Genomic DNA, 52061 nt, shown 5'->3' on the forward strand with positions numbered 1-52061 from the left:
GAACGCTTAGTCATTCAAGAATCCCACCCGTACACCGCAAGGTGGAAGGCTTGCGGCTTTAGCCGTGGGAGTCTCAATATTGGAACTTTCAATTTTTTGCCTCAAAAAGTTGTGGTAGTGTGAAGGGAATCGAGAGGAGGCACACAAGATATGTTTCCATTTCGCGTCATCAATCAGGAAACCACGGAAGACTTACTGGATATGGCCAGCGTGATCAAAGTGGTCGAGCAAGCCTACCAGATGAAGTCGGCGCAGCAAGCGACGCTGTTTCCGATGATCTTTCACGAATTTGAACCGGGGAAAGCAGACATGGACATCAAATCCGGTCATTTGCCCCAGGCGGATGCGTTTGGACTGAAGCTCGTCTCCTGATTTGGGGACAACGATCAGAAAGGCTTGCCGCAACTGGTCGGGACTGTGATGGTGCTGGACAGCCGCACAGGCGTCCCGCAGGGGATTTTGAGCGGCGAACACATCACCTGCATGCGGACAGGCGCGGCAGGGGGGATCGGAGCGAAGTATTTGGCCCGCCCGGAATCGGAGCATTTGCTGATGATCGGGACGGGGCACCAGGCGCCTTTTCAGATCATGGCAACATTGATGGCGATGCCAAACATCAAGCGCGTCTCCATCAGCAACCCGCGTTCCCATGCAAAAGCAGAGAAGTTCGCAGCAGAGATCAAAGACAAGCTGCTCGCCAAGTTCGTCTCGAAGTACAAGGGCGACGAATACGAGCGGTACGCACAAATATGCTGGCAGTGCACGCGTTGAAAAACCGGGACAAGATCATGGAGCGCAACCTGAAAATCGTGCGGGACAACCTGCAAATTCTCGACGACTGGGTGGCGAGCGAGCCGCTCATCTCCTACGTCAAGCCGCAGGCAGGCACGACTGCGATGCTGAAATACGAGCTGGATATGCCATCGGAAACGTTTTGCATCGACTTGTTCAAATCGACGGGAGCCTTTTTGACGCCAGGAAGCTGCTTCGACATGGAAGGCTGGGTGCGGATCGGGTACGCTTGCGATACAGAGGTGCTCAAGGCTGGTCTGGCGCAGGTTTCGAAGTTTTTGCAGGCGCAAAAGTAAGCGGCGGGAAAAAGCGGGGAGAGTCTCTTTTGCCAGCGGAGCGAGGGAGACTCGCCTGCCTCGCGCTTGCGCTTCTGGGGTTACAGGACTTGGATTTGATATCGAACAGGGGGGATATCATGAGTCAGCCACATGCAGAAGCGCAGCCGAAAAAACCGAAAAAGCTGCGGGAAATCAACGTGTTTGCCCTGCTTTTTGCCGTCATTGCCGTGGCGGTCGTTTTGACGTATGTGTAGCCTGCCGGAGAGTACGGGCGGGTGGAAGTGAACGGGCGGAGCGTCATTGATCCTCAGTCGTTTCAATGGCTGGAATCCGCGCCAGTCAAGCCGCTTGGGCTTGTGAACAGCGTGCATACAGGCTTGGTGGAAGCTTCGGGGGATTATCTTTTTTGTACTGATAATTAGCGGAACATTCGGTATTTTGACGGCGACAGGGGCGATTGAAGCGCTGATCGTCACGCTTTCCAGGCTGCTTCGGAACCAGGAAAAATGGCTGATTCCGATCATGATGCTGTTTTTTGCCGCGGGAGGCTCCCTCATGGGGATGGCGGAGGAGACGATCCCTATATTGCAGTTCGGGGACGGCATCTCCAACATTTTTATTCCGACCTCGGGGTATTTCATGGCAGGGCTTGCTCTTGCAGGCATTCCGTGGATTCGCTGGATGAAGTGGATTTTGCCGCTGATTTTGCTGCAGTATGCAATCGCGGCGGTAGCGGTCATCGGCGCTCATCTGATCGGGTACGGACCGTTTTGATCGAGGGGAGGAAACGACATGACAGCAGACACAAAAACGCTCGCCGAGTGGGCCGTCCATGAACGCCGCTATTTGCACCAGTACCCGGAATTGTCGGGGCAGGAATACCAGACGGCTGCCCATATCCGAAGCCGGTTGCAGGAGTGGCAGCTCGAGCTGCTTACTTGTCCGGCTCCCAGCGTCGTCGGACTGCTGCGCGGGACCGACGGGAAAAAGACGATTGCCTTGCGCGCAGACATAGACGCGTTGCCCGTCAACGAAGAGGGGGACAAGCCGTATTTGTCGAAGCATCCCGGCATCGCGCACGTCTGCGGGCATGACGGGCATACTGCGATTTTGCTTGCGGCCGCCAAATGGCTGGCCGAGCACAGGGCAGAGGTGGCGCCGAATGTGCTGTTTCTTTTTCAATCCTCCGAGGAAATACTCCCGAGCGGAGCGCAGGCGCTGGTCCGGCATGGCGTGCTGGAACAGGTGGACGCGGTATTCGGCCTGCACCTCTGGCAGCCTTTGGAAAAGGGCAAAATCGGGATCAGCAACGGGGCGATGATGGCTTCATCCGACGATGTGCGAATCGTCATCACGGGCCGGGGCCGGCACGGCTCGATGCCGCACGAGACGATTGATCCGATCTATGTCGCGGGCCAGGTGATCGCGGCTGTGCAAGGGATCGTCTCCCGGCGGATCAATCCGGTCGAGCCTGCCGTCATCTCCATTTGTCGGCTGGAGGCGGGCACGACCTACAACATCATTCCGAACCAGGCTGTGCTCTACGGGACGCTGCGTGCCCAGTCCGAGCAGACCAGACAGTTGCTGGCCCGTGAGCTGAAGCAGACGGTCGAGGCATTGTGCGCGGCGTGGGGAGCGAACGGAGAAGTCGTCGTGGACTGGGGGACGCCGCCCGTGGTCAACGATGAGCGGATGAGCCGCTACGCCGCAGAAGTCGCCGTCCGGCAGTTTGGCAGGGAAAGTGTTGCCTATGTCAAACCTGTCATGGGGGGCTAAGATTTTTCCTATTACTTGCAGGAAAAGCCCGGTGCCTTCCTGTTCGTAGGGATGGGAGGCGAAAACAGCAAGTATCCGCACCATCACCCCCGCTTTGATCTCGACGAAGAGGCCATTCCGGTGGGCATCGAGCTGTTTGTTCAATTGGTGAAGCATTTTTCCTGAGGAGGGAATGAAGTTGTTAACTGTATCGTTTCTGGATATTGTCAAAGCACACAAAAAGTTGCAGGGGCAGGTGCTCCACACCCCGTTGATTTCATCCGCGGCCCTGTCCGCCCTGGCTGGGGCTGACGTTTGGCTGAAGCTGGAGTGCCAGCAAAAGACAGGTTCGTTCAAGGTGCGCGGCGCCTTGAACAAGATCGCTTCGCTTACAGCGGAGGAGCTGGCGCGAGGCGTCATTACGGCGTCTGCGGGCAATCACGCGCAAGGGGTGGCCTATGCGGCGGCACTGCGGGGAGTGTCCGCCCTGATTGTTGTACCAAGCACAGCGCCGGAGACGAAAAAAGCGGGAATCAGACGCTACGGCGCAGAGCTGGTCGAGCATGGCAACAGCTATGACGAGGCGGAGAGCTACGCCTACGAGCTGGCAAAAGCAACGGGCCGTACATTCGTGCACGCTTTTGAAGACGACCACATCATTGCGGGACAAGGAACCGCAGGGTTGGAGGCCATGCTTGCGGAGCCGGACTTTGACGCGATTCTCGTGCCTGCGGGCGGAGGCGGGCTGATTTGCGGAGTGGCACTGGCGGCAAAGGCGATCAACCCGCAGGTGCAGGTGATCGGAGTCCAGACGCACGCTTCGCCGCCGTGGTACTACTCGTTTCGGGAAAAGCGGCTGGCAGACGTCGTGTACAACGACTCGCTGGCAGACGGTCTGCACGGCGGCATTTCCCAGGGCAATCTCGACCTGGCGCTTGAGATCGTCGACGACTTCGTGCTCGTCGAGGAGGAGCATGTCGCCCAGGCGATGTACTGGCTGGCAAAAGAGCACCATCTAATAGTCGAAGGCTCAGGAGCTGTCGGAGTCGCTGCGCTGATGCAAGGCGTCGTGGGCGAGCTGGCCGGAAAAAAGGTGCTGACCATCGTGAGCGGCAGCAATGTGGACGCCGCCAAGCTGGCGGGGATCGTGGCCCGCTACTCCTAGCACGCAGCGTGCAGCCCGCAGGTTGAACTTCATGTCCACTCTCGGCTACACTTTTCCCTAGAGAGGCAGAAACGGCGGGAGGGTGATAGCGAACATGGAGTTGCGCAATTTGAAAACGTTTCAGGTCGTAGCCGAGCATCTGAACTTGACGAAGGCGGCCGAGCTGCTCGGCTACAGCCAGCCGACGATTACGCTGCAGATTCAGGCGCTGGAGCGGGAGCTGGGCCATCCGCTGTTGAACCGGGTGGGCAAGCGCACGTTTTTGACCCCGGCAGGGAAAACGGTGAAGCAGCATACCGACCAGCTTTTCTCTGTGCTGCAGCATATGGAGGAAGGGCTGAACCACCTGGATTTGCCTGTGGGGCCGCTCGTCGTGGCCGCTCCCGAATTTTACTGTACCCAGTACATGCCGCAAATGCTCAAGGCGTACGTCGAGACACATCCGCAGGTGAATTTGCAGGTCATCTCGTGCACGAGCCAGGAAGCGCTGAAAAAAATTCAGGCGCACGAGGCGGATATCGGGATCATTGCCGGAGTCAGCTCGCAGCCGGGGATTTATTCGATGGTGGTCGATTTGGAGGAATTCGCCCTGGTTGCCGCGCCGGAAATGGTAAAAGGACGCTCGATGGCAGAAGCGCTGGCCGTATTTCCGTTTTTGTCCTACCAGGAGGGCTGCAATCTGGACGGGTTTATTACCCAATGCTTGCTGGAGATCGGCTACGTTCCGCCCTCCGTCATCAAGTGCAGCAGCGAGGAAACGATCAAGCGCTCCGTGCTCAATCAGACGGGGATCGCCCTGCTCAGCACGGCATTGGTGGAAAAAGAGCTGCGCACGGGCGAGCTGGTCCAGTTGTACCGTTTTTCCAAAAAGGCGGAAACATCGCTCGTCTGCCTGGAGCGCCGCCGGGACGAGCCGGCGATTGAAACTTTCATGGAACTGGTGAAGGACGTGTGGCTGTCGGTGCGAGAAGAGTAGCGGGAGCGCGTTTTGATACGGGAAAGGAAAGCGAAATGGGAATAAGCCGTGCGCAACGAGACACTTCATGAGGCAGAAGTGTCTTTTTTTAATGGGCATCATTTTGGATGGACAGTTTTACCCGTGGAGCGGGGAAGCGGCAGGCGAGATTGGCAGCATGATGATCGGCCCGGTACATAACTGCCCGAATGGCGTGTCAGAGTTTGGCAGCAGGGCCAGGTCAAGTCAAGGGATTTCTCTCTGACCTTCAGGAAGGGGCGAGTGTCATAGAAGAGCTCATTTTAGTAGCTTTATTTTTCACTTTAATTGAAAATATATATACAAAAGTAAAAGTAATAAGCAAACATCCAGAAAATATCTGAAAGACAAGTGTAAATTGTTTGACTATTCTGAAGGACGTAGGTATAATTTGCTTATCTTTGTTAGTAAACTTAACTAACTGCTGTGGTGGTGATTGTATAGGCGTGCGAGCTCCGAGAAAAACAGGCAACAGTAAACTCGTCAAGAAACTGAACAAGGAAGAAGTTTTACAGCAGGTCATTCAGCACGGTCAGATTTCCCGCGCCGATATTGCCAAGCAGATCATGCTCAGCCGCCCGTGTGTCTCTGCCTTGGTCGATGAAATGATCCAGGAAGGACTGCTGCAGGAAGTGGGCATGGGCGATTCCAAAGGCGGCCGCAAGCCGATTTTGCTGGAGTACAACTACCAGGCTTACGCCATTGCCGGAGCGATCTTCGAAGGCTCGACGCTGGACATGGCGATTGCGGACATGAAGGGGGAGTTTCTCGCCCGGCATCGCAAGCGGCTGGCGCAGCCGGCGAATGGCGAGACCGTCATTGAGGATTTGGCAGCGGGTCTGGAGCGGCTGCTCGCCGAGAGCGGGATCCCGCGAGAGCGACTGCTCGGGATGGGTGTCGGCTTGCAGGGGGTTACACAGCGGGGAAGCGGTACGGTCAGCTTTTCGCCGAGCACCGGATGGATGGGGTCGCCGATTTTGCAAACCATCGAGGCGCGTCTGGGCGTGCCTGTCATTATCGACAACGATGTCAACATGATGACGCTGGGCGAATACGTTCGCGGGGCAGGCGTCGGCCACTCCAACGTCGTCTACATGTACGTCGGTACAGGCATCGGTGCGGGCATCATTTTGGATGGACAGTTTTACCGGGGGAGCCGGGAAGCGGCAGGCGAGATCGGCTTCATGATAATCGGCCCGGTACATAACCGCCCGAATGGCGCGTCAGGGGTGTTCGAGACGCATTATTCCATACCGGGTATTTGGCAGCAGGGCCAGGCCAAGGGATTTCTCTCTGACCTTCAGGAAGGGTCGAGTGTCATAGAAGAGCTCATTTTCCACGCCAAACAAAACAGCGAAGCCAGGCAGCTTCTTCTGGATGTGTACCGGCATTGGGCGTACGGGATGGCGAATATCATCAGCATCTTGAACCCGGAAATTTTGATCCTGAGCGGAGAGATGGTCCACGTCGATGATGAAGGGGTGAAGCAGATTCACGAGTGGCTGACCGAGTGGGTGCCGGAAGTGCCTTGCCTCGAAAAAGCCAGTCTGGGGGAGAGAGCAGGTCTGATTGGCGCCGTCCACAGTGTCTTGGAAGCGTTTCCGTTCACACGACTGCTTGACAAAGAGTGAGAAAACAAAAGGGGGAGTCAGTTTTGAAAAAGGTCAATCACAAGCTGAAAACTTGGATGAAAGGTGTATTCGTCAGCTCCTTGGCGCTGACGGTGGCCGCGTGCTCAGGTGGAGGACAGGAAGCAAAGCCTGCCGACAACGGCGCAGGCGGCCAAGCGGGCACACAGCCAGCGGCCGAAACGCCGGCTCCATCCGGCGAGCCGCAAAAGCTGGTCATTTACACCGGACGGGATAAAAACATTTTCGAAATCGTGTTGCCGAAGTTCAAGGAAAAGTACCCGAACATCGAAGTGGAGACGCTGGAGATGGGCGCGCAGCAAATTTTGGAGCGCGTTCGCGCCGAAAAAGCCAATCCGCAAGCAGACTTCTGGTGGGGCGGCACGCAATCCGCTCTGAGCACGGCCGCTGACGAAGGATTGCTTGCGCCGTACAAGCCGACGTTTGCCGACAAGATTCCGGACTTGTACAAAGACCCGCAAGATCGCTGGTACGGCGAGATGCTGCTGCCAGAGGTCATCATGTACAACTCGCAGGCGCTCAAGCCAGAGGAAGCGCCCCAAGATTGGGATGAGCTGCTCGATCCGAAGTTCAAGGACAAAATCGTCATCCGCAACGTCCTGCCGTCCGGCACGATGCGCACGATCTACTCCGCGATGATCTACCGCCAAGGCCCAGACACGCCGGAAAAAGGCTACGACTGGCTGCTGAAGCTGGACGCCAACACAAAAGAGTACACGCAAGACCCGACAAACCTCTACCTGAAGCTTGACCGTCAAGAGGGCGTCATCTCCTTGTGGAACTTGCAAGACGTCCTGATTCAGAGCAAAAAGAACAACCATCCGTACGACTTCATCTATCCGAAGAGCGGAGCACCGATTCTCGTAGACGGAATCGCGCTTGTCAAAGGCGCGAAAAACCTGGATGCAGCGAAAAACTTTATGGAATTTTTGATGAGTCCTGAGATTGCTTCCCAGTTGGCGAAGGAGCGCTTCCAGTTCCCTGCCCGCACTGATATCAGCAAGGACGATCTGCCAGACTTCATGAAAAACCTGGAGCTGAAGCCGCTGGAGCTCGATTGGGGCGTCATGGCCGCCAAAGAGAAAGAGTGGATGCAGCACTGGGACGAAAACATCAAGGGCAAAGGCAAGAAGTAAGCGGCAGTCGGCTAGACGGGAAGGAGCGTTCCTTTCCGTCTAGCTGCTTATGCCAAGCAAGAATGATTTGCCACGAAGGAGGAAACAAAACCTGATGAGCAGCGTAACACTCGATCACGTCCACAAAAGGTTTGGCAATGCAAAAGGAGTAGAAGACGTCCACATTCACATCGAGTCAGGTGAATTTTTTACGTTCCTCGGTCCGAGTGGTTGCGGCAAAACGACGACCTTGCGGATGATTGCCGGCTTTTACTACCCGACAGAAGGACAAATTCGCTTCGGGTCCCAGGAGGTTACGTCCGTTCCTCCGCACAAGCGCAACACAGGCATGGTTTTTCAAAACTATGCGCTGTTCCCGCACATGACCGTGTTCGAAAATATCGCGTTCGGCTTGCAGGTGAGATCCGTCAGCAAGACAGAGACAAAAGAGCGCGTAGAGCGAATCATGAAGCTCGTTCGACTGGAGGGCTATGGCGAGCGGCGTATCGACCAGCTTTCCGGCGGACAGCAGCAACGGGTGGCACTGGCGCGGGCGCTGGTCATCGAGCCGCAGATTCTGCTGTTGGATGAGCCGCTGTCCAATCTGGATGCCAAGCTGAGGGAAGAGACGCGCTTTGAGATCAAACGGCTTCAGTTGGAGCTGGGAATTACGACGATCTACGTCACGCACGACCAGGCCGAAGCGATGTCGATGTCCGACCGGATCATGGTCATGCAAGGCGGGGAAGTGCAGCAGGTCGGCACTCCGCACGAGATCTACCACCGTCCAGTGAATCGCTTTGTCGCCTCGTTTATCGGGGAGACGAATCTGTGGGAAGGAACCGTGGTCGGCCTCGACCAGGAGGAAGTGCACGTGCGAATTTCCTCGGGCCAAGTGCTCAGCGGGCTTGTAAAAAATGCTTCGCCGCGCGCCAAGCTGGCTGTCGGGGAGCAGGTCACGCTATCCATCCGCCCCGAATCGGTTCAGGAGAGCAGCGAGCGGGAAGGGACGAACATCGTCGCAGGCACTGTCGTCCTGTCTGAGTTTACCGGGGCGTGTGTCAATTACGTCACGGCAGTCGGGCAGGAGCAGTTGCGCAGCATGTCCATCAACCTGGGACGCCCCATCAAGCAGCGCGGCGATACCATCGGACTGCACATACCGAAGGAGAGCATCTACTTCGCGGGATAAGGGGGAAAAAGCTTTTGAGAGCACAATTGCAGCAAGCGCCGGCATCGGTCAGACGAAAGTCGATCACCGCTTCACCCGCCTTCGTCTATGTGCTGGTATCGCCACTCTTTTTGATTTTGCTGGCTTATGTCATCTATCCGTTGTTTGAAACGTTCGTCGCCAGCATCCATGTCGACGAGCAGATTACGTGGAAAAACTACACGCGCTTCTTCAGCCTGGAGCATACCGCCAATCTGGAGGCGCTGTGGACGAGTGTGTACATCTCCGTGCTCAGCGTCATCACTTGCGGAATCGTCGGCGTGACGATGGCGTTTTTGCTGGAGCGCTACGAGTTTCCAGGGCGAAAAATTCTTTCGGTGCTGGCGCTCGTCCCGATGGCTTTGCCTCCGTTGATCGGCGTTCTGTCTTTTACTTTTTTGTACGGCGAGAGCGGCATCTTCCCGCGCGCGATCAAGGAGCTGTTCGGGCTGGCCCAGGTGCCGTTTTCGCTCAAAGGCATCTGGGGCGTCGTCGTCGTTCATACGTTCACGATGTACACGTACTTTTTCATGACCGCGACCGCCGCGATCAAAGGGCTTGACCCGTCTTTGGAGGAAGCGGCTGCGAGTCTGGGCGCCAACCGCTTTACCGTATGGCGCCGCATCATTTTGCCGATGCTCACGCCGGCGATGGTTGCCTCTTCGCTACTCGTGTTCATGATTTCCATGGCTTCGTACACCGCACCGCTCATCTTCGGCATCGACCGGACGATGACGATGCAAATCTATTTGTCCCGCACCAATGGCGACCTCGACATGGCTGCGGCGCAGTCGACGATTTTGTCGATCGTCTCGATCGCGTTTCTGTTAATCATGCGCTGGTATCAGGGCGCGCGCAACTATCAAAACTTGAGCAAAGGCGTCAGCGTGCACCGGACGGAAATCAAGAGCAAAGCCGGGCGTTACGCCACGATTGTGCTGTCCTTCATCGGCACGGTCATTTTGATGCTGCCGATTCTCGTGCTGGTGCTCATCTCCTTTTCGGTGGATGGAACCTGGACGGTGCAAATATTGCCTCCGCAGTACACGCTGGAGCATTACGTAGACTTGTTTACCGACAGCAAGACGTGGCGTCCGATTGTCAACAGCTTGCAGTTGTCGGCGATTGCGTCGATCGGGATTGTCCTGTTCGGCGTGGCGGCGGCTTACGCCATGGTGCGCCTGAAGTTCCGCGGAAAGACGCTGCTGGATGTGCTGATTATGCTGCCGTGGGCTTTGCCGGGCACAGTTGTCGCGGTGAACCTGATCGCGGCGTTCAGCGAGCCGACCGTGTTCAGCTTTGGGCAAGTTTTGATCGGAACATTCTGGATTATTCCGCTCGCTTATTTTGTCCGCCACCTGCCGCTCGTCTTCCGGTCCACCTCGGCGACCTTGATGCAGATGGACCCGTCCGTCGAGGAAGCGGCGCGCAACCTGGGCGCATCGTGGTGGTACAGCTTCAGGCGGGTCGTGTTTCCGATGGCGTTGGGCGGAATCCTCGCCGGAACGCTGCTGGCGTTCGTGCAGTGTATCGGGGAATTTGTCGCCTCGATCCTGATCTTTACCCCGCGGACGACGCCGCTATCCGTCGCCATTTTCCAGCGCATGTACAGCTTCGAATTCGGCACTGCCTGCGCCTATGGCGTTTTGCAAATCGTCGTCATCATCCTCGTGCTGTTCATCTCTAGCAAGCTGACCAAAGACAAGGCCGGTACAGCGATCTAGCGAAAAGCGCTGTGCGCAAACGGCTTTTGTGGCAAGTCTCGTGGCATCACACTCTACCTGGCGAAAAAGGAGGCGCTTCACGTGGAGTGCAGCGAATCAAGGCCCGACCTACAATTACCGTGCTCCCGCCGTATTCCTTGACGCTGACTCTTTCAGCCGTCGTGCGCAACACGCTGCATACGGAGCAGCCTATTCCGGTAAAAGTAACATTGAAGCAGTATCGGCCAGGTAGCACGACGGCAAAAGTCTCGCTTGTCGTACCGGAAGGCTGGACGGCAGAACCGGAGTGTATCGACGTGCCGTTTGCTTTTCGCGGCGAAACGAGGACGATTGCGTTTACGGTGCAGACGGGACCACAGGTCGAAAACGGCAAGTACGAAGTTTTCGCGCAAGTAACCCGGCCGGACGGCGCGGCAGAGAGTGCCCGGGACGTCCAGGTGATCGAGTATCCGCATGTCGGCCGGACGTATTTTATCCGCCCGACGAAGCTTACCGTCCAGGCTTTCGACTTGGCGATCCCCGAAAATCGGCGGATTGGCTACGTCGCAAGCGGCTTTGACAGCATGGACAAATATTTGCGCGCAGTCGGCGTGCATTGTCTCAACCTCGACGCAGACGAGATCCAGTCGGGCGATTTGTCCCGCTACGACACGATTGTGCTCGGCATTCGCGCTTACGGCTTCCGCAGGGAGCTGATCGAGAACAATCATCGTCTCTTGCAATATGTAGAAAACAGCGGCAATCTCGTCGTGCAGTACCACAAGCCCGAGGACAAGTGGAAGCCCAGCCTCGCGCCGTACCCGATCTTCATCGGCGAATCGCTGATCGACTGGCGGGTCACCAATGAACAGTCAGACGTCCGCATGCTCGCGCCCGAACACCCGCTGTTTTTGCGAGCCGAATCGGATCACCCAGGCAGACTGGGACGGCTGGGTGCAGGAGCGCTCGATTTACAATCCTTCGCGCTGGGGCAGCGAATACACGGAGCTGATCGCCACCAGCGATCCGGGCGAGCCGGAGTTTCGCGGCATTTTTTTGACCGCCCGCTATGGTAAAGGCATCTACACCTACAGCTCTCTCGCCTGGTTCCGCGAGATTCTGCAGCTTGTGCCAGGGGCGTTCCGCCTGTTCGCAACATGATTAGCCAGAAGCAGTAAGCCCAAAAGGCCATTCGTCTGAACAGCTCCAATCTATCGTGGGTCGATCCATGGCAGCAGCAACGAAGCACTCGCGTACAGACCGCCATGATTGATATAGACATCAATCGTAAAAGGGAATGGAGGAGAGTTCATTGAGGAAGGGGAAACTTGCCAAGCTTTACACGATTGCGGCCGCGGCCGCGCTTGCCACCAGTCTGGTCATCCCGCTGGCGCCGCAGACTGCGCACGCCGATCGGGGAGTCGTCGACCTGTGGAAAGCGATCAAGCCGCTCACCACGATTGCCAGCGCGATGAATACCGGAGCCCATCCGGACGACGAGCACAGTGCCATGCTCGCCTATTTGTCGCTCGGCAAAGGGGTAGACACATCCAGTGTCATCGCCAACCGTGGTGAAGGAGGACAAAACGAGATTGGCAGCGAGCTGGGCAACGCGCTGGGGATCATTCGTACCCGCGAATTGCAGGAAGCTTCCAAAATCACGAACATCCATCTGGAGAACCTCAGCGAGAAGATTGACGACCCCATTTTCGACTTCGGCTTTTCCAAAAGCCCTGACGAAACGTTGGAAAAGTGGGGCGAGGATGTCGCTTACGAAAGGCTGATCCGCAAAATCCGCACCCTGAGACCCGATGTCGTGATTCCCGCATTTTTGAACGAACCTTCGACTCACGGCCATCATCGCGCGATTAACGTCATTACCGTTCGGGCATTCAAGGATGCCGCAGATCCAAACGTTTTCCCCGAGCAGTTGAAAGAAGGTCTGTCCCCGTGGCAGGTGAAAAAGCTGTATGTGCCCGCCCAGGAAAAAGACTACTCCGTGAGTGTCCCTGTCGGAGCCTACGACGAGATTTACGGCGCTTCCTACGTACAACTGGGCGAAGAGTCCCGCTTCATGCACAAGAGCCAGGGCATGGGCCGCCACTATGACGAAGGGCCGAGCTTCAGCTACTACAAGCTGGATCAGTCCATCGTCGAGACGAAGGCCAAGGAAGCCGACTTTTTCGCAGGCATCGCCTACACCTTCGACGATTTGGCCAAAGAAACGGCCAGTCAGTCCGGCGGCGAAAAAGTCGCCAATGAATTGAAAAAGCTGCAAAAAGACGCAGAAGAAGTCATTGCCGCCTACCCGAGCTTTGCCGCGGTAGCCAAGGAAGCGCACGAAATGCTCGCTGACGTGCAAAAAGCGCTGCGCGATGTCGAGTCGTCCTCGCTTCCCGCCGCTGCCAAAACGGATTTGCTCCACCGTCTGGGCGTAAAGCAGGCGCAACTGAACAAGGCGAGTGCAGAAGCGCTCTCGCTCGTGACAAAAGTGAAGCCGGAGACGAATGAGCTGGTCGCAGGCCAAACGACAAAAGTCACAGTGAGCGCGTACAACGGCGGCCAGGCCAAGGTGAACAACGTGAAGTTGGCGCTGAACGTACCGAAAGGCTGGCAGGCGAGGGCGCTTTCCGCCACCAGCTTCCCGTCGCTCGGCTACAACCAGACGGTGAAAACGACCTATGAAGTAACGGTGTCTGGCCATGCGGAGTTGTTCCAGCCGTACGCAGCTCCGGCCATTACGGCGGATGTCAGCTACAGCTTTGCAGGCTCGACAGCAAACAGCCATGTGCTGCCAGCCGATGCGGTCGCGGTGCTCCCGGCATTCGCCATGACGCTCGATCCGAACGCAACCGTGCTGAACACGCTGAAGCCGCAAGATCCGATTCCGGTGAAAGTGACAGTGAAAAACTACAATCCGGGTGCGGCCCAGACGAGCATTTCGCTGGAAGCGCCGGAAGGGTGGAGCGTTGAGCCGAAAGCGGCGCCGCTCGCCTTTGACGCCAAAGGAGAAACGAAGTCGGTAGCCTTTACAATCAAAGCGTCCGCTTCCGTCAAGCCGGCTCCTTACACGATTACGGCGGTGGCAGCAGGCGGCGGAAAAGAAAGCCGTCACGGGGCGCAAGTCATCCGTTACGCGCACATCGGCACGACGTATTTCGTACAGCCAGCGACACTCAACGTTCAGGCGTTTGACCTGAAAGTTCCAGCGGGACTCAAGGTCGGGTATGTTTCCAGCGGCTTTGACAACATCGATCAGTATTTGTCCCAGTTGGGCGTCGATGTGACGAACCTGACGGCCAAAGACATCGAATCCGGCGACCTCGGCCAGTACGACACGATTGTGCTGGGCATCCGCGCCTACGGCTTCCGGCCAGAGCTGATTCCGAGCAACGCCCGTTTGCTGAAATACGTAGAAAACGGCGGCAACCTCGTCGTGCAATACCACAAGCCGGAAGACAAGTGGAAGCCGGAGCTGGCGCCGTATCCGATCAAGATCGGCACGCCGCTGATCCAGTGGCGCGTCACGGACGAAAATTCGCCGGTGACGATGCTCGCACCGGATCACGCCTTGTTCAACACGCCGAATAAAATAACCGAAGAAGACTGGAACAACTGGATTCAGGACCGCTCGGCCTACAACCCGTCCGAGTGGGGCAAGGAATACACCGAGCTGATCGCAAACGGCGATCCGGGAGAAAAAGAGTTTACGGGCACATTCCTCACCGCCAAGTACGGAAAAGGAACGTACACGTACAGCTCGCTGGTCTGGTACCGCGAAATTCCTTCGCTCGTGCCGGGAGCGATCCGCATGTTCGTCAACATGGTCAGCTTGCAGCAGTAGCTGCGCGCCGCTTTGCCAAAATGATAGCGCTTTGCCTGGGAAGAGCGAGACGACCGGGAGCGGTCGTCTCCTAGGCCCGAGGTGAAAAATGGGCTCTGCCGAGGGCGAGAGGCACACGAAATCAAGCAGAGAGACACGAATCCGTCGCAGAAAAATGAGTAGCTGAACAATCGGCAGGGAAGGAGATGCGAGTAGGATGGATTACAGAGAACGCATATTTTTGCAGGAGGGAGCCAGTTTCCCCGGGAAGACGTACGTAGAGGCGGTTTTGGAGCCGGCATTCAACGAGGCCAAACACCACCTGTTGCAGCCGATGATGGCGATCAACAAGGCGCATCTAATCATGCTGCGCGAGACGGAATTGATTACAGACGACGAGGCCAAGCAGATTGCCCGCGCGCTCTGCGGGATTGAGCCGGAAGAGTTGCGTCGCTCGGCCTATACCGGGCAGTTTGAAGATTTGTTCTTTCAGGTAGAGAGCCGTTTGCTGGAGCTGGCCCCTGATGTGGCTGGCAACCTGCACCTGGCCCGCAGCCGCAATGACATGGGGATCACGATCTACCGCATGGTGCTGCGCGAAAAATTGCTGGTGACGATCGCATCTGCCCTCTATCTGAAAGAGCATTTGCTCCTCTTTGCGCAAGAACACACCGAGACAGTCATGATCGGTTATACGCATACCCAGCAGGCGCAGCCAACGACCATGGCGCATTACATCATGGCGGCGACAGACCTGCTTGGCCGCGATATCAAGCGGCTGATCCAGGCGTATCAGACAGTCAACCGTTCCCCGATGGGGGCCGCCGCCCTGACGACCTCCGGCTTTGCCATCAGCCGCGAGCGGATGCGCGAACTGCTCGGCTTTGACGAACTGGTGGAAAATTCGTATGACGCCGTCTGCGGCGCGGATTACTTGGGCGAGGTGGCGACGGCGGTACAACTGGCTGCGATCAACCTGGGGCGCACAGTCCAGGATATGCTGCTCTGGTGCACGCAGGAGTTTGGCGCGCTGAAAGTCGCAAGCCCGTACGTGCAGATCAGCTCGATCATGCCGCAAAAACGCAATCCGGTTTCGTTTGAACATATGCGCTCGCTGTTGTCCAGCAGCGCCGGAAATGCAACGACTGTGTTGACGATGATGCACAACACGCCGTTTGGCGACATCGTCGACACCGAAGACGACATGCAGCCGTACGCCTGGAAAAGCATGGCCGTGCTGGAGCAGATGTACCGCCTGATGGCGTGCGTCGTCGGGACGATGGAAGTCAACAAGGACGTTTTGCTGGAACGAGCCAAAGGCAGCTTCGCAACCGTGACGGAGCTTGCGGATACACTGGTGCGCACAGATCGCCTCTCGTTCCGCAAGGCGCATCACATCGTGAGCCGCGTGGTCAAGGAAGCGACCAGCGCCAACCTTTTGGCCAACCAGATCAGCCTTGCGCTGGTCAACCGTGCGGCGGTGGACGTGATTGGACGAGAGCTGTCGATTACGGCAGAAGAGTTGCGACTGGCACTCGATCCGGTGCACTTTGTCATGATCCGCAAGCTGCCGGGCGGCCCGAATCCGGAAGAAATCAAGCGGCAAATCGCTGAGCGCAGAGCCGTTCTCCAGCAGGAAAACGCATGGCTTGTCGCGAAAAAACAAGCTTGCACAGATGTAATGAACAGGCTCGACCAGATGACAGCCGAATGGAGTGTGGGGTAATGGCAGTGGTGCGAATACCTCTTCTGGCAGTGGACGGAGGGGGCACCAAATGCTTGGCGGTGCTCGCGGACCGAGCGGCAAGAGAAGTCGGCCAAGGCCGTTCTGGCTCTTGCAATTATCAAGGAATCGGAGAAGAAGCGGCTGCTCGCGAGCTGGTCGCAGCGATTCGCCAGGCGATGGAGGATGCGGCAGGGCGCGGCACCTTGCCCCCGTTTGTCTCGGAACAGGGCGCAGGCGAGCTGGAATGGGAAGTGGACTGCGCCGTTTTCGGGATCGCAGGTCTGGACACGGAGCACGATCGGCGGGTGATCTCGCAAATGGTGAGTAAAGTGCTCGATCAGCTCGGCATTCGCGTCCACCAACTCATCGTGGAAAACGACGGGTTTGCCGCCTTGCTCGGCGCAACTGGCGGCAAGCCGGGCATCCTCGTCATCGCCGGGACAGGTTCCATCGCCTTTGGCGTCAACGAGGCGCAGGAAACGGCACGCGCCGGAGGCTGGGGCCATCGGGTCGGCGACGAGGGAAGCGGCTACTGGATCGGCAAGCAGGCGATCATGGCTGTGCTGCGGGCAGCAGACGGCCGCGGCGAGCCGACGCTTTTGAAGGAGCTGCTACTCCCGCACGTAGGGCTTGCGCGCGTCGACGAGCTGTTCAATTGGACCTACAGCGAGCACTATTCCGTAGAAAAAGTAGGCGAGCTGTCTCCTTTGGTCAGCCAGGCGGCGCTCGCGGGAGATCAGGTGGCAGCGCACATTTTGCAGGTGGCGGGCGAAGAGTTGTTTGCTGCGGCTCGCGCTGTCATTGAGGCGCTGGACATGAAGACGAAGCCGTTTCAGATGATTATGCAGGGCGGCGTCCTGCAAAACGACGATCGCGTCCGCAAAATCGTCGTGGAGCACGTCCAGCGCTACGCTGCCCAGGTCGTCATCGAAAACGCGCAAAACGAACCGATCTACGGTGTCATAGCAAAAGGATTGGCGTATTTGGAGCGTCAATCCGGCAGCAAGTGAGGTGCCTGAAATGAAAAAAGTGATGGTCGTTTTTCCCCACCCGGATGACGAATCGTTCGCCTGCGGGGGAACACTGGCCAAATGCAAGGCAAAAGGCCAGGAGACGCGCCTATTGTGCATTACGTCCGGCTGCAAGGGGCGCTCCGGACCGTTTGCGATTGAATGCAGGGAAAAGCTGGCCCGTCACCGGGAGCAGGAGCTGGCAAAGGCGGCGGAAGTGCTCGGCATCAAGCGCCTTGATTTGCTCCGCTATGCAGACGGCTCCCTGCAACATGCCGATCTGCACGAGCTGACCGCCAAAATTCGCGACGCAATCGTGGAGTGGAAGCCTAACGTCGTCATCACGTTTCCGCCAGACGGCGTGACAGGCCACCCCGATCACATTGTCACCTGCAAAGCGACGACGCTGGCTGTCGCGCAGGCAGAGGAGCAGCTTGCTTGCGGGGAATATCCGGATTTGTACTACGTCTCGATCCCGCATTACTACGACCATTGCCCGGATCGCGGCCCCGAGCCTGCTGTTCCCATCACCGGCAAAGTAGACATCACCGACTACCGGACGCAAAAAGGGGAAGCGCTGCGCGCCCACCAAAGCCAGGTCTATTCCGTCAACCGCGCCTATCCGGGCGTCATCGACGGCGATTTTTCGGTCATCGGCTGCTACGAGTATTACACGCTCGTCCGCTCGGCGGGCCAGCGAATCGAGCCAGTCCGGGGGACGAATGGCATTCCGGTAATGGAGCTGTAGAGCGGCTTTGCCCGCTCGTCCCGCAATCCGCAAGAACATGTCTGTTTATCCAGCGGCTGTTTTCCGTCATTGGGCGGAAGCAGCCGCTTTTTTCAACCGTACATGTGACGGCGAATCTAGCTCAGCCATTTGATAGACTGCTTTCATCGGGCATATAATGAGGAGAGAAAAGGTTATTTTGCTTGAGCGCCTGATGAAGAGAAGAGGTGGCTTCTTATCGCGAATCCGACAAAAGGGCAAAAAGACAAAAAAGTTCTGAGATATATCAAGGCGTACAGGGAAATTTTGAACATGATCGAAAACGGCCTTTATCCTGAAAACAGCAAACTTCCGTCCGAATCAGAATTGTCCCACATGCGTGGCATCAGCCGGATGACTTTGCGGCAGGCGCTTTTGCTGCTTCAGGAAGACAGGTATATCGTCATGCGTCTCGGCTCCGGCAGCTATGTCAGCAAGGTGCCCAGCGAAAAACGTGCAGGACTGGAAAAAAAAGACAAACCCGGTCTATACAAGCTCGCAGTATGGCAGCAACGGGCTTGAAAGCAGGGAACTTGCATGCAAAGGGCTTGACCCAAGAAAGGAGCGGCAGCGATGAATTTTTTCCTCACTCTCTTTTCCAAATACAAATGCCTGATCTATACGGCGTTTGGCCACGAGCAATATTTGCAAATCGTGCACAAGCTGTCTGCCCACGGAGTGCGGTTTCGGACCCGTTCGCATTCATATGGAAGCAATTATTTCGGTGACAGTGCGGGCATGCTTCCCCGCGACAATCGGACGCAGTACGATATTTACGTCAAAAAAGAAGACGTGGCCAAGGCTCATCAGGCGATTCATGCAAGGTGAGGCGTCCGTTCTGATGGCTCCCCAGCCGCGCTCGCTAGACGAGTTCGAAGCTAAGGCCGAGCGGGCAATCCATGCAAGGTGAGGCGCCCAGGTCTTCCGGCGCAACTCGCCCCGCTCTCTATACGAATCGGCGAGCCATTATATATAATGAAATGGGAAATTTGTGCAAGCGAAAGAGAGCGAGGAGGAAACAGACGTGTCCGTAGTAGAAGCACTCAAAGAGAGAAGAGCCGTCCGCAACTATATTCCAAAAGAAGTCGAGACTGAAAAAATCAAGGCCTTGCTGGATTGCGCCGTATTGGCGCCGAATGACCGCTTGCGTCAGCCGTGGCATTTTTACGTCATCCGCGGAGAGGCGAAGCAACGGTTTGAGGCGATCGCCAAGGAGTTTTTGCTGGAGCGCTTTCCAACCAAGCCGAATCTCGTTCAGGATTCTTTGGCCGTTTTGGAAAAAACGCCGCTCGTTATCGTCGTGACAGCCGATGTGATTCCGGGCGACGAAGCTTCGTCGGAAGACAACGAGTACGCGGTGTGCTGCGCGATTCATTCCATGTGGCTCGCTGCCCGGGAGCTCGGGCTGGGCATGGTGTGGCGCACGCGAGGCGTAGGACTGGTGCGTGACGAGCGCCTGATGCAATTCCTCGGCTCGCCAGAAAACAAAAAGGTCGTAGGCACGCTGTTCATCGGCTATCCGGAAGCGGATGCGCCTGTGACAAGCCGCGTCGCTGCGGAAGACAAGACGACCTGGCTGTAAAAGATGTAAAATACACCGGAAAACATGCGGCAACAGAAACGATCCATGCATAAGGCCACAGGCAGCTACAGGCTTCCTTTTGCTTGCGACAGGCACTGTGCTCGCCTGGGCATTCGGCCTGCAAGATCGGGCCGCGATTGCTGCTTCCATGCAGTCGTTTGGCTTCAATCCGCCGACGGTGCACATTGACAGCCTGATTCAAGGGATTCCGCACGCGCTGCCGTACTTGGCTTCTGCTGTACCGCTCGGGCTGGCCAACTATATTTTTGACCTGGAAAACATCGAGAGTGCGCATGCCGCAGGGGACGAGTACAAGACGAGACAGATCATGCTCGCCAACGGCATTTCCTCGATCATCGGCTGCTTCTGCGGCAACCCGTACCCGGTCACGGTCTACGTCGGACATGCCGGCTGGAAGTCGCTCGGCGCAGGAATCGGCTACACGGTCGCGACAGGCTTGTCGATGTTCCTTATTTCCCTGTTTGCGCACGGGCAATTTGTACAAGACGTTTCTCCACGTGCAGGACGCGGGCCGAGCGATTGCGGAATTGGCGGGCAACCCGTACGTCGGGACATTGCATCTCGGCCCTGCGCAAAAAGAAAGCTATTATTCGTTTGCGCGTAAAATGGCTGCCGCGCTGGGGCTTGATGCCGCTGCCGTAAAAGAAGATCGCCTGGACGATACAGAAGCAAGGGCAAAAGGCATTCCGCTGGACACTTCGCTGGATACGAGCAGGGCGCGGGAGATTTTGCACACGCGTTTTCGGCAGGTGGGCGCAGAAGGGACGGCGAGCGGGATGCCGCTGCGGGGAGAAGGGGCTGTTCGTTGAACCTCGGTTTTCTTATGGGCAGTCGTCCGGAAAAATAACTCGCTACGGAATTTCCTCAAAATGAACGCCGCCAAACCGATGCTCGCTATTCGTCAATTCCTTTTGCAACATAACCAGATGATAGCAGTAGTCGGTTTTGCTCGAGCACAACCAATCGGTATGCGTAGCTGTTTCCGTAATTCGCGAAACCAGTATAAACCAAGCCCACAAGGAGGTAGCGCTATGAAAACTATCGGACTGATCGGCGGCATGAGTTGGGAGTCGTCGCTCGTTTACTACCGTCTGCTGAACGAAACGGTCAAGGAAAAGCTGGGCGGGCTGCACTCCGCCAAAACGATCCTCTACTCCGTCGATTTTGCCGAGATCGAGGAAATGCAGCGCGAAGGACGCTGGGCAGAAGCGGGCGAGCGCATGGCGCAGGCGGCGCAGGGTCTGGAGGCGGCGGGGGCTGAACGGCCTGCTCAGCGCAGAGGTCTACTTTTTGGGCGGCAGGGTGAACGCCAAACATTACCGCGTTGGCGGTCCGTTTGCCGAGAAGATGATGAAGTCGTTTTACGTCGACAAAGCGTTTCTTTCCATGGATGGCGTGCTGCTGCACAAGGGCCTGACCTGCTATGACCCGGAGCGGGCTGAGCTGGCCAAGCATTTTATCGAAAATGCCAATGAGAGCATCGTGCTGGCCGACCATTCCAAAGTCGGGATCAGCACTTTGTGCAAAGTGGCGGACCTCAAGGAAATTGACATGGTCATTAGCGATGCGGCCGCCCCGGAGGAATGGAACGAAGAGTTGCAGGCGAAGGGTGTCACTTGGCTGGTGGCAAAAGAGCTGTAGGCGGGCACCAGCGAAAAAACGAATGAAACACGAACAGGCCGGATTGCTCCGTGGGGGAATCCGGCTTTTTGCGTTTTGTCCAAAAAGAGGCGCGAAAGCCGGGGCGCTGTCGCGAGTTTGGACAAAAAATAGTGGAGAACGTGCATTGTTTGTCCTCATGGAAGCACATAAGATGATGAAAAAGCTTGTGAGAATGATAATCATCATAAGCTCATTAGCAGCAAAAGAAGAGAGGGTAAAACATGGGGAGAAATCGTCGGAAAATCGTATTCGCGTGGCTGGCAGTTTTGCTGATCGCAATGGCAGGACTCGCCGCGTGCGGGGAAAAAGCGCCGGAACAGCAGGCTGCAGGCACAGACAGCGGGCAGCAGCCAGCCGAGCAACAGCCAGCGGCCAGCAAGGAAGCATCGGCAGAAACGAGAGTCGTCCAAGATGCGTACGGTGACGTCACGATTCCGGCTCATCCGCAGCGAGTGGCGGCCATTTATCAGGAAGACTTTTTGCTGGCCCTGGGCGTGACGCCGATCGTCCAATGGTACCACCCGGCATGGGGCAAACAAGATTACCTTGGCCTGGATGTGCCGCCGTTTGACATTACAGGCAGCATGGAGGCGCTGATTGCCGCCAACCCTGACCTGATTATCGTCGACGGAGGCGCGGATAAAGAGAAATACGAGCAGTACAGCAAGGGAGCGCCTACCTATAAACTGCCGGACGAGCTGCGCAACGACACGATTGGCCGCCTGAAAAAGATCGCCGACCTGTTGGGCATCCCGGAAAAAGGATTCCCCGGAAAACAAAGAGGCGCTGAAAATTCTCCAGGACCCGCTCTGGCAATCCGTCCCGGCGGTGAAAAAAGGGCATGTGTACCAGATGAACCGGACGCACTGGCAATCTGGCGCGATCATTGCCAATATGATGAAAGCAGACGATCTTATCTACACGTTCGTCAAGTAAAGCCAGCCGTCGTCTAGGCGAGCTGGGAGCCAGGCAGAAAGAGGGTGGCCCGGGGCAGATGAAACTGCGTCTCGGGCCGCCTTCTTCGCTTTTTTCCATTTTCCACAAGCGGCATTCGCCGTAGCCGAACCTGCTCTTTTGCTTGGCAAATCCCGTTTGTCCCCGTATAATATATAATGATAATCATTCTCATGTGATGGATGAGGATATGCACACTAACGGGACGAAGAAACAACTGTACCCATCAGCGATTTGCGTGCTGACGGGCATGGAACGAGGGGTTCTTGCATCGCATTCTTGCCAGGACAGCACGGAATCGAATGATTTTACCATGATCGTGACCACGGATGGACTAGGCGTCCTGCAAGTCGACCAATCCCGCTTTCGCCTTGGAAAAGAAAGCTGCTGGATCGCCGCGCCGGGCCAGCGTGTGCAAATTTGCGCCGCTGAGCGGGAACTCGAATACTATCGTTTGCCGCCCAAAACAAGCTGTCCCGCAGTCTGAAAGGACAGACGGTGGCGTTTTTGCGCATTTTGCCAGACAAGATCATCGTGGAGAAGACGTACACGGCTCCCGTGATGTTTGAGGATTTGCGCATGCAGCCGCACCCGCTGGTCAAAGCGCTTTCAATCGCCGAAGCAAGGGCAGGGGTGTCGCGGGAGTGGCTCGCCTCGCTTGACGCCGACCACATTTTTTACTCGTTCGACAAGTGGCACGAAGCGGACGAAGGCGCGGAAAAGCGGCTGATCGACCAACCTGTCTGGCAGTCTCTGCGAGCCGTGCGCAACAACTGTGCGTACGAGGTCGATTTCATCACCTGGATGAATCACGGAATCATTGCCAACGGGAAAAAAATTGACGAGATTCTCAGCGTGTTGGCCTAGAGAGTTGGGAAATGTTTCAATCGTACAAAAAAGACCTCTCTTTTGTCCATTGACACCTTTTTCGTCAATCGCCTAAAATCCTACTATGATAATAAGAATCAATTTCAGATTTTTGCCGGAAGGGAAGGAGAAAGCGTCGTTCAGTGCATTTACATAATGAATGGAAAAGGTGGCTAGCATGGGTCAACAGGTACAATCTCTGAAACAAGGAGCCCAATCGAAAGCGGAACAGTTTCGTTCGCGTCCGTGGGCAGCAACGCTGATCCTGACGGGCGGGGTCTTTGCATTGATATTCGGCATGTTTCTGTCCGTATCATTCGGGGCAGCAGACATCCGGTTTTCTGTCGTTTGGGATGCCATTTTTCATTTTAATCCAGATATTACTCAGCACCAGATTATTCAGGAGATACGTCTTCCCCGCTTACTCGGGGGCGCGATGGTCGGAGCCAGCTTCGCTGTTGCTGGCGCGATCATGCAAGGGATGACGCGCAACCCGCTGGCAGACTCCGGCTTGCTCGGGCTAAATGCCGGGGCGGGCTTCGTGATTGCGCTCTGCTTCGCGTTTTTTCCGGGATTGCCGTTCATGTACTTGATTTTGTACGGCTTTTTGGGCGCAGGCGTCGGGGCAGGATTGGTTTACGGGATTGGCTCGATGGCCAAAGGCGGGCTGACCCCTGTGCGGCTCGTGCTTGCCGGGGCGGCGCTCAGCGCGCTTTTGTCCGCGCTCAGCGAAGGGATTGCGCTGTACTTTAAAATCGGCCAAGACTTGGCTTTTTGGTACGCGGGCGGGGTAGCCGGAACGAAATGGTTCCAGTTGAAAGTGATGTTCCCCTGGATTGCGGCTGCCATCCTGGGGGCGATTGTTTTGTCCCGTTCGATTACGATGCTCAGTCTCGGCGAGGAGATCGCCAAAGGGCTGGGGCAGCGAACGGCGCTCGTCAAGCTGGCGGGTACCGTCATCGTTTTGATTTTGGCAGGCTCGGCCGTTGCGGTTGTAGGCGCGGTTGGCTTTGTCGGCCTGATTATTCCTCACTTGACCCGCTATCTCGTCGGGGTCGACTATCGCTGGATTATTCCATGCTCGGCCGTTTTGGGCGCCTTGCTCGTCGTCTTTGCCGACCTGGCCGCGCGAATGGTGAATCCGCCGTACGAAACACCTCTGGGAGCACTTATTGCGCTGATTGGCGTTCCGTTCTTCCTTTACCTCGCACGTAAAGAAAGAAGGGAGATGTAGATATGCAACCAGCTACGGCTCATTTCGATGCCCGTAAGCGCAGCAGGGGCATCCTCGTCATGACCATTTTGTCCGTGCTCATCCTGATGGCTTTCATCATCAGCATGAACACGGGATACATCCGTCTGTCGCCTATGGATCTGCTCATGACCTTGTTCGGGGCGGGGACAGAGAAGCAAAACCTGATTTTGTTTGATTTCCGTTTGCCGCGCATCGTCATTTCGATTTTGATCGGCGCTGGTCTGGCGGTTTCCGGCTGCATCATTCAAGGGATTTCCCGCAACGCTTTGGCCGACCCGGGGATTTTGGGGATCAACTCCGGCGCGGGCTTGATGGTCATGCTGTTCATTTCGTTCTATCCGTCGACGGCTGCCGCGCCTGTATTTTTGCTGCCGGTATTGGCTTTGGTGGGCGCGAGCCTGACGGCGGCACTGATTTTCGTTCTTTCCTATCAGCGGCACAAAGGCTTGTCGCCGATTCGCATCTTGCTGACCGGGATCGCGGTCGCTGCGGGCATGAGCGCGGCGATGATCGTGCTGACGCTCAAGCTGAGCCCGGACAAATACCAGTTCGTAGCCACCTGGCTTGCCGGAAGCATCTGGGGGACCAACTGGAAGTTCGTCCTGTCGCTCTTGCCGTGGATCGTCGTCCTGCTGCCTTTCGTCTTTTACAAGGCGCGGGTGATGAACGTCCTCAATCTGGGAGAGGAGCTGTCGATCGGCCTTGGCGCTCCGGTGGCGAGAGAGCAGCTCAAGCTGTTGGCCGCTTCGGTCGGACTTGCCGCATCGTGCGTAGCGGTCAGCGGCGGTATCGGCTTCGTCGGCCTGATTGGCCCGCACCTCGCCCGCAGGCTTGTCGGGCCGAAGCACGAGATGCTGCTGCCTACTTCTGCGTTGACAGGGGCGCTTCTGGTCATCGTCGCCGACACGATCGGACGCTGGATTTTGCAGCCGTCCGAGATTCCGACCGGGATCGTGGTCGCTGTCATCGGGGCTCCGTACTTCTTGTACTTGCTTGCCCGTTCGAAGGCGTAGAGAAAAGAGAGAGTCTGTCACTGCGGGGGGAGAGATATGAGGAACTGTGGGAGGTGGCCAGACGAGCGCAGTTGGAAGAGATGATCCGTTCCATGCCGGACGGGCTGGACAAGCTGATCGGGGAGCGGGGAGTCAAGCTGTCCGGCGGTCAAAAGCAGCGTCTGTCCATCGCGCGGATGTTTTTGAAAAACCCTCCGATACTCATTCTCGATGAAGCGACCTCCGCTCTCGACACCGAGACGGAAGCGGCGATTCAGCAGGCTTTGGCGGAGCTTTCCCAAGGGCGTACAACGCTCGTGATCGCTCACCGCCTGGCGACGATCAAAAACGCAGACCGGATCATTGTCGTCGCCGACCAGGGAATTGTCGAGCAAGGGCATCACGACGAGCTTTTGCAGACGAAAGGCGTGTACAGCAGGCTGCACCAGGCGCAGTTCGGCTCGTAAGCGGGCAACTGCGTACACCTGGGCGCGGCAGCTTCGCTCTCCAGCGAAAACGAGCGAAAACGAATAAGGCCAAAAAAAGTGGCGAGCGTATCTTTCGAACCAGTGGTTTCGGGAGGTGCGCTCGCTTTTTTGATGGGCGACTGCGCTGTGTCCAGTCGGTCGGCCCCGCCTGGTAGGACAAGCGTTTCGGCCCGTTACGCCGGGCTGTTCTGTGCAAAAGAAACCGCCAGTCTCTCCTTTCGCGGTTGGTAATGCGCAGTTTGGTTGTATAATGGTGGTAGCAGAAAGGGTTTTCAGACAGCTTGGCTAACGGCAAGAAGAGGGGAGCCAGCAATCGTTCAGGGACGGGACAGGACAGGAAGGAGTGATGAGCGTGATCGACCGACTGGACCATCTGGTTTTGACTGTCCGTGATCTGGAAGCAACCTGCCAGTTTTACGAGCGCGTGCTTGGCATGCAGGTTGTAACTTTTGACAATGGCAGGCGGGCATTGCACTTTGGACAGCAAAAAATCAACCTTCATCTGGCAGGACGCGAATTTGAGCCGAAAGCGCGGCACCCGCAACCTGGCTCTGCCGACATATGCCTGATCGCAGCAGTGCCACTGGAACAAGTCATCGAGAAAATAACCGCATGTGGAGTCGAGATCGAGGCGGGGCCTGTACAGCGGACGGGGGCTACCGGACCGATTCGCTCTGTCTACGTGCGCGACCCGGATCAAAACCTCATTGAAGTGGCGGAGTATGCGCAAGCTGCTGATCTGTTGGCGAAGGAAGCGGCCGTCCAGGCAATTTCCGACGTGCTCAAGCAGCGCGAGCCGGGGATCATGGGCGCACAGCAAGCAGGGGTGTTTGGCATTTTGCTCCCGTTGGTGAAAATGGACGACGGCAAGCTCGGGGTCTTGTTTGAAAAGCGGGCCAGCACGATGCGCAGACAGGCGAACGAAATTTGTTTTCCCGGCGGCCGCGCAGAGGAAGGCGACGCGTCGAGGTGGGCGACGGCGCGCCGGGAGACGAGCGAGGAGCTGGGCGTGCCGTTAGAGAAGATTCACTACGTCGGCGAGCTGGATCGGCTGATCGGGCCGGGACATGCCGCTATTTACCCGTTTGTAGGCTACGTGGAGGGGATCGCGGACATGAAGCCGAATCCCGACGAGGTCGGCGAGGTGTTCGTCATCGCGCTTGAGCGGCTGGCTGCCGCCGAGCCTTCCACGTACACCTCAGCGCTTGTCACCGAGCCGGAGGAAGACTTTCCTTACCATCTGATTCCCGGCGGCAAACGGTATCCGTGGCGCACAGGCACGGTCGAGCATCTGTTTTACGAGCTGGACGGACGAGTCATCTGGGGACTGACTGCCCGTGTGCTGGCGCATTTTCTCGAACGGCTGCAAAGCGAGGGCTGGTCTCGCAAGTAAAAAAGCAACAGACAAAGGGAGTGGATGAAGCATGTGGAAAGGAAATCCGGTTACGTCACGTCTGCAAATCAAATGGCCGATCATCCAGGCGCCGATGGCGGGGGGAGCAACTACGCCGGCACTGGTCGCAGCCGTCTCGGAAGCAGGCGGACTGGGCACGCTCGGAGCGGCCTACATGAGTCCGCAGCAAATCCGCGAAGCGATACACGCCATTCGCGAGCGGACAGACAAGCCTTTTGGTGTCAATCTGTTCATCCCGGAAGACTTCGACCAGGAGCAGCCGATCGCGGCGAATGTGGCTGCGGCGCTCAACGAGGTGCGGCGCGAGCTGGACATCCCGGAAAATCCTGAGGTCACGAGCTTCGCCGAAAATTTTGCCGAGCAGTTGGCCGTCGTGCTGGAAGAAGTGCCTGCGGTCTTCAGCTTTACGTTTGGCATGCTCGATGCGCGCTCGCTCCAGGCGTTGAAGCAAAAAGGGGTGACGGTCATCGGGACGGCTACGACGGTGCGCGAGGCAGTAGCTCTCGAAGCTTGCGGAGTGGACATGATTGCAACGCAGGGCAGTGAAGCGGGCGGGCATCGCGGCTCGTTTTTGCCGGACGCTCCCAACAATCTGATCGGCACGATGGCATTGGTGCCGCAGATTGTGGATCGGGTGAAAATTCCTGTCATCGCGGCAGGCGGGATCATGGACGGACGGGGCATCGCCGCCGCTTTCGCGCTGGGAGCGCAGGCGGCACAGCTCGGAACGGCGTTTTTGACGTGTGCGGAAAGCGGAGCGCATCCTTTGCACAAGCAAGCCATCCGGGAGACGAGCGACGAGAGCCTCGTGTTGACGCGTGCCTTTTCCGGAAAATGGGCGAGAGGCATCCAGAACGACTTCATGCGAAAAATGGCGCCGCTGGAGCACGAACTGCCGACCTATCCGGTGCAAAATGCGCTGACCAAGGACATTCGCGCCGCTTCCGGCAAACAGCAGCAAACAGCGTACATGTCGATGTGGGCCGGGCAGGCAGCGCCACTTGGTAGAGAGCTGGGAGCGGGCGAGCTCGTCTTGCAGTTGGTGGAGGAAACGAAGCGGGTATGCGGCAGCCTCGTGTAGAGCAGCCCGATCAACAGACTACGGCAGTGCCGTGACGGAGGAAAGCAACATGAAACAGGAGTACGCTCTCAAAGGGAAAATCATCGCAGAGGGGCAAGCAATCGCAGACGGCTTGGTCGTAGTGGCGGACGGAACGATTGTGTATGCCGGGGACGCAGCGGGCTACGCCAAGCCGTTGCCGACAGAGGTGGTGGCAACAGGGACAGGCTGGATTTGCCCTGGCTTCGTAGATATGCACATGCACGGCATTGACGGACACGATACGATGGACGGCACGCCTGAATCTTTGCAGGCGATTTCCACGGCGCTGGCGCGGTATGGCGTGACCTCGTTTTTGGCGACGACGATGACAGCGCCTTACGAGGAACTGGAGCCTGTGCTGGAAAACATCGCGCAGGTCAGCAGGCAGGGGCTTTTGGGGGCGCAGGTGATCGGCATTCATCTGGAAGGGCCGTGGATCAACCCGCGCTACAAAGGGGCACAAAAGGAAGAAAACATCGCGCTGCCCAAGCTGGAAGCCGTACAGCGGCTGTACGAACTGGCGCAAGGTCTGATGAAGGTCGTGACGATCGCGCCGGAGCAGCCGGAGGCGCTCGAAGCGATTGCCTGGCTGAAGGAACAGGGCGTGATCGTCTCGGCAGGGCATACCGGAGCGACGTTTGCCCAGGCGGCTGAAGCGGTCGACGCAGGCGTGCGCCATTTCACGCACTGCTTCAACGCCATGACCGGACTGCATCACCGGGAGCCGGGCGTCGTCGGAGCGGCGATGTATCACGAGCATCTGAGCACCGAGCTGATTGCAGACGGCATTCACGTTCATCCGGCGGTGATGCGCATTTTGTACCGGGTGAAAACGGCAGAGCGGCTCGCGCTGGTCAGCGACTCCATGCGGGCGGCGGCGCTGGGCGAAGGAACGTACGATCTCGGCGGGCAAGAGGTGCGCGTCCGTGAAAATCAGGCCAAGCTGGCCGACGGGACGCTCGCTGGAAGCATCCTGACGTTGAACAGGGCAGTCGGCAACATGGTGACGCTCAGCGGCGTGCCGCTGCCGGAAGCGGTAGAGATGGCCTCCCATACGCCTGCCTCGATTCTCGGCTACGGCGAGCGAAAAGGCCGCCTGGCAGCCGGCTACGATGCGGACATTGCGGTGCTGGATGAAAATTTTGACGTGGCGATGACATTCGTTGCCGGAAAGAACGTGTACGCGCGCTCCAATTGAAAAGGCAAGGGTGAAAAAAAGCAGTTCGAGCTGTCAGCTTCACAGCTCGGACTGCTTTTTGCTTGGGGGACGACGCTTACGCTTTTGTTGGCTGCAAGGCATTGGGGCCAAACCAGATTTTTTGAAAGTCGAGCCAGCCGGACGGATGGATGGAGACGCCGCGAACCGATTTGTGATAGGAGGTTTGCGTTTTTTTCTGCACGAGATACAGCACGGCATGGTGTTCCTTGATGAGCGCTTCGCTTCCACTCGTGCGGGCTGTTGCCGCCGCACAGACTCGTCAGCCTCCCGGAAGAGGGCAGACAGCTCTTTGTCGATCGTCTCGGCCAGGGCGGCATCGAAGGCGGGCAGGAAGTAGTTTTTTTGCATGTACATTTCTAGTTCACTGATTTCATCCTGGTCTAAAGCATTTCCGAAAAGCAGACAGTCATGCGCGGGCAGAGTCCCGTGGTCCGCAAATTCGAACGGTTCGCGGATGGCGACTTCGACCGGGATGCCGCAGGACTGGCAGCGCGCCTGAATCCAGCGGGCGTCCGGCTCATGGTAGGATGTCGTCACGAGCCGCAAAGTCTCTCCCTGATAACCGCTTTCTGCCAGCAATGCGGCAATGTCCGCGCGATTTTGACGGGGAGCGCTGTCCGCAGCCAAAGTCGCCAGAGCGGGGGAGTACGGGCGAAAGCCTTTGGCCGGATAGATGCGATCTCCGCCCAATTCCGCCACCATCAGCTCGCGATCGATCAACAGATCGAGCGCCTGGCGAAACTTCGGGTGGTTTTGCGGGCCTGTCAGCCGCTGGTTGAAGATGAGCAGGTTGCAGCAGGAAAACAGCGTCTCCAGATCACACCAGTCGCTGCTGGCGCGAACGGCTGCCTCCCGCAATGCCTCCGCCTTCGCCGCCGCTTCGTGCGACATCATGACAGCGGTCCAGTCCGGCTCCCGCAGGCTGCCTGTTTCCAGGTCGGGGAACAGCAGAATTTCCACGCGGTCGAGCTGCGGTCTGCCCTGAAAATGAGCCGGGAACGCCTCCAAAATACAAATCTCTTCGTCGAGGCGGACCAGTTGGAACGGGCCGGTGCCAACCGGATTTTTCCCAAACGTCTCCGCCGCCTCCTGGACGATCTCCTCTGGAACGATGCTGGCAGGAGGGGCCGCAAGCAGGCGCAAAAACAAGTAATTCGGCTCCTGCAGCACGATCCGCACCGTTCTGGCATCGACCGCCCCGATCTGTTCGATTCCCCGGAACATCCAGCTCGCTTCGTACAAGTCCGGGTTTGCGCGCAGCCGTTCCAGGGAAAACACGACATCGCGCGCGGACAGCTCCCGGCCGTGATGAAAAAGGATGTTTTTCTTCAAGTGAAACGTCCATTCCCGGTGGTCGGCGCTGTGCTCCCAGGAATGGGCGAGTGCTCGGATGAATCGCACGGCTGTCCGCGTCGTACTGAACGAGCGTATTGAACAACTGTCCGACCAAATGCGCGTCGAAGTGGTAATACAGCTTTCCGGGGTCCAGCGTGACAATCGTGCGGTAGACGGGGAAGCGCAACACGTCCTGATAGCGGTTCGCCTCGTTCAACGTGCAATACCCGAGTCCTGCTGACAGCCATTCCATGAACTGTTCTTTGACGGCAGGCTTGCCGAAGCGGTTCAATAGTTCCATCGCTTCCTTGACGTCGCCTTGCTCCATGCGCTGCTTCCCTTCCTGCAGCAAAATCGCATCGGCATCGGCGACAAACGTCAGGACGGAGGCATGGCCACGGCCGCGGCCGGACTGCCACTCGATCCAGTTTAATTCAGCCAGCTTGCGCACGATCAGCTTGGCGTTGCGAGGCGTGCAGTGCCAAAGCCCGCTCAGCTTTTCAATCGTGACGGGGAACGGCTTTGCCGTTGCTTCTTGTTGAAAAAACTGGCGCAGCTTTAAAAAATAAAGAACGGTAACGTACAAAGCCCCCCTTCCTGTGCAAAAAGGTGACAGAACTCACGCAAAGCTTACCCTTTTTACCCTCTGTCGGATCAATATACTGAAGATAACACGACAGACCAAAAACAGGAATGGGGAAGCGGTGTACGCGGCCGTCCTGGTCGTGTTCATGCACCTGTTCAAGCAAGAGCTGCGCGAGCGTTCGACCTCTGTAACGATGCGCGAAATGGCGCGGATCGTCTTCACCGACAAAGTGTTCCTCAACTTGCTGCTCGGCAACCTGTTTGTAGCCGGAGCCTACTCGCACCTGGATACGACGCTTGCGCAGTACATCGGCCACGACCGGATCGAGGAGATGCTCGTCACCTATTTGGACGGCATCCCGGAAGTGTGCCTGTCCAGCTTGCGTCTGGCGCTGCTCTCCGGCGACTGGATTCCGCTGACGCTGCCCGATCAGATGGCAAAACGTCTGCCGTTTGCCCAGACGGTCAGCATGGGCGGTGCCACGGAAGCGGCGATCTGGTCTATTTACCATCTGTACAAAGGACTTTTGCCAAACTGGCGCAGCATCCCGTACGGACGTCCTCTCGCCAACCAGGGCTTCCGGGTGCTCGACTCGCAACTGCGCGATTGCCCCGTGTGGGTAACGGGCGAGCTGTACATTACCGGACACGGCCTGGCCCAAGGGTACGTGGGCGACGAGAAGCTGTCGGCAGAGCGCTTTTTCCTGCATCCGGCAGATGGACAGCGGCTCTATCGCACAGGAGATTTGGGCCGCTATACGCCGGGCGGCGAAATCGAGTTTTTGGGCCGCGAAGACAACCAGGTCAAAATTCGCGGCCACCGCATCGAGCTGGGGGAAATCGAATCAGCGCTACTCAAGCATCCGGCAGTAGCCGCAGCAGGCGTCGTGCTGGATGAGGCGAGCGACGAGCCGGCTTTGCTCGGAATCGTGGAGACGGCCCGCAAAAAGGACCGTGACCGCACAGCCGAAGCGGCCGAATTTGCGCAACTGACGAGCGGTATCGGCGAGGCGGCAGGGGAGATCGCGGCGCACATCAGCGCCCGGCAAATCGAAGAAGCGATGGCCAGCCTGGATCGGGCCGTGCTCCATTCGATGCTGCGCGCGCTGCAAACGCTCGGATTTTTTGCAAAAGGCCAGGCGCAATCGCTGGAAGAAGTGCTGCAAGCGGGGAGCATCCTGCCGAAATACCACTGGCTGGCGCGGCGCTGGGTGGCGAAGCTCGCCGAAGCGGGCATGCTGACCGAGCAGGCGAAAGGGCAGTACCGCAGCGAGCTTGCCGTAGATGACGAGCTTGTCCGCGAGAACTGGACAGAGGCAGAGGCGATCTGGACGAACATGCTGGGGACGGCAGGATTTACCGCCTACGTCCGCAAAAACGCCGAGAAGCTGCCGGAGCTGCTCGGCGGCCAGGAGGACCCGGTAGCGCTCCTGTTCCCGGAGGGCAAATTCGACCACGTCCATACGCTGTATATCGAGCACATCATGGCGAACTACCTGAACAAATGCATGTGCCTGCTTTTACAGCGCATCGCCGAAAAGCAAGGGAGCAAGCCGCTGCGGATTTTGGAGGTCGGAGCCGGAACCGGAGCGACGACAGGACATGTCCTCAAGGCGCTCGAAGGCTACCCGATCGAATACGTCTTTACCGATGTGGCCCCGTTTTTCATTCCGGGCGCCAAACAGCGCTTTGCCCAGTATCCGCACGTAAGCTTCGGAGTCTTTGACGTCGACCAGGACTACCGCGCCCAAGGCTTTGCGCCGAACAGCTTCGACGTCGTGCTGGCAGCCGGGGTACTGGAAAATGCCCGCGACATCCCGGCGAGCATGCGCAGGCTGCGGGAGCTGATTCGCCCGGGCGGCTGGTTCGTCTTCACCGAGCCGACTATCGAGCATTTGTGGATTTTGGCCTCGCAGGCGTTCATGATGATGGAGCCGGGAGACGAGCTGCGCCTGGAGACGTCCTACCTCGATCGCCACGACTGGCTGCGCCAGCTTCAGGAAGAGGAAAACGAGCCGCTGCTGCTGCTGCCGCAAGAGGACGACAAGCTGACCGCGCTCGGGTTCCACCTGTTTGCCAAACGGATGAAGCAGGAGCGCCTGGCAGTGGAGGCGACGGAGCTGGAAGCGTTTTTGGCCGGACAGGTGCCTGCCTACATGCTGCCTCAGCACTTGCAAGTAGTCGATGCGCTGCCGTTGACCGGAAACGGCAAGGTAGACCGGCGCACCTTGGCAAAATGGCGTCCTGCTGCCAACGGGACACAGGTGGCGGCGGCTTTCGTCGAGGAAGGACTGGACGCGCTGGAAACAGAGCTTGCCCGGCTGTGGGCGGAAGCGCTCGGCCTGGCTGGCATCGGCAAGTCGCAAAGCTTTTACGAACATGGCGCCGACTCGCTCATCATGGCGCAGGTGGCAGGAAAGCTGCGCGACAAGCTGGCGGAGGACCCGGAGCACGAAGCGATTCCGTTCGACGCCCTGCTGCGGCAAATGCTGAACTACCCGACAGTCGCCGATCTGGCCGAGTTCATCCGCTCGCGCAGACAAGTTACGGAGCGCGAGAGCGTAGCTGTGTGGCCCGGCAAGCAGGACGGCTCCAGCAATGCCGTGCTGATTCCGTACGGCAGCGCGCAGGAAGGGCCGCTCCGCGTCGTGTTCCACGCCGTTTTGGGCACGATGGACATTTTCCGGCCTCTGCTTTTGCACCTCCAAGCGCAAAAAACGGGCAGCATCGTAGGGGTGGCAATTGCCGATATGGAAAAATACTGCTCACTGGAGCCGTCCGAGCTGATCGAGACTGTGGCTGACGACTACGCCGAATGCCTGCTGGCAGGCGGCCACAGCGAAATGCAGTTGATCGGCTACTCCCTCGGCGGCCTGATTGCCGTCGAGGTCGCCAGACGACTGATGGAGCGAGGGATTCAGGTCGTCGATCTCGTGCTGATCGACATTCCGCCGATCTTCACCGAAGTGGATGACGATCTGCTCGTCGAAACGCTGTTTGTGCCCAACCTGAACATCACGCTGGCGCAGGCAGGCTTTGGGCAGGTCGATGAAAATGACCTGGCGCGCGGCGTCATGAAGCTGGTTGAACAGCATGGGGACTGCATCCCGCAAGGCGCCGCCGTGACCATCGGCGGAGACGCGGGGCTGGATCGGGTCGGAGAGCTGTTCCGCAACATGGCGGCTGTCAGCAAACGGGAGCGCTTCGCGGCTTACGTCTGCGCGAAAGCCAAGGCAACCGGGGAAGAGATGCCGATCGAGATGGCGGAAGGCTTGTGCCAGGTGTTCCGCCAAAGCTTCAAGGCCGCCCGTTATACGCCGCTGCCGTACATGGGCGACATCCGCTTCCTGTTGGCGAGCGAGCCGTTCTTGTTCCTGCCGCGCACGGATGATACGACTCTTGCGTTCTGGCAAGATGTGTGCCTGGGCGAGCTGGAAGTGACGACGATCGCAGGAAACCACTTCAGTTGCATGGTCGAGCCGAATGCAAGCAAGCTGGCGCAACTGCTGGCAGCGCCGTTCACGCAAAAATAAACGCCCGCAACCTCGGGAAATGAAGAGCGACAATGCGTCTTGAGAGGGATGGCTCCGCTGTGCGTGCTAAAAAAAGCAGGACAGCAGGGAGCATCCCTCTTCTTTTTTTCGGAAGGCAGACGCTACCGGGCAGCTTTTTTCCTGCTTTGGTCCCAGGGGGAAAAGGCTGCGCTGCCTGGGCATTCGTGGTACCCTATTGCCAACGAGTCAACCAATTCCGCTCCAGCAACGATTTTGTCGGCCCAAGCGGGCGAATGAGAAAGGATGGTACCGATGAGCCATAGCGACTCCCCGATCAAAGAGCAGTCGCCCCTCTGTCAACGCACCAAACAGATCGGCAACAGAACCTTCGTCGTGACCTGCCGGGAGTTTCTGGAAAAGCAGGCCGATTTTTTGCTCGATCTGTTTGCGGATGTGGAAAACGAGAGCGGGCCGCTGCGAAACGGCGCGAAAATTCAAGTAGGCTGGACAATTTTAATTGTCAATGAACGAGAGGGACACGAAGGACAAATGGAAATTGTCGCACCGGACTACGACACGAATCCGTTTACAGAAACAAACCGCGACTTGTCCGTGTCCCTCTACGTCCAGATGGCGCAAAACCACTGTCTGCAAACGTTGCAGCTCGCAGGAGAAACCGCGCTGTTCCAGGACAAGATCGTAGTGGCAAAAGGGGCGCTAGAAGAGGAGCACGTCTATTTGCAGCGCGCCGAACAAGCAGAAGCAGGCGACTCCGGCTGGTATCTCGGGCCTGTACAGGGCGAGGTGGACAGCGACGGGCTGGAATCGTACTACATTTTCCAACTGCTAAAACGCCGTCCGTCTCTTTTGCAGGCGTTGGCGCTGCCGCGCGGCTACATCGCCGTGCTCAAGGGTGACCAGATTGAGGCGGTGCTGGACGAACATGACGAAAACGTGTGGCCGACGCTGCACTAGAAGCGGCCAGGATACCGACAACGTTTGCAACGACGCACCAGCGCGTAAATGGGCTACTGGCAGTCTTTATTGAAGCCAGCAAATGGTGATGTTATCATGGGTGGGGAAAAAGCGAGCACGAAGAGACAGGGGAGGTAGCACGTTGTGAAAATCGCAGTAGTAGGAAGCATCAATATGGATCTCGTCTCCCACGTCCACCATCTGCCCAAGGCAGGAGAAACGATTTCCAGTCATGACTTCCGGCTGATTCCAGGCGGCAAAGGGGCCAATCAGGCAGTGGCCGCCGCGCGTCTCGGCGCACACGTTTCCATGATCGGGATGGTGGGCGAAGACGAGAACGGGAGCAAGATGCTGAACAGCTTGACAGAGGCGCGCGTTCACGTGGAAGGAATCAAACGCTCGGGGACGACGGGCATGGCTTTTATCAATGTGAGCGATGACGGGGAAAACAACATTGTGCTCGTCCCGGGAGCCAATGCGCAAATGAGCGTGGAGCACATCGAGCAGAACCTGTCCATTCTTGTGGAGAGCGACGTCGTGCTGCTGCAACTGGAAATTCCGCTTCCCGTAGTGGAGTACGTCGTGAAAAAGGCGTCCGGACTCGGCAAGCTGGTTATTTTGAATCCGGCTCCGGCGCAGGCGCTGTCACCTGAGCTGCTGCAGTACGTCCACACGTTGACGCCAAACGAGACAGAGCTTGCGAGCTTGAGCGGCATGCCGACTGCTACGCTTTCAGAAGTCGAGGCGGCGGCGAAAAAGCTCTTGGCAAGCGGGCCCAAGCGGGTTATCGTGACGCTGGGCGAAAAAGGCGCTCTGCTGGTGACCCCAGACGGGGCGACGCACGTCCCTGCTTGCCGGGTAGAGCCTGTGGACACGACGGCGGCTGGCGATTCGTTTACCGCGGCTTTTGCCGTCGGGATCGCCAAAGGGATGCCGGAAGCAGAAGCGGCGGCATTCGCCAGCAGAGTGGCGGCGATCGTCGTGACCAGACGCGGGGCGCAGCCGTCCCTCCCGACGCTTGCGGAAGTAGAGGCGCACGCGTTTTAAGGAAACCACAATTCATGCAGACCAAACGAAAAAGCAAACGGTTTTTGGAGCGAACAGTTCCAAAGGCTCGTTTGCTTTTTGCTTTTCCTTGTTCGTTATCCGCGCTTTTGCAACAGCTCCAGAACCCATTCGCACCAGGCGATGTCTTCTTTCATCCGCCGCGCTCCCCACGAGAGCAAAATGTACTCGCCAAACGCCGGATGGTCCGGGTGGTCGGGCGGGTGGGGATGGTCGACAGCATCAGCCTGGTACTCCTGAATGTAGTGCTCGTACATGTCCAGATGCTCGCGGCATTGCTGGATGCGCTCGACAAACATCGTCGCAGCGGCATTTTCATCAGCGAGCCCGAGGCAGTACGTTTTCAGGACCAGCTCGTCCCGGACGACAGGCTCTGCTGCCGGCTCACTGAGCCAGACTTGCAGCGCGATCTGCCCTTTTTCTGTAATCGAATACACTTTTTTATCAGGACGATCCGTCTGGTGGATGCGAGTGAACTCCAGGTAGCCCTCCTGTTCCAGCTTGGCCAGCAGCGGGTAAATCTGGCTGTGCTTGGCCTGCCAAAATGGTTGAAGCTGGAGCATCAAATCGTAGCCAGAACTGGGCGTGCGGGCGACCAGCCCCAGGAGTCCATACGCGAGTGTGTTCAAGTGAAAGCCCCCTGACTTTTACGAATCTCAAGATCATTATAGGAAGGGTTTTTCGGCGAGGCAATAGCGAACCTGCGTCCTGCTTAGCTTTTCCCAAGCTTATGTGCAAAATCCAAAGAAACCCTCTTGAAAGTCAAAGAAGGTCAAACTATAATAAAGTCATCGAAGGTCAGAGAAGGTCAAACGACACTGAACCTTCCGGGAATCAAAACGTGCACGTCAACATTCCAAAATAAACATTTTGGGGGTATGAAAACATGCAATGCGAAATCTGCAAACAACGACAAGCAACTGTTTCCGTTCATATACAAGTGCAAAACAACCGGCAAGCCTACCAGCTTTGCAAGGAATGCCACGCCAAGCTGGGCAGCAAAATGGGAATCGGCATGGGCATGGGCTTCACTCCGTTTTCCTCCTTCTCCGGTCTGGACGAGTTCCTGCAAGGCTTCGCCCAGGCGCAAGCGAAGGGCGGCAAGCCTAAAGCGCAAGAGCCGCAAGCACCGGACCGCGGCGGCATTCTCGACGAGCTGGGCCGCAATTTGAACGATGCGGCGCGCGCCGGGCTGATCGATCCGGTGATCGGACGCGACCAGGAAATCGAGCGCGTCATCGAGATTTTGAACCGCCGCAACAAAAACAACCCGGTTCTGATCGGGGAGCCAGGGGTAGGGAAGACGGCGATTGCGGAAGGACTGGCGCTGCGCATTACCGAAGGGCAAGTGCCTGCCAAGCTGAAAAACAAGCAGGTGTACGTGCTGGACGTCGCTTCGCTGGTAGCGGGCACAGGGATTCGCGGGCAGTTCGAGGAAAAGATGAAGCAAGTCATCGCCGAGCTGCAAGCGCGTAAAAACGTCATTTTGTTCGTCGATGAAATTCACCTGCTGGTAGGCGCTGGCTCTGCGGAAGGCTCCATGGACGCAGGCAACATCCTCAAGCCTGCCCTGGCGCGCGGCGAGCTGCAGTTGATCGGGGCTACCACATTGAAAGAGTACCGCATCATCGAAAAAGACGCTGCGCTGGAGCGCCGCCTGCAGCCAGTGATGGTCAAAGAGCCAACAGTGGAAGCCGCCATCGAAATTTTGCAAGGGCTGCGTCCGAAGTACGAGGCGTTCCACCAAGTCTCCTACTCCGACGACGTGATCCGGGCTTGCGTGGAATACTCGCACCGCTACATTCAGGACCGTTTCCTGCCTGACAAGGCGATTGACCTGATGGATGAAGCGGGCTCGCGCCTGAACCTGCGTTCGTCCGGGGCAGACACCGCCCACCTGCATGAGCGGCTGGCGCAAATCAACCAGGAGAAAAAAGCCGCGACCGAGCAAGAAAACTACGAGCAAGCAGCCCGCCTGCGCGACGAGGAAGCAGAAATTCTCGCCAAGCTCGATCAACTGGATGGAGCGGCCAATCGCGTGCAGGTCGAAGTGGCAGACATTCAGGAGATGATCGAGCAAAAGACAGGCATTCCGGTCCGCAAGCTGCAAAGCGACGAGCAAGAGCGGATGAAAAATTTGGCGGCGCATCTCGAAGCCAAAGTGATCGGCCAGTCCGAAGCCGTCAAACAGGTCGCCAAGGCGATTCGCCGCAGCCGCGCCGGACTGAAGCCGAAAAACAGACCGATTGCCTCCTTCCTGTTCGTCGGGCCGACTGGCGTAGGGAAAACCGAGCTGTCCAAGGCGCTCGCCGAGGAGCTGTTCGGTACGCGCGATTCGATGATCCGTCTTGACATGAGCGAGTACATGGAGAAGCATTCCGTCTCCAAGCTGATCGGTTCGCCACCAGGGTATGTGGGCCACGAGGAAGCAGGGCAGTTGACCGAGCGCGTGCGCCGCAACCCGTACAGCATCATTTTGCTCGATGAGATTGAAAAGGCACACCCTGACGTCATGCACATGTTCCTGCAAATTTTGGAGGACGGCCGCTTGACAGACAGCCAGGGCCGCACCGTGAACTTCAAGGAAACCGTCATTATCGCGACGAGCAACGCGGGTGTGACCGAGCGCAAAATCTCCGTCGGCTTCGGAGCAGAGTCGCCTAAGCCTGGCACCGTGCTCGACTCGCTGGGCGCGTACTTCAAGCCGGAATTTTTGAACCGCTTCGACTCGATCATTTCTTTCGCTCATCTGGAAAAACACGATCTGGTCAAAATCGTCGAGCTGCTGCTGCAAGATGTCATGGCAAATCTGAAAGAGCAAGGCATGGAGCTTGCCGTTACAGACGCCGCCAAGGAAAAGCTGGCAGAGCTGGGCTACAACCCCGCATTCGGGGCGCGTCCGCTGCGCCGTGTCATTTCGCAGTACGTAGAGGACGGCATCGCCGACCTGGTGATGGAGGAAGCGGATGTGCGCTCGATCGTAGTCGATGTCGAGGAAGACCGCATTCGCGTGAAAAAAGCATAAAGACCCGCCAGACGGCAGGTCCCGAAACGAGAAGAACCCCTTTTGCCGAGGCCACTGAAGAACTTAGGTTTTGCCGGTGACTTGAGATTTTTGTAAAAAAATAAGCGACACCTGTTCCGTTTTTCCTGGCAGGTGTCGCTTTTTTGATACTGCATTTCCCTTTTATTCGTCATATATAAAGGAGAAATCCACAAGTTCATTGATTTGGCGCAACATGTTATCTTTAGGGACAACAAGGTCATAGAGTGCGGTGTAGGGACTAAACGCAAATGAGATCTGTGGCTGGAACATGGGGCTTCAACCCTTTCGCCGTGATGCTTTAAGTATACATAGAAAAAGGTACAGCCGCCTCAAAAATGAGGGGACTGTACCTTCTTTGTAAGTAAAGACTTTTTCAGTGGCCTCTTTTGCCGGGGGGTTCTTTTTTGCTTGCGGACGATTCAGTCATTTCCCGCTTGCTTGTTCACCGTATGCAGCAGTTGTCTTTTTGCCCGAATTTTTCGCACCAGGAGTCCTATCAACAAAATCGGGATCATCAGCAAAAACACGTACAAGGAGACATGACCGACCATGTTTTCCGCCATCCGCCCATAATAATAAAACAGGAAGCCGACGACGTAAAATTTGACAGCCCTTCCGATGGCCGCGTAGCCAATCAGCTTCCAGAGCGGGTAGTTCAGACAGCCGGACAAGATCGTAAACACTTTGAACGGGATCGGCGTAAACGAGCCGACAAAAATGGCGACTTCGCCCCGTTTTTGAAACATCTCCGTCGCCGAGTCAATCCATTCTTTTTTGAGCAGTTTGTACAGGACAGAGTGACCCAAGAGTTTGCCGAGATAGTAACCGACTGGTGTTCCAAGCAGACAGGCGATATATCCTGCCGTAGCAATCCATAAACCCGAGGATGGATCGATCAGGCTTAATGAAACCTGCAGAAAGAACACGGGAACGGGGAAGATGATGGCGTCTGCAAAAGAATGGATGACGACTCCCCAAATGCCGTATTCCATCAAAAAATCTAAAACGTTCTGAACCATTTCATTCTCCTTTGTCCATCTCTCAAAATCCGCCTGCTGCGGCGGAAAAAATGGGTAGAGTCATGTTGCGAACCGCCAATCAAGCTCGCGCCGGATTTTTACCTTTCTTCATTATAACCGCATCGCATGCAATACCGCCATCAACTGATTGATTCCTTTTTCAACCGCTTCTTCCTTGACGTTGGATACGTCTAGCTTCAATATATTTTCTCTGGGAATCTTGGAATAGCTTTTCAAATAAATCGTGCGGCCGAAGCGGTCGTAGGCGAACAGCGGGTCTGCCTTGCTGTCGTGCTCCAGATCCGCCATATGGTCGTCTTCCACGATGTAGACGTCGTATTGCTGCGCCAGCTCGGCAATCCGCTGTTTTTCTTTGCGGCTGTACGTCGTTCCGAGCGGGCTGTGGAAGCGCGGCATCGTGTAAAAAAATTTGATCTTTTCTGTACGAAACAGTCGTTCCAACTCGTCCAGATCAATCCCTTGCGCCGTTCGCCGGATGCCTTTTACCGGAAGCTTGTGTAACTGCACATATTCGATAAACAGGTGGTAGCTTGGCTGCTCGATCAGCACGGTTTCCCGGCCGTTCGGAAACGGGATCGTACACAAGATGGACAGCGCCTGCTGAACGCCTGCCGTGATGAACATGTTCGCAGGCTTGGCAAACACCTGATGGTTCGCGAGGTGCCTGGCGATCACGGGGATCAGCGTCGGCAAGCCTTTGGGAGTGCCGTACAGAAACAGATCGTTGCGGTACGTCTCAATCGCTTTATTGATACAGTGCTGGAAGTCGAGATAGGGAAACACGTCCGGATCAGGGGCAGAGGTGGCAAAGTCGATGATGTCTGTATCCTTTTGCTCGGCTTCCCGCTCTTATTTCACGACGTAAAAGCCGCTGCGGTCTACCGAGTAGATGAGGTGACGCTTTTCCAGTTCGTTCAAAGCCGAAATGACAGTGCTTTTGCTGCATTGATACCGGGCAGACAGCTCGCGGATGGAGGGCAGCTTGTCTCCGTCCTGGTAGGCGAGGCTTGCGAGATTGTGTATCGGTACAGATCGGCTTTTTTTGCATTGTAGCACGATTGGCGCCACATTACTATGAAAGCAAGAAGAACAGTTGCATATGCAACGATTGAGGAGAGATTTGTTTGAAAGATCAACCAAAAGCGATACTGGCTGCCCTGCTGAATGCCCTGATCGTCGGCCTGTCTTTTCTTTTCGTCAAAATGGCGCTCACGGCAGCAAGTCCGCTTGATACGATGGCGCACCGCTTTACGGTGGCGCTTGTCGCAGCTTCGATTCCGCTTGTGTGCGGCTGGATTCGGCTGTCGATCAAGCCGCGGGATATGTTGTCCATTCTGCCGCTTGCCTTGCTCTATCCGGCGCTCTTTTTCGGGCTGCAGACGTTCGGGCTGGTCTACACGACATCGTCGGAGGCGGGCATTATTACGGCGACAGTGCCGATCTTCACGATGATAATGGCCGCCTTGTTTCTGAAAGAGACGTCGACCTGGCTGCAAAAGCTGTCCACGCTCCTGTCTGTCGCGGGCGTCGTGTTCATTTTCGCGATGAAAGGAGCGGGGGTGGGGATGGGCGACAGCATCGGGACGGTTTTGATCCTGCTGTCGGCTCTTTCGCTGGCCGGGTATAGCGTGCTCGCCAAGAAGATGACAAAAGCCTTCCATTATATAGACGTAACGTATATGGTTTCGGTTATCGGTTTTGTGTCATTTAATGCGCTGGCTTTGATCCGGCACGGCTCGGAAGGAACGCTGTCCGCCTTTTTCGTGCCGTTCAGCCATTCGCCGTTCGTCATCGCAATCTTGTACTTGGGGGTGCTGTCTTCGTTGGTGACGTCGTTCATGACGAATTTTGCCCTCTCGAAAATGGAAGCGTCAAAAATGAGTGTATTCAACAACCTGTCTACGATCGTGACGATTGCGGCTGGCGCGCTTTTCCTGCAAGAACAGCTCGCCTACTACCACCTGCTCGGCGCTCTCATGATTATTTTGGGCGTAGTCGGGACCAATTTCCTAGGGAACAAACAGCGCGCAGCACAGGTTGGGCGCACGCCAAAATCGCCTTCGCTGTAGCGGGCAGCGGGCAGTCCGAACAGGCGACGGAGCAGAGAACATTGGTGCTGCTCCGTCTTGTTTTTGTTCGGTTTTGTCTGGAGGACGATCTGCAAAAAAAATCAGGGGCCAATGCGGGTGAAACTGTTTACAAAAACCAGCTAACACGATATAGTTACCTAGATTGCTATGAGTATAATGACATATGGTGAGATGACAGAATGAAAACGATTATTCATCTGGATTCAATTGAAAAAAGCTTTCACGGTTCCATCGTCGTCCCCTCTTTTTCTCTCTCCATTGAAGAAGGGGAGTTTTTGACGTTGCTCGGCCCGAGCGGCTGTGGCAAGACGACGCTTTTGCGGATGATTGCTGGATTTGAGGAGCCGACCTCCGGGGAGATTTTTCTCGACGAGAAGCCGCTCACCCATGTGCCTCCTTACCAACGGGACATGAACATGGTGTTCCAGCAATACGCCTTGTTTCCGCACATGACTGTCGAGCAAAACATTTTGTTCGGATTGAAAATGAAAAAGGTAAGTGCCAGTGAGCAAAAGAAGCGCCTGGAGGAAGTGTTGCAGTACGTGCAACTGACCGAGCTGAGAAAGCGCACGCCGAAGCAGCTCTCTGGCGGACAGCAGCAGCGGGTAGCGATCGCCCGGGCGATTATCAACAATCCGCGCGTCCTGTTGTTGGACGAGCCACTTGGCGCCTTGGACTACCAGTTGCGCAAAAGCTTGCAGTTGGAGCTGAAAAACCTGCAAAAAAACCTCGGGATCACGTTCATCTACGTCACCCATGACCAGGAAGAAGCGATGGCGATGTCAGACCGGATCGCGGTCATGAACAAGGGACGGATCGAGCAGATTGCTTCCCCGGCAGAGATTTACAACCATCCGCAAACGCTGTTTGTCGCTACGTTTATCGGCGAGAACAACATTTTCCGCGAAAACGGCACGAACACAGCGGTCCGTCCGGAAAAGATCAAGCTGTATCAGCCGCATACGGAGCCTGAGAAGCACAAGAAGCAGGGGACGATTACCGACGCGGTATTCCTCGGCAACCTGCGCAAAGTGTTTATCCGCCTGGACAGCCAGGACATGACGGTAATGGCGCATCAGTATGCGGGCGACGGCCTGGACTGGAAGGTGGGAGATCGGGTAGCTCTTGGTTGGGCGCAGACGGACGAGGTGATCCTGACTTGTTGAACAAAAAGCCGGTAAAACTGCTCGCGGCACCCGCCCTTTTGTGGATGGGTGTGCTTTTCGTCCTGCCCATGCTCCTGATTGCGCTGTTATCGTTTTTAAAAAGAGGCACATACGGGCAAGTTGTCTATGAGTTTACGCTGAACAATTACATTCGCATCCTGGACCCTTTGTACGGGCAAATTTTCGCGGACACGCTGGTGGTCGCCATCCTGACGACGTTTTTGTCGATCGTCTGCGGCTATCCGCTCGCGTACTACATCTCCCGGCTGGAAAAGTCTTCGCAGCAAATTTGGCTGCTCTTGGTGATGATTCCGTTCTGGATCAACTTCCTCGTCCGGTCCTACGCCTGGGTCATCATCCTGCGCTCGCAAGGCGTCGTCAATACGATTTTGCAGTCGCTGGGGCTTATCACGGAACCGTTGCCGCTGTTGTACAATTCCGGCTCGGTGCTGCTCGGCATGGTGTACACGCTTTTGCCGTTCATGGTGCTGCCGATTTACGTGTCGCTGGAGCAGATGGACCGCCGCAAGCTGGAAGCCGCTTACGACCTCGGGGCGACTCCGTGGAAAGCGTTCTGGCAAGTGACGTTGCCGATGACCAAAACAGGCGTCGTCACCGGATCAATTCTCGTGTTCGTCTCCTCCATCGGGATGTTCGTCGTCCCGGATGTGATGGGCGGAGCGAAGTCAGCCCTGATCGGAAACGTCATCCAGAACCAGTTTCTCTCGGCGCGTGACTGGCCGTTTGGCTCGGCGCTGTCCATCGTGCTGATGCTTCTGTCGATGCTTCTCATTCTTCTCTACTTCCGCGCGGTCAAAGCGGGCGAAGCGAAGGAGGGAGCAGCATGAAAACATGGCGCAGACATACGCTGACCGGCTACTCCTGGCTGATGCTCGTCTTTTTGTACTTGCCGATTGCCATTCTCGTGCTCTACTCGTTCAACGATTCGCGCATCAATGCGACGTGGAACGGATTCACCTGGAAGTGGTATGTATCGTTGTTTGACAACCGACAGGTGATGCAGGCCTTGATGAACAGCCTGTCGATCGGCGTCATCAGCAGCGTGCTGGCGACTGTTCTCGGCACGGCCGCATCGCTTGCGATCAAGCATTATTCCTTGCGCTGGCGCAACATCGTCAACGGGCTGATTTACTTGCCGATCGTCATTCCCGAGATCATGATGGGACTGGCCCTATTGGTTTTGTTCAGCCAAGCGCACATCGAGCTTGGCAAATGGACCCTGATTATGGCGCACGTGACGTTTTCCATGCCGTACGTGATGGTCATCATCTCCGCCCGCCTCGCCGATATGGGCAAGGAGCTGGAGGAGGCCGCACAAGATTTGGGCGCGACCCCGTGGGAGACGCTGCGCCATGTGACGCTGCCCTTGATTATGCCTGGGATCGTCGCCGGCTTTTTAATGTCGTTTACGCTATCGCTGGATGATTTCATTATTTCGTTCTTCGTGGCTGGTCCGAATTCGACCACCTTGCCGCTATACATTTACGGTTTGGTGAAGCGAGGCGTGTCGCCGGAAGTCAATGCGCTTTCGACGCTGCTGATCGTAAGCACAGTGCTTTTGGTCATCATCGCCGAGCTGTTCCGCCGCAAGGATTCCAAAAACGGTCAGATTCATTTTTAGTCGACCGAAAAAAACATCCCATACCGATTTGGAGGTTGAGAAGAAAAAATGAAACGTTTCAAGTCCATGATGATCGGCGCCCTGACCGCCGTCCTCGCGGTGACAGCAGTCGGCTGCTCATCGTCCGAGCAAGAACAGCAAGTATTGAACATCTACTCCTGGGCCGACAACTTCGACCTCGACGTCATTAAAGATTTTGAGCAGAAGTACAACGTCAAGGTCAACTACGACATCTACGGCAGCAACGAGGAAATGCTGGCGAAAATCCAGGCGGGCGCCTCGGGCTACGACCTGATCCAGCCGTCCGATTACATGGTCGCGACCATGATTCAGCTCGGCCTGTTGGAAGAGCTGAACAAAGAGAACATCCCGAACATGAAAAACATCGTGTCCACGTTCAAGACGCCTCCTTTTGACAAGGAGAACAAGTACTCGCTCGTCTACACGTGGGGCATTACCGGGATTGCCTATAACAAGAAGTACGTCAAAGAAACCCCGACAAGCTGGAGCGATCTGTGGAACGAAGCGTACAAAGGCCGCGTCATCATGCTGAACGACCCGCGTGAAGTCATGGGGATGGCTTTGATTAAAAACGGCTTTTCCAACAGCACAACAAACAAGGACGAGTTGGAAAAATCGTTCGCGGACCTGAAAAAAATGTTGCCGGGCGTCATGGCTTTTGATACGGACAACATCAAGCAAAAAATGATCGCGGAGGAAGCGTGGATCGGTACGGTCTGGTCTGGCGACGCTGCGATCATCAACGGCCAAAACCCGGATGTGGAGTACGTCATTCCAAAAGAGGGCGCAACGATCTGGGCGGACACGCTGGCGATTCCAAAAGGAGCCAAGCACAAAGACTTGGCCGAGAAGTTCATCAACTACCTGATGGACCCTGAGGTCAGCGTGAAAAACTACGAATCCATCGGCTACAGCAACCCGAACGAGCAAGCATACCCGCTGCACAGCGAAGAATACCGTTCCAACAAGATGATCTTCCTGGACAAAGCGGACATCGACCGCGCCGAGTGGCTGGTCGACGTCGGCGATACGCTGCAAGAATACGACCGCTACTGGACAGAGATGAAGAGCGGCAGGTAACAACGAAGACCGAGGCTGGGAGAAATCCCGTCTCGGTTTTTTTGTTTCTACTGTAAAGCAGCAAGCGGTTGCTTGCGAAAGCTCTGCTTGTGCAGCGTTGGTTGGACAAACAAGAAGCAGAGATGAGATAGTAGACGGAAGGAGAGGTGAAAAATATGGAAACTGGACAAGCAGTCGATTCAGGCTTTCTGGAAGCGAATGGAACGCGGTTTTACTACGAAATGGCTGGGGAAGGCGAGCCGCTTCTGTTGATTCACGGGTTCAATCTGGACAACAGGATGTGGGATGAGCAGGTAGCGGCTTTGGCGGAATCGTACAAGGTGATTCGTTTTGACCTCCGCGGCTTTGGCAAAACACCTGCGACGAATTTGCCTTTTACGCTATACGATGATGTACGTGCTGTATTGGCGGGATTGGGCATCGAAAAAGCACACGTGGCGGGTCTTTCCTTTGGGGGAATGGTAGCCCAGGAGTTTGCGCTTGTGTACCCGCAAATGGTGAAAAGTCTGGTTTTGATCTCGTCGGGGCTGTTTGGCCATTCGAGAAGCGAGCAGAGATTGCGGGATATGGAACAGTTTCATCAACTGCTGGAAGCCAAAAAGACAGAGGAAGCGCTGGAGCAGAATACCCGGATGTGGTTTGACGGACCTGGCTGTGCGGCGAATACCAAGCGGGCAAAAGCGCGTGAGCTGTTTGCAAGCATGAGTCGAAACGCCTTTTCTTTGCCTGCTTTTGGAGAAGGACTCGTGGGACTCACTCCCCCTCCAAAAGAGCGTCTGGGGGAAATCAAGGCCCCCACGCTGGTCATTGCGGGAGCACGCGATTACATCGACTTTTTGCAAATCGCTGACGAGCTGGCTGAGCGGATCGAGCGGGCTGAAAAGGTCATTTTGACAGATTCGGCCCACATCCCGCCGATGGACCAGCCAGAAGTGGTAAACGAGCTCATTCTGCGCTTCCTCAAGCAGCAAAGCGACGAGTAATGCATAGACGTGCAGCAAAAGAAGACACCACGCGGGAAAAACTACTCGTAGGTGTCTTTTTTTGCTGGTATATTCGGCTGCTTCAAAAAATCGTCACAGCAGATAGCCCGATGTAGCCATACAGATTCACAGACGATTTTGATAGGATTAGTGACGAAAAGGCGAAGGAAGTAGGTGATTGGCTGATGCACAGCATGAAGCGGCTATGGACCGTGCTTTCGCTGGCCTTTTTTCTTGTGCTTGCGATTGGAACCAATTCGGCCTATGCCCATGCAGGCATGATGGGCAGCACTCCGAAAGACGGCGAGGTGCTGCAGGCGAATCCGGGACAAATTTCCATGCGCTTTACCGAGACGCTGGAGCCGGATCTCGTCACCGTACGCCTGTTTGACTGGGACGGCAAGGAAATACAAATGCAGCGACCGACCTTGCAGCCGGGAGATGCTTCGCAGGTGAATGCGCAGTTGCCGGCGGATTTGGCGGAAGGGACGTACTCGGTGATCGTGGCGGTCGTATCCGAAGACGGCCATCCGGTTGAGGAGCGCCTGACCTTTTCCATCGGGCAAAAAAGCGCGGTCGTGGTGCCGCCCGGGGCAAAGCAGACGGATACGAATTATTTGATCGTCTATCGTTACCTTGCGCAAGGGATTATTTTGCTCGGCGGCGGTTTGTATCTGATTGCCGATCGAGGACAGCGCTACGGTTTGCCGACGCTTCGGGCGCTGATCGGGATTGGCAGGCAGATCGGCTGGGCGCTTGCGCTCGTGGGACTTGTTTTTCTCTGGTTTTTGTACGACGAATCGTTGACGGCCGTTTCCTTGACGCAAGCCCTGTGGCAGTTTGACAGCCATTTGCTCGCGCAGTCTCCGTTTGCCGTCATGCTGATCGTCTCCTTTCTGCTCCTGCTGCTATTGGCTATTCCGAACATGGTATCTGGCTGGTACGCGGGAATTTGGGTACTGCTGATTGGCGCGCAAGCTTTTGGCGGCCATGCCTGGGGGATTGCTCCTGTCTGGCTGTCGATCGTGCTGCGGCTGTTGCACGTCCTGACAGTGGCGCTATGGCTTGGCGCGCTCGTCTACCTGCTGCTGGTGGCAAAAGAAACAGAGCGGGGCAATGCGCCGTTCAAGGCCTTCTTCTTGCGCCTGGTTGCCGCGGCGGCCGTACTTGCCGTCGTGACGGGAGTGCTCATGCTGATCGTGCAGACCGATGTGGCGCTCATTTGGCAAAGCTCGCTTGCCTGGAGCTATTTGCTCTACGCCAAAATCGTCAGCGTCTGCATCATGCTCGCGCTCGCCTATCGGCAAACGAAGCGCTGGCGGGCGAACGGCAGTCTGCGCATGAAATGGCTGCGCTGGGAAATCATTTTCGGTATCGTCGCTGTGCTGGCAGGGCTTTGGATGAGCCAGACCAACTATCCGACTGACATGAATGACACGACAAACACACAAGCCGCAAAACAAACGGCGACAAACTAGGAGGGTTTTTTTGCATGAAGATGAAAAAATGGCTGAGCAGTGTATTGGTGGCAGGAGCAGTTTTGACGCTCGCGACTGCGGCGCAAGCGCACGTCAACGTCTATCCGAAAGAAACCACTACCGGCTCTTATGAAAAATATACCGTTCGCGTACCTGTGGAAAAGGACGTCAACACAGTAAAAGTGAGGCTGGAATTTCCGGCTGGAGTGAAAGTGAACACCGTACAGCCAGTTCCGGGCTGGAGCTACGAGTTTGAAAAAGACAAGGACGGCGTGAACACAGCACTCGTCTGGACCGCGACAGACGGCGGCATCAAGGCGCATGAGTTCATGGAGTTCGCTTTCGTGGGCGCGAACCCGAAAGAGGAAGGTGCACTCGCATGGAAAGCGTATCAGACTTACGCGGATGGCGAAGTAGTGGAGTGGACCGGAGACAAGGATTCCAAGACGCCTGCGTCCGTGACTACAGTGAAAGCGGGCGTTGGGGAAGCCGGACACGATCACGGGCACGACGCTGCTGCACCGGCGGCAAGCCCAGCCCAAGATCAGGCGGCGGCAAGTGCAGGCGGCAGCAACACATTGCCACTGGTGCTCTCCGGACTGGCGCTTCTGCTCTCCATTGTGAGCCTGTTTAGAAAAAAAGCGTAAAACCAAACGGCGGAAATGCCGTGCAGCTAGTCGATATGCTGCACGGCATTTTTCATTTTTTCTCTACCTATTTTTCCGGAATCACTTTATAATGAAGGCTAATTACTTTCGGAGGTGTTAAATAATGTCAATCACAATCAAATTGGCGCAAGCGAACACAAGAGTAGGAAAACAATACGAGTGGCAGTGTGGCACGTGCGGATTTTCTCCGCGATAACGAGCAGTAATCTAGCGGCATCACGGCTGGAAAGACGGAACGTGTCATCTGCCCAAAGAGGTGGAGACTGTTTCCATGGTTATGAATGCAACGCATGTATATATGACGAAACGATTTGCGACGTCGCTCGCCAACGCGACGATGTTTACGACCTACGCGCTCTACTACATTGCGGCGCTGGGACTGAATCCGTTTGAGCTTTTGCTGGTCGGCATGGTGCTGGAGCTGTCCGTGCTCTTGTTCGAGGGCGTGACGGGCGTGGTGGCGGATACGTACAGCCGCCGTCTGTCTGTCATTATCGGGATGTTTTTGCTGGGGACGGCTTTTGTTCTGCAAGGTATTTTGCCTGCCATTGATGGTGTTTTGCCGTTTGTCTCCGCGTTTATGTGGGTGTTGGTTGCCCAAGTGTTTTTCGGCGTGGGAGACACGTTCGTCAGCGGGGCCGATACGGCCTGGATTGCGGACGAGGTGGGGGAAGAAAAGCTCGGGAGCATCTTCATGCGGGCGAAGCGCTACTCTTTGCTGGCGAATATGCTCGGAATCGGGCTGAGCGTTTGGCTGTCCACGCTGGCTCCAAACTTGCCCTATCTGGTCGGGGGCTTGATCTATTTGGGGCTTGGCGTGTTTTTGATCCTGTTCATGCAGGAGACGGGCTTTACGCCCAGGGAGCGCGAGCGAGGCGCTTCCCACTGGCGGGAAATGGCCCAGACGTGGCTGTCTGGCGCACACGTCATTCGCAGGCAGCCGATCTTGCTGTTGATTTTGCTTGTGACGCTGTTTACGGGCGCAGCTTCCGAGGGATACGACCGCCTGCGGGAAGCGCACTTGATTTCCGAGATTGGCTTCCCGCAGCTTGCGGACATTTCGATGGCGATGTGGTTCGGCATCATTGCCGCCCTGTCGAGCCTGCTCGGGCTGTTCGCGGTCAGCTTTGCCGAGAAGCGGCTGGATGTCAACAACGGGCGTGTCGTCATTGTCGGCATGTTCGTTTTGACCGCGCTGAAAATTGCGGCGTTGATCTCCTTCGCCATGGCTCCTGATGCGCTGGCCGCCTTGCTGCTGATCGGAGCCATCGAGTCACTTATCAACCCGCTGTACGACACGTGGCTGAACCTGAACATCGAAAGCAGCGTGCGGGCGACCGTCCTGTCGATGATGAGCCAGTCCAACGCGTTTGGACAGACGGCAGGAGGACCAGCAGTCGGCTGGATCGGAAACCGCCTGTCGATCCGCGCATCCTTGCTGACGGCGGCGCTGCTACTGCTGCCAATCCTGGCGGTGTTCGGGCGGGTGCTGCGCAGGCGTTAACTGGCGCAAAGAGTTTCAGAGTAGTTCGCGCGATGTATATAAGCTTACGGTTCAAGGTTTAATATCCTTGGAGCCAAACGAACTGTGGGTAGATGTATATGTGGCAGAAAGCGCCCTATGGAACATAGGTAGCGCAAAAAAAGAGTTTGTTGGTGTTGGCCCTCATCTTTTTGCCATTGCGTGCAAAAAAAGTTTTGATTTAGGATTCGGTGGCTGGGTAGCATTTTTTGCAAAGACGAATCTCATTGAACATTACAGATTTTCCGAACAAGAAAGCCCGCTACGGTGCGATAGCACCCCCTTTAGGGGCGGGATGAGAGTGAGGTCAAATACGGAGTACCACGAAT

General features: G+C 56.5%; 44 protein-coding genes and 9 pseudogenes. 48 read left to right on the forward strand and 5 right to left on the reverse strand.

Annotated features, from left to right (window positions below):
• Positions 1–150 precede the first annotated feature (150 nt).
• From AC3WQH_RS18360 to nagA, 33 genes and pseudogenes are all read left to right on the forward strand, one after another.
• The gene (locus AC3WQH_RS18360; RefSeq protein ID WP_310670469.1) at positions 151–372 is read left to right on the forward strand and encodes a hypothetical protein; all 222 of its coding nucleotides are present in this window, start codon (positions 151–153) and stop codon (positions 370–372) included.
• Between the two features lie 18 nt (positions 373–390).
• A pseudogene (locus AC3WQH_RS18365) lies at positions 391–771 on the forward strand (ornithine cyclodeaminase family protein); the annotation flags it as partial.
• Complete coding sequence (locus AC3WQH_RS18370; protein WP_260507715.1) at positions 750–1088, forward strand: PLP-dependent aminotransferase family protein; 339 nt, start codon at positions 750–752, stop codon at positions 1086–1088. The pseudogene AC3WQH_RS18365 and the gene AC3WQH_RS18370, both read left to right, overlap by 22 nt.
• Positions 1089–1508: 420 nt before the next feature.
• Positions 1509–1844, forward strand: a complete 336-nt coding sequence (locus AC3WQH_RS18375) for a hypothetical protein (protein WP_026557798.1) — start codon at positions 1509–1511, stop codon at positions 1842–1844.
• Positions 1845–1862: 18 nt separating this feature from the next.
• A pseudogene (locus AC3WQH_RS18380) lies at positions 1863–3011 on the forward strand (M20 metallopeptidase family protein).
• Positions 3012–3018: 7 nt separating this feature from the next.
• Complete coding sequence (locus tag AC3WQH_RS18385) at positions 3019–3990, forward strand: threonine ammonia-lyase (RefSeq protein ID WP_310670470.1); 972 nt, start codon at positions 3019–3021, stop codon at positions 3988–3990.
• 94 nt (positions 3991–4084) lie between these two features.
• Entirely contained in the window at positions 4085–4966 is an 882-nt protein-coding gene (locus tag AC3WQH_RS18390) for a LysR family transcriptional regulator (RefSeq protein WP_005828568.1), read from the forward strand.
• Positions 4967–5033: 67 nt separating this feature from the next.
• Positions 5034–5210, forward strand: coding sequence for a hypothetical protein (locus tag AC3WQH_RS18395; protein ID WP_005828566.1), 177 nt, complete (start codon positions 5034–5036; stop codon positions 5208–5210).
• 220 nt (positions 5211–5430) lie between these two features.
• Positions 5431–6615: an ROK family transcriptional regulator gene (locus tag AC3WQH_RS18400; protein WP_221843618.1), complete on the forward strand. Its 1185-nt coding sequence runs from the start codon at positions 5431–5433 to the stop codon at positions 6613–6615.
• Positions 6616–6638: 23 nt separating this feature from the next.
• Entirely contained in the window at positions 6639–7769 is a 1131-nt protein-coding gene (locus tag AC3WQH_RS18405) for an extracellular solute-binding protein (protein ID WP_007785871.1), read from the forward strand.
• 94 nt (positions 7770–7863) lie between these two features.
• Positions 7864–8940, forward strand: a complete 1077-nt coding sequence (locus tag AC3WQH_RS18410) for an ABC transporter ATP-binding protein (protein ID WP_005828562.1) — start codon at positions 7864–7866, stop codon at positions 8938–8940.
• A gap of 14 nt (positions 8941–8954) precedes the next feature.
• Positions 8955–10682: an ABC transporter permease gene (locus AC3WQH_RS18415; protein ID WP_005828560.1), complete on the forward strand. Its 1728-nt coding sequence runs from the start codon at positions 8955–8957 to the stop codon at positions 10680–10682.
• A gap of 116 nt (positions 10683–10798) precedes the next feature.
• Positions 10799–11839 (forward strand): annotated as a pseudogene (locus tag AC3WQH_RS18420) (hypothetical protein); the annotation flags it as partial.
• Between the two features lie 134 nt (positions 11840–11973).
• Positions 11974–14505, forward strand: coding sequence for an NEW3 domain-containing protein (locus tag AC3WQH_RS18425; RefSeq protein WP_290426423.1), 2532 nt, complete (start codon positions 11974–11976; stop codon positions 14503–14505).
• Between the two features lie 196 nt (positions 14506–14701).
• The gene (gene argH / locus AC3WQH_RS18430) at positions 14702–16210 is read left to right on the forward strand and encodes an argininosuccinate lyase (protein WP_327920716.1); all 1509 of its coding nucleotides are present in this window, start codon (positions 14702–14704) and stop codon (positions 16208–16210) included.
• A complete protein-coding gene (locus tag AC3WQH_RS18435) occupies positions 16210–17220 on the forward strand; it encodes an N-acetylglucosamine kinase (protein WP_005828553.1) in 1011 nt (336 codons plus the stop codon). The genes argH and AC3WQH_RS18435 overlap by 1 nt, the downstream gene beginning before the upstream one ends.
• A 10-nt stretch (positions 17221–17230) precedes the next feature.
• A complete protein-coding gene (locus tag AC3WQH_RS18440; RefSeq protein ID WP_005828552.1) occupies positions 17231–17968 on the forward strand; it encodes a PIG-L deacetylase family protein in 738 nt (245 codons plus the stop codon).
• 264 nt (positions 17969–18232) lie between these two features.
• Positions 18233–18508, forward strand: coding sequence for a GntR family transcriptional regulator (locus AC3WQH_RS18445; protein ID WP_255344307.1), 276 nt, complete (start codon positions 18233–18235; stop codon positions 18506–18508).
• A 51-nt stretch (positions 18509–18559) separates the two neighbouring features.
• Positions 18560–18814: a hypothetical protein gene (locus tag AC3WQH_RS18450; RefSeq protein WP_005828547.1), complete on the forward strand. Its 255-nt coding sequence runs from the start codon at positions 18560–18562 to the stop codon at positions 18812–18814.
• Positions 18815–19010: 196 nt separating this feature from the next.
• Complete coding sequence (locus AC3WQH_RS18455) at positions 19011–19568, forward strand: nitroreductase family protein (RefSeq protein WP_005828545.1); 558 nt, start codon at positions 19011–19013, stop codon at positions 19566–19568.
• A gap of 79 nt (positions 19569–19647) precedes the next feature.
• Positions 19648–20193 (forward strand): hypothetical protein, encoded by a 546-nt coding sequence (locus tag AC3WQH_RS18460; protein ID WP_310670472.1) that lies wholly within the window; start codon positions 19648–19650, stop codon positions 20191–20193.
• A 1-nt stretch (position 20194) separates the two neighbouring features.
• Complete coding sequence (locus tag AC3WQH_RS18465) at positions 20195–20398, forward strand: hypothetical protein (protein WP_310670473.1); 204 nt, start codon at positions 20195–20197, stop codon at positions 20396–20398.
• A gap of 222 nt (positions 20399–20620) precedes the next feature.
• Positions 20621–20851 (forward strand): annotated as a pseudogene (locus AC3WQH_RS18470) (aspartate/glutamate racemase family protein); the annotation flags it as partial.
• Positions 20852–20891: 40 nt separating this feature from the next.
• On the forward strand, positions 20892–21230 hold the full coding sequence (locus tag AC3WQH_RS18475) for a DeoR/GlpR family DNA-binding transcription regulator (RefSeq protein ID WP_237716684.1): 339 nt from the start codon (positions 20892–20894) through the stop codon (positions 21228–21230).
• Positions 21231–21472: 242 nt separating this feature from the next.
• Positions 21473–22187 (forward strand): annotated as a pseudogene (locus tag AC3WQH_RS18480) (ABC transporter substrate-binding protein).
• Between the two features lie 208 nt (positions 22188–22395).
• Positions 22396–22692, forward strand: coding sequence for a hypothetical protein (locus AC3WQH_RS18485; protein WP_005831508.1), 297 nt, complete (start codon positions 22396–22398; stop codon positions 22690–22692).
• Positions 22693–22703: 11 nt separating this feature from the next.
• On the forward strand, positions 22704–23072 hold the full coding sequence (locus tag AC3WQH_RS18490; protein WP_007785880.1) for an ABC transporter substrate-binding protein: 369 nt from the start codon (positions 22704–22706) through the stop codon (positions 23070–23072).
• Between the two features lie 178 nt (positions 23073–23250).
• Complete coding sequence (locus AC3WQH_RS18495; RefSeq protein WP_007785882.1) at positions 23251–24306, forward strand: FecCD family ABC transporter permease; 1056 nt, start codon at positions 23251–23253, stop codon at positions 24304–24306.
• Between the two features lie 2 nt (positions 24307–24308).
• Entirely contained in the window at positions 24309–25340 is a 1032-nt protein-coding gene (locus AC3WQH_RS18500; protein WP_429776084.1) for a FecCD family ABC transporter permease, read from the forward strand.
• A gap of 38 nt (positions 25341–25378) precedes the next feature.
• A pseudogene (locus AC3WQH_RS18505) lies at positions 25379–25786 on the forward strand (ATP-binding cassette domain-containing protein); the annotation flags it as partial.
• Positions 25787–26159: 373 nt separating this feature from the next.
• Positions 26160–27200, forward strand: coding sequence for a VOC family protein (locus AC3WQH_RS18510; protein ID WP_025844532.1), 1041 nt, complete (start codon positions 26160–26162; stop codon positions 27198–27200).
• A 31-nt stretch (positions 27201–27231) separates the two neighbouring features.
• Positions 27232–28302, forward strand: coding sequence for an NAD(P)H-dependent flavin oxidoreductase (locus tag AC3WQH_RS18515; RefSeq protein ID WP_492332194.1), 1071 nt, complete (start codon positions 27232–27234; stop codon positions 28300–28302).
• A 49-nt stretch (positions 28303–28351) separates the two neighbouring features.
• A complete protein-coding gene (gene nagA / locus AC3WQH_RS18520; RefSeq protein ID WP_005831523.1) occupies positions 28352–29521 on the forward strand; it encodes an N-acetylglucosamine-6-phosphate deacetylase in 1170 nt (389 codons plus the stop codon).
• A 39-nt stretch (positions 29522–29560) separates the two neighbouring features.
• Here nagA and AC3WQH_RS18525 read toward each other — a convergent pair whose 3' ends face one another.
• A complete protein-coding gene (locus tag AC3WQH_RS18525) occupies positions 29561–30943 on the reverse strand; it encodes an ABC transporter substrate-binding protein (protein ID WP_492332195.1) in 1383 nt (460 codons plus the stop codon).
• Here AC3WQH_RS18525 and AC3WQH_RS18530 point away from each other — a divergent pair.
• Positions 30933–31118, forward strand: a complete 186-nt coding sequence (locus AC3WQH_RS18530; protein ID WP_307723513.1) for a hypothetical protein — start codon at positions 30933–30935, stop codon at positions 31116–31118. The genes AC3WQH_RS18525 and AC3WQH_RS18530 overlap by 11 nt on opposite strands.
• 33 nt (positions 31119–31151) lie before the next feature.
• On the opposite strand, the pseudogene AC3WQH_RS18535 reads toward AC3WQH_RS18530, so the two are convergent.
• A pseudogene (locus AC3WQH_RS18535) lies at positions 31152–31463 on the reverse strand (SgrR family transcriptional regulator); the annotation flags it as partial.
• A 118-nt stretch (positions 31464–31581) separates the two neighbouring features.
• Here AC3WQH_RS18535 and AC3WQH_RS18540 point away from each other — a divergent pair.
• The 3 genes from AC3WQH_RS18540 to rbsK all read left to right on the forward strand — a co-directional run bounded on the left by AC3WQH_RS18540 (position 31582) and on the right by rbsK (position 36978).
• Positions 31582–34995 carry a non-ribosomal peptide synthetase gene (locus AC3WQH_RS18540; RefSeq protein WP_429776080.1) on the forward strand — a complete coding sequence of 1138 codons (3414 nt, stop codon included), beginning with the start codon at positions 31582–31584 and terminating at the stop codon, positions 34993–34995.
• Positions 34996–35268: 273 nt separating this feature from the next.
• Positions 35269–35931 (forward strand): immunity protein Imm33 domain-containing protein, encoded by a 663-nt coding sequence (locus tag AC3WQH_RS18545; protein WP_310670475.1) that lies wholly within the window; start codon positions 35269–35271, stop codon positions 35929–35931.
• A gap of 144 nt (positions 35932–36075) precedes the next feature.
• Positions 36076–36978 (forward strand): ribokinase, encoded by a 903-nt coding sequence (gene rbsK, locus AC3WQH_RS18550; protein WP_005831532.1) that lies wholly within the window; start codon positions 36076–36078, stop codon positions 36976–36978.
• 95 nt (positions 36979–37073) lie between these two features.
• On the opposite strand, the gene AC3WQH_RS18555 is transcribed toward rbsK, so the two are convergent.
• Positions 37074–37625, reverse strand: a complete 552-nt coding sequence (locus tag AC3WQH_RS18555; protein ID WP_005831534.1) for a PadR family transcriptional regulator — start codon at positions 37623–37625, stop codon at positions 37074–37076.
• A gap of 257 nt (positions 37626–37882) precedes the next feature.
• On the opposite strand from AC3WQH_RS18555, the gene AC3WQH_RS18560 reads away from it, so the two are divergent.
• On the forward strand, positions 37883–40021 hold the full coding sequence (locus tag AC3WQH_RS18560) for an ATP-dependent Clp protease ATP-binding subunit (RefSeq protein WP_005831536.1): 2139 nt from the start codon (positions 37883–37885) through the stop codon (positions 40019–40021).
• A gap of 440 nt (positions 40022–40461) precedes the next feature.
• Here AC3WQH_RS18560 and AC3WQH_RS18565 read toward each other — a convergent pair whose 3' ends face one another.
• A complete protein-coding gene (locus AC3WQH_RS18565) occupies positions 40462–41061 on the reverse strand; it encodes a YqaA family protein (protein ID WP_005831539.1) in 600 nt (199 codons plus the stop codon).
• A gap of 216 nt (positions 41062–41277) precedes the next feature.
• Positions 41278–42138 (reverse strand): annotated as a pseudogene (locus tag AC3WQH_RS18570) (aminotransferase-like domain-containing protein); the annotation flags it as partial.
• Positions 42139–42206: 68 nt separating this feature from the next.
• Between AC3WQH_RS18570 and AC3WQH_RS18575 the strand changes: the two are divergent.
• From AC3WQH_RS18575 to AC3WQH_RS18620, 10 genes and pseudogenes are all read left to right on the forward strand, one after another.
• On the forward strand, positions 42207–43151 hold the full coding sequence (locus AC3WQH_RS18575) for a DMT family transporter (protein WP_026557808.1): 945 nt from the start codon (positions 42207–42209) through the stop codon (positions 43149–43151).
• A 200-nt stretch (positions 43152–43351) separates the two neighbouring features.
• Entirely contained in the window at positions 43352–44338 is a 987-nt protein-coding gene (locus AC3WQH_RS18580; protein WP_005831545.1) for an ABC transporter ATP-binding protein, read from the forward strand.
• A 44-nt stretch (positions 44339–44382) separates the two neighbouring features.
• The gene (locus tag AC3WQH_RS18585) at positions 44383–45186 is read left to right on the forward strand and encodes an ABC transporter permease (protein WP_051998943.1); all 804 of its coding nucleotides are present in this window, start codon (positions 44383–44385) and stop codon (positions 45184–45186) included.
• A complete protein-coding gene (locus tag AC3WQH_RS18590; RefSeq protein WP_007785925.1) occupies positions 45183–45980 on the forward strand; it encodes an ABC transporter permease in 798 nt (265 codons plus the stop codon). The genes AC3WQH_RS18585 and AC3WQH_RS18590 overlap by 4 nt, the downstream gene beginning before the upstream one ends.
• Before the next feature lie 48 nt (positions 45981–46028).
• Positions 46029–47081, forward strand: coding sequence for an ABC transporter substrate-binding protein (locus AC3WQH_RS18595; protein ID WP_005831550.1), 1053 nt, complete (start codon positions 46029–46031; stop codon positions 47079–47081).
• A gap of 155 nt (positions 47082–47236) precedes the next feature.
• Positions 47237–48064 (forward strand): alpha/beta fold hydrolase, encoded by an 828-nt coding sequence (locus AC3WQH_RS18600; RefSeq protein ID WP_005831552.1) that lies wholly within the window; start codon positions 47237–47239, stop codon positions 48062–48064.
• Between the two features lie 185 nt (positions 48065–48249).
• Positions 48250–49542, forward strand: a complete 1293-nt coding sequence (locus AC3WQH_RS18605; RefSeq protein WP_035423063.1) for a copper resistance CopC/CopD family protein — start codon at positions 48250–48252, stop codon at positions 49540–49542.
• Between the two features lie 14 nt (positions 49543–49556).
• Positions 49557–50189, forward strand: coding sequence for a YcnI family copper-binding membrane protein (locus AC3WQH_RS18610; protein WP_007785931.1), 633 nt, complete (start codon positions 49557–49559; stop codon positions 50187–50189).
• A gap of 292 nt (positions 50190–50481) precedes the next feature.
• Positions 50482–51714 carry an MFS transporter gene (locus AC3WQH_RS18615; protein WP_310670669.1) on the forward strand — a complete coding sequence of 411 codons (1233 nt, stop codon included), beginning with the start codon at positions 50482–50484 and terminating at the stop codon, positions 51712–51714.
• 67 nt (positions 51715–51781) lie between these two features.
• Positions 51782–52061: pseudogene (locus AC3WQH_RS18620) on the forward strand (hypothetical protein); the annotation flags it as partial.

The organism is Brevibacillus sp. FW301-21C12A (assembly GCF_058788915.1).

Excerpts from the sequence above, each read along its gene's own strand:
- AC3WQH_RS18595 (WP_005831550.1), top strand. The coding sequence starts at position 46,029 with ATGAAACGTTTCAAGTCCATGATGATCGGCGCCCTGACCGCCGTCCTC.
- AC3WQH_RS18485 (WP_005831508.1), top strand. The coding sequence starts at position 22,396 with ATGCACACTAACGGGACGAAGAAACAACTGTACCCATCAGCGATTTGC.
- AC3WQH_RS18580 (WP_005831545.1), top strand. The coding sequence starts at position 43,352 with ATGAAAACGATTATTCATCTGGATTCAATTGAAAAAAGCTTTCACGGT.
- AC3WQH_RS18590 (WP_007785925.1), top strand. The coding sequence starts at position 45,183 with ATGAAAACATGGCGCAGACATACGCTGACCGGCTACTCCTGGCTGATG.
- AC3WQH_RS18495 (WP_007785882.1), top strand. The coding sequence starts at position 23,251 with ATGGGTCAACAGGTACAATCTCTGAAACAAGGAGCCCAATCGAAAGCG.
- AC3WQH_RS18465 (WP_310670473.1), top strand. The coding sequence starts at position 20,195 with ATGGCTGCCGCGCTGGGGCTTGATGCCGCTGCCGTAAAAGAAGATCGC.
- AC3WQH_RS18600 (WP_005831552.1), top strand. The coding sequence starts at position 47,237 with ATGGAAACTGGACAAGCAGTCGATTCAGGCTTTCTGGAAGCGAATGGA.
- AC3WQH_RS18610 (WP_007785931.1), top strand. The coding sequence starts at position 49,557 with ATGAAGATGAAAAAATGGCTGAGCAGTGTATTGGTGGCAGGAGCAGTT.
- AC3WQH_RS18440 (WP_005828552.1), top strand. The coding sequence starts at position 17,231 with ATGAAAAAAGTGATGGTCGTTTTTCCCCACCCGGATGACGAATCGTTC.
- AC3WQH_RS18545 (WP_310670475.1), top strand. The coding sequence starts at position 35,269 with ATGAGCCATAGCGACTCCCCGATCAAAGAGCAGTCGCCCCTCTGTCAA.
- AC3WQH_RS18410 (WP_005828562.1), top strand. The coding sequence starts at position 7,864 with ATGAGCAGCGTAACACTCGATCACGTCCACAAAAGGTTTGGCAATGCA.
- AC3WQH_RS18450 (WP_005828547.1), top strand. The coding sequence starts at position 18,560 with ATGAATTTTTTCCTCACTCTCTTTTCCAAATACAAATGCCTGATCTAT.
- AC3WQH_RS18435 (WP_005828553.1), top strand. The coding sequence starts at position 16,210 with ATGGCAGTGGTGCGAATACCTCTTCTGGCAGTGGACGGAGGGGGCACC.
- nagA (WP_005831523.1), top strand. The coding sequence starts at position 28,352 with ATGAAACAGGAGTACGCTCTCAAAGGGAAAATCATCGCAGAGGGGCAA.
- AC3WQH_RS18585 (WP_051998943.1), top strand. The coding sequence starts at position 44,383 with ATGGGTGTGCTTTTCGTCCTGCCCATGCTCCTGATTGCGCTGTTATCG.
- argH (WP_327920716.1), top strand. The coding sequence starts at position 14,702 with ATGGATTACAGAGAACGCATATTTTTGCAGGAGGGAGCCAGTTTCCCC.
- AC3WQH_RS18390 (WP_005828568.1), top strand. The coding sequence starts at position 4,085 with ATGGAGTTGCGCAATTTGAAAACGTTTCAGGTCGTAGCCGAGCATCTG.
- AC3WQH_RS18515 (WP_492332194.1), top strand. The coding sequence starts at position 27,232 with ATGTGGAAAGGAAATCCGGTTACGTCACGTCTGCAAATCAAATGGCCG.
- AC3WQH_RS18370 (WP_260507715.1), top strand. The coding sequence starts at position 750 with ATGCTGGCAGTGCACGCGTTGAAAAACCGGGACAAGATCATGGAGCGC.
- AC3WQH_RS18360 (WP_310670469.1), top strand. The coding sequence starts at position 151 with ATGTTTCCATTTCGCGTCATCAATCAGGAAACCACGGAAGACTTACTG.
- AC3WQH_RS18560 (WP_005831536.1), top strand. The coding sequence starts at position 37,883 with ATGCAATGCGAAATCTGCAAACAACGACAAGCAACTGTTTCCGTTCAT.
- AC3WQH_RS18605 (WP_035423063.1), top strand. The coding sequence starts at position 48,250 with ATGCACAGCATGAAGCGGCTATGGACCGTGCTTTCGCTGGCCTTTTTT.
- AC3WQH_RS18500 (WP_429776084.1), top strand. The coding sequence starts at position 24,309 with ATGCAACCAGCTACGGCTCATTTCGATGCCCGTAAGCGCAGCAGGGGC.
- AC3WQH_RS18565 (WP_005831539.1), bottom strand. The coding sequence starts at position 41,061 with ATGGTTCAGAACGTTTTAGATTTTTTGATGGAATACGGCATTTGGGGA.
- AC3WQH_RS18615 (WP_310670669.1), top strand. The coding sequence starts at position 50,482 with ATGGTTATGAATGCAACGCATGTATATATGACGAAACGATTTGCGACG.
- AC3WQH_RS18530 (WP_307723513.1), top strand. The coding sequence starts at position 30,933 with ATGAATCGCACGGCTGTCCGCGTCGTACTGAACGAGCGTATTGAACAA.
- AC3WQH_RS18395 (WP_005828566.1), top strand. The coding sequence starts at position 5,034 with ATGAGGCAGAAGTGTCTTTTTTTAATGGGCATCATTTTGGATGGACAG.
- AC3WQH_RS18385 (WP_310670470.1), top strand. The coding sequence starts at position 3,019 with ATGAAGTTGTTAACTGTATCGTTTCTGGATATTGTCAAAGCACACAAA.